Source organism: Streptomyces monomycini (genome assembly GCF_022271435.1).
GTDB classification, from domain to species: domain Bacteria; phylum Actinomycetota; class Actinomycetes; order Streptomycetales; family Streptomycetaceae; genus Streptomyces; species Streptomyces monomycini.
In genome coordinates this window covers 57,672-114,302 of the sequence record NZ_JAFIQY010000026.1, presented here as the reverse complement: position 1 = coordinate 114,302, position 56,631 = coordinate 57,672, and the positions used below count along the sequence as shown (strand labels likewise).

Below are 56,631 nucleotides of genomic sequence, written 5' to 3'. Positions count from 1 at the left end.
CGCCCCGCCCCGCCCGGCGCCCCGCGCCCCCCCCCGCCCGGCGCCCCGCACCCGCCTCGCGGCAGGGGCCCGAAAAGATCACGAATCGGGCTGTGCTTGACTGGAGACAGACCCTTTCGGTTGTCGTCGTGAAGAAGGTCCGCCCGTGAGTAGCCAGAAGTTCGCCACGCTCCGCTACACCGCCCTGCGTCTGGGGATCTTCGTCGTGTGCTTCGCGCTGGTCTGGGCGCTGGCGTACTTCCACATCATCCCGCTCGGCGTGGGCAGTTCCAACGCCGTGTGGCTGCTGCTGCTCGCCATCGTGATCTCCGCGCCGCTGAGCTTCGTGCTGCTGCGCAAGCAGCGGGACGCGATGTCCGAGCAGATCGTGCAGAAGGTGGACCGGCAGAAGGCCCGCATCGCGGCCAGCGCCCGCCAGGAGGACGGTCTCCTGTAGCCCGCCCGCCGGCGCTGCAAGGCGCCTCACAGCCGACGGATGCCCCGCCGAGGAGAACACTCCTCGGCGGGGCATCACGCGTTCCACCAGCCACTCCGGCCCCTCCCGCTGCTCGGGCCCAAAGAATTTCTTTGGGTTCCCCAAAGTTCAAGTGTTAACGTGTTCGACATGAAGACAGCAGCAGCGCACCACCACACCACGGGCGTCCCGCTCGTGGCGCGCCTGCACGTCGATCTTTGCCGCTGCATGTCCGCGGCCTGTTGCCGCCGCTGACTCCTTCACCGCAGCGGCCGGAGATCCCGTACGGATCGATACGGACCTCCTTTCTCCTGGCGCTGTCCGCCGTTTCCTCACCTTTCGACGCCTGTCTGTCCCCGGAGTGTGTCCGTTGTCCACCACGTCTTCCGAGACCGAGCGGTCGCCCGAGACCGCCAGAACCTCCCGCCGCATACCCAAGGTCCCCTTCTGGGCCCAGATCCTGCTCGGCCTGGTCCTGGGCGTGCTGCTCGGCTGGATCGCCAAGAGCGGTGACGTCTCCTGGCTCAAGACCACCCTCGACACCATCGGCAGCCTCTTCGTCCAGCTGCTCAAGCTGGCCGTGGCGCCGCTGGTCTTCTTCGCCATCCTGGTCTCGATCACCAACCTGCGGCAGGTCAACAACGCGGCCCGGCTGGCCACCCGCACCCTGCTGTGGTTCATGGTCACCTCGCTGATCGCGGTCGCCATCGGCATGGCGATCGGCCTGATCAGCAACCCCGGCGCGGGCACCGGCCTGACCCCCAAGGACGGCAAGCTCCCCGAGCACGCCGGTTCCTGGATCGACTTCCTGACCGGCATCGTCCCCAAGGACGTCATCACGCCGTTCACCGACCTGAAGGTCATGCAGATCGTCTTCATGGCGACGGTGGCCGGCATCGCGGCCCTGAAGCTGGGCGACCGCGCCGAGCCGGTGCTGCGCCTGAGCCGTTCCGCGCTGGAGCTGCTCCAGAAGGCCCTGTGGTGGGTCATCCGCCTCGCCCCGATCGGCTCGCTCGGCCTGATCGGCTACGCCATCGCGGACTACGGCTGGGACCTGATCAGCAAGTACGCGACCTTCACCGTCGACATCTACGTCGGCTGCGCGATCGTCCTGTTCGGCGTCTACCCGCTGCTGCTGTCGGTCTTCGCCAAGGTCAGCCCGCTGCAGTTCTTCAAGGGCGCCTGGCCCGCCATCCAGCTGGCGTTCGTCTCCCGCTCCTCGGTCGGCACCATGCCGCTGACCCAGAAGGTCACCGAGCGCCTGGGCGTCCCGAAGGAGTACGCGTCCTTCGCGGTGCCGTTCGGCTCGACGACCAAGATGGACGGCTGCGCCTCGATCTACCCGGCGCTCGCCGCGATCTTCATCGCGCAGATCTTCGACGTCGACCTGGGCGTCGGTGACTACATCCTGATCGCCTTCGTCTCGGTCATCGGCTCGGCGGCCACCGCCGGCCTGACGGGCGCCACCGTCATGCTGACCCTGACCCTGTCCACCCTCGGCCTCCCCCTGGAGGGCGTCGGCCTGCTGATGGCCATCGACCCGATCCTGGACATGATGCGGACGGCCACCAACGTCGCCGGCCAGGTCGTCGTGCCGATCCTGGTCTCGGCCAAGGAGAAGATCCTGGACCGCGACGCGTACGACCGTGCGGCCGGCGTGGAGCTGGAGGACGGCGTGGTCGCGGAGGCGGACGCGGAGCGGAAGGTGTCGGTACCGGCGCCTGCCGGAGCCTGAGCGCGGACACCGGCCGCGGGGCCGTGCCGGCCTGAACGCCGGACGGGCTGGGACCTCCCAGCCCGTCCGGCGTTTCGCATGCGGGAGTACGCGCCCTCGGTTCAGCCGGCCTTCGCCGTGTGCGCGAGGATCGCTTCCGCCAGTGGCCCCTGGACCGCCGGCGGCAGGGCGTGGCCCATGCCGGGGATCTCGACAAGGTGTGCGTGTCCGACGGCCTGGGCGAGGTGGTGCGGGTGCGGGGGCGGGAAGACCGGTTCGGCCGGGGCGTTGACGACCAGGGTGGGGATCCGGTTGGCGGCCAGGGCTTCGGTGCGCAGCATTCCCGAGTGGTCGGCGCGGGCCGGGGCGGTGGAGACGTCGTAGCGGCCGGTGTGCTCGATGATCCGGCGTTCCAGGGCGCGGTAGTGGCCGGGGTCGAAGGGGAGCTGTCCGCCGCTGAGGACCCGCCAGTGCTCGACGCGCCGGTCGAGTTCGGCCTCCAGGCCGTGGTCCTCGACGGGGCGGGCCCACATCTCCAGCACCTCCGGGGCGATGCCGGGCAGGTCGGCGACGGGGACCCGGACGCCGTCCGGGCGGGTGTACGGGGTGGTGCTCAGCGCGTTGGTGCCCATCAGGGTGGCGCTCAGGACCCGGTCGGGGTGGTCGGCGAGGACCAGTTGCGTCAGCATCCCGCCGAGCGACAGGCCCACCAGGTGCGCCCGCTCGACGCCGAGGCCGTCGAGGACGCGGACGATGTCCGACGCCAGGTCCGTGATGCGGTACGGCTGTTCGTCGAAGGACCAGGTGGAGCGGCCCGTGTCGCGGTGGTCGTAACGGATGACCCGGTGCTGGACGGCGAGCGCGTCCACGAACGGCTCCGGCCAGCCCAGGCCGGACGCCTGCGCACCCATGACCAGCAGCAGCGGGGGCGCGTCGGCCGGTCCGCGCTGGTCGGTCCACAGGCGTACGCCGGGGGCCGCTGCGACGAACCGCTGGTGTGCCTGGTGCATGGGGAGAGTCCTTCCGGCCGAATAAACGAGACGAGTCGTATCGTCTCGCTTGCGGAGCGATCGCGTCAAGAGGCGTCGGACAAGGCGGGAAAACGTAAACTTACTTGGCGGTAAAGGGGCGGGACGGAAGGGCAATCGGCGTGGGAGCTGTGAAGAGCAAGCGGATGCCGCGGGCCGTACGGGAGCAGCAGATGCTCGACGCGGCCGTGCTGACCTTCGCGCGGCGCGGTTACCGGGCGGCCTCGATGGACGAGATCGCCGAAGTGGCGGGAGTGTCGAAGCCGCTGGTCTATCTGTACCTGAACTCCAAGGAGGAGCTGTTCAGTGCCGTGATCCGGCGGGAGTCGGCGGCGCTCGCGGAGGCCGTACGGGCCGCGGTGGAGCCGGACGCGCCCGCCGACCGGCAGCTCTGGAGTGGGCTGAAAGGGTTCTTCGCACATACGGCCGAGCATCCGGACGGCTGGGCGGTGCTGCACCAGCAGGCCCGTACGCAGGGGGAACCGTTCGCGGTCGAGGTCGCCGCGATGCGGGCGGAGATCGTCGAGTTCGTCACCGCGATGATCGGCGCGGCGGCCCAGGAGGCGGGCTGCGGCCGGGAGCCGGCCGCGCGTGAAGTGTCCGGCCTGGCGCACGCGCTGGTGGGAGCCGCCGAATCACTGGCCGACTGGGCCAACGGCCGCGGCAGCGGGGCGGCGCCGGGGGAGCGCCCGTCGGCCAAGGACACGGCGGCGACGCTGATGAACTTCGCCTGGGCAGGGCTGGGGCGGCTGATGGACGGGGAGCGCTGGTCGCCGGGCGGGTGAGGAGGCGTACGCCCCCGGGCGTCATACGTCCGTTTCGACCCGCCCCTCCAGGTGGACGCGGGGCCGCCCGTCCGGGCCGCCGCGGAGCTGGAACGCGCCGCCGTCGCGCGTGATCTCGTACGCGTACGCGACGGTGGCGGGCAGCAGGACCGGGGAGCGGAATTCCGCCGAGATGCGCAGCGTCGCCGTACCCGGCAGCACCGCCTCGGCGGCGCAGCGCGCGAAGGTCCACATGCCGTGCGCGATGGCCCGGGGGGAGCCGAGCGGGCGGGCCGTGAGCGCGTGCAGGTGAATCGGGTTGTAGTCGCCGGAGACGGCGGCATGGCGGCGGCCGAGGTCGGCGGGCAGGCGCCAGCGGGCGCGTACGGGCAGCTCGCGGGGGCCGGGAGACGGGGGGCCGGGGCGCCCGGCCCCCGCGCCGCCCGCCGTCCGGTGCCGTGCCAGATACGTGCTCCGGTCGTGCCACACCAGCGCGCCCCCACGGCGCGCCTCGGTGGTCATCACCACCTCGGTACCGCGGCGGTGCGGTCGCAACGCGCCCGCGTACACCGTCAGTTCGAGCGTGTCGGTCGGGTGCAGCGGCGCGTACTGGGTGATCTCGATGCCGGTGTGCACCAGGCCCAGCATCGGCAGCGGGAAGTCCCGTGCGCTCATCAGCCGCGCGGCCAGCGGGAATCCGAGGATGTGCGGATAGGTGACGGGCAGCGGTTCGGTGGCGTCGTACCCGCAGACCCGGGCGTACGTGGCGGCCCGGCCCAGCCCGATGCGGACGGCGGGCAGGACGAGGCGGGTGCGCGGCAGTACGGCGTCCGGCCGCGGATGCTTGCCGAAGCCGGTCAGCACGCCTTTGGCCAGTACGGGCATGAGCCGCGGCGCGCGGGACAGGCCGGTGGTCGCGCCGCCCGGCACGTCGGCCGTCATCAGGCGCCCGGCCGGTGCGGCGCGGCCAGTGGGCGGTCCGCGCCGGGCGCCGCGCGGCGGGCGGTGACGGTCGTCCGGCGGCGGGTTCCAGGGGTGCGGAGGAGGGCCGGGGCCGTATCGGCGGGAGGAAGACGGTGCTCGGGCATTGGCCAACTCCTGGTCCTCGCGTAAATTTACTTCGAAGTAAGGTTACTGTCGGGTCAGGTGTTGGTCGAGAGCGCGAACCTGCGGGCCGCGCGCCGCCCCCGGCCGCCCAACGGGCCTGCTCCTCCGGCCCGTTGGAGTCCGCCGGCCGCTGTGCCGCGCCGGCCGCCGCGCCGCGCACACCCTGCGACCACCGTGAGACGAGGAGCCGCTCGTGTCCAGTCAGCAACGGCAAGGCGGGCCACCGGCGCCCGCTCCGGCGGAGCCCCGCACCCGGGTGCGGGACGGGGCCGTGCGGGAGGTGTCCGTACCGCCGCTGGTGGCGCCGGTGCGGACCGGTTCACTGGGAGACATCCCCTTCGACAACGCCGCGCAAGCGCCCGGCGAGGCCGTACTGGCGCGCAAGAAGGCGGGACGGGACGCCGGGGGCGCGTGGCGGGACGTGAGCGCCGCCGAGTTCGCCGCCGAGGTGCTCGCCGTGGCCAAGGGCCTGATCGCGCACGGGCTGCGGCCGGGCGACCGGCTGGCCATCATGGCCCGTACGACGTACGAGTGGACGCTGGTCGACTTCGCCGCGTGGGCGGCCGGCCTGGTCACCGTGCCCGTCTACCCGACCTCCTCGGCCCACCAGGCGCACTGGATCCTCCAGGACTCGGGCGCGGCGGCCTGTGTCGTGGAGAGCGTCGCGGAGGCCCGGCTGGTGAGCGGCGTCCGGTCCGGACTGCCCGGACTGCGCCACCTGTGGCAGCTGGACACCGGCGCCGTACCGCAGATCGTGGCGGCCGGACGGCCGGTCCCGGACGCGCTGGTGACCGAACGGCGGGCGGCCACCGGCCCGTCGGACATCGCCACCCTCGTCTACACCTCCGGCACCACCGGCCGCCCCAAGGGCTGTGTGCTGACCCACGGCAACTTCTTCGCCGAGGTGGACAACGCCATCGAACTGCTGCACCCGGTCTTCAAGTCGGTCAGCAGCGAACCCGCCTCCACGCTGCTCTTCCTGCCCCTGTCGCACGTCTTCGGCCGGATGGTCGCGGTCGGCTGCCTGCGCGCCCGGGTACGGCTCGGCCACGCGCCCAGCATCCGTACCGAGGACCTCCTCGCCGACCTGGCCGCCTTCCGCCCGACGTTCTTGCTCGCGATCCCCTACGTCCTGGAGAAGGTCTACAACACCGGCCGCGCCACGGCCGAGAAGATGGGCCGGGCCGCCTCCTTCGACCGCGCCGCCGCGATCGCGCGGCGCTACGGGGAAGCCGTCGAGGCCGAGGAGCACGGCACGGGCAGCGGCCCCGGGGTGGCGCTGAAAGCGGCCCGGCGGATGTACGACCCGCTGGTCTACCGCCGTATCCGTGCCGCGCTCGGCGGCAAGGTCCGCTACGCGATCTGCGGCGGCTCCCCGCTCGGGCGGCGGCTCGCGGCCTTCTACGCCGGCGCGGGCATCGAGATCTTCGAGGGGTACGGGCTCACCGAGACCACCGCGGCGGCCACCCTCACCCCGCCGCTCAGACCCCGGATCGGCACGGTCGGCCGGCCGCTGCCCGGCACCGCCGTACGGATAGCGGAGGACGGGGAGGTGCTGCTGCGCGGCGGGCAGGTCTTCAGCGGCTACTGGGACGCCGCGGCCGGCGGGCCGCTGCCGGCCGGGGACGTGGACGAGAGCGGAACGGGCGGGAGGGACGGCGGGGGAGCGGAGGACGCGGGCTGGCTGGCGACCGGCGACATCGGCGCGCTGGACGCGGACGGCTATCTGACCATCACCGGCCGCAAGAAGGAGCTGATCGTCACCTCCGGCGGCAAGAACGTCGCCCCGGCCCCGCTGGAGGACCGCCTGCGGGCGCACCCGCTGGTCGGCCAGTGCATGGTCGTCGGCGACGGCCGCCCGTACATCACCGCGCTGGTCACGCTGGAGCCGGACGGGCTGGCGCACTGGCGGCAGATGCGGAAGAAGCAGCAGGTGCCGTTGGCGGAACTGGTCCGTGACGAGGCGCTGCTGGCCGACATCCAGGACGCCGTGGACGACGCCAACCAGCTGGTCTCGCGCGCCGAATCGATACGCCGGTTCACCGTGCTGCCGGTCGACTTCACGGAGGAGGCCGGTCACCTCACCCCGTCCCTGAAGCTGCGGCGGGCCGCCGTCGCACGGGACTTCGGCGCGGAGCTGAAGGAGTTGTACGCGCCGGAGGCCCCGTACTGATGCTCCGTTAACTGACCGCCGGGTAACCTCGTATGCGGCCCGGCCGGTCCGGCCGGCCCGGCAGACCGGAACCCCGTGTCACCTCTGTGGGGGAAGTGGCACGGGGTTCCTCCTCGTATGCCTGCCGCTGCCGGCTCAGCCGCAGTTGCCGCCCGCCGGCTTCCCGGCGAAGCGGCCCGCCAGCCAGTCGGCGGCCGGTACGGCACCCGCGACCGCGCCGACGACGTGCTCACCCAGCGGGATCGGCGCCCACCGCACCTCGGTGCCCTTGGCGCACCAGTCAGCGCGCAGCTGCTTGCCGACGCCGTACGGGATCAGCTCGTCGAGCGTGCCGTGGTAGAGGTACACCGGCGCGTCCGGCCTGCGCGTACCGAGGTCCGACTCCCGCAGCCGCTGCTGCCAGTCGGCCTCGTACAGCGGGTTCTTGACCGTGACGTCGGAGATCTTCTTGAAGGCCCCGGCGATGGCGTCGATCGCCACGCAGTTCTTCTTCATGAAGCCGACGTGGTGCCGGCCCTTGTCGTTGAGGTATTTCGCCAGGTCCAGCTCCGGGAACGCGGCGTCCTGGCCGACGGCCGCCATCAGGATCAGGCCCGCCCCGACGTTGCCGTTGTTGAAGTCGGCGACCTTGAGTAGGTCGGCCGGGACGCCGCCGGTCGCGGTGCCCCTGACCTTCAGTTCGGGCGCGTACGTACCGTGCAGCTCGGCCGCCCAGCCGGAGGCCTGGCCACCCTGCGAATAACCCATGATCCCGACCGGGGAGTCCGGGGTGACGCCCGCCCGCACGGCACCGGGCAGCCGCTGCGCGGCGCGTGCCGCGTCCAGGACGGCCTGCCCCTCGGCGCGGCCGACGGTGTAGGTGTGCTCGCCGGGCGTGCCCAGGCCCTCGTAGTCGGTCACGGCGACCGCCCAGCCGCGGGCGGTGAGCTGCTGGATGAGGTTGGCCTCGACGGTGGTGCCCTTGGGGAAGCCGGCCGAGGGCGCGCAGTGGTCGGCGAGGCCGACCGTCCCGACGGCGTACGTGACCAGCGGGCGCGGCCCGGTGCGGCCGTCGTCCGGGACGATGACGGTGCCGGAGACGACGTTCGGGGTGCCCTTGGCGGTGGTCGAACGGTACTCCATGTGCCAGGCGCGGGTGCGGGTCGGCTGGCCCGGGAGCGGGTGGAAGGAGGTGGGGGAGGAAGCCACGACGTCGCCGGGGCGCGCGGCCGCCTGCGGGGCCGCCGGGGCGGACGGTGCGGTGGCGGTGGCGGTGGCGTTCGTGAGGCCGAGCGAGAGGGTGAGCGCCGTGACGGCGGTCACGGCGGTGGTGCGCAGCGCGCGGGACGCACGCCGGTCATGGGGGGTGTGGGGCACCATGCGGCTCTCCCAACGGTCCGGAGGACGGGGTACTTGGGGTGACCGTAGTGACTCCCGGGTAAGTACGGCGCTGACCAGGACGCTCAGCTTTGCTGACCCCAAAGGGCAGCGGCGGGCGGACGCAGCCGGTACGCGCCCGGCGTGGTCCCCGTCCACCGCCGGAACGCCCGGTGGAAGGCGGTGTCCTCGGAGAAGCCGAGCCGCGCCGCCAGCTCGGCGATCGGCTCCCGGCCCGCCGCCAGCGAGCTGATCGCCGCGTCCCGGCGCACCGCGTCCTTCAGGCGCTGGTACGAGGTGCCCTCCTCCTGGAGCCGGCGGCGCAGCGTCGCCGGGCTGACCGCCAGCCGCGCCGCGATCTCGGCCGCCTCCGGCAGCCGGGCCGGGCCGGTGGCGCGCAGGGCGAGGACGAGCGTGTGCCGTACCCGCTCGGTGACGGTCGTGCCGTACTCGCGGCGGCTCAGCAGGTCGGCGGGCGCCCGCCGCAGCATCGCCGTCAGCGCCGCCTCGTCCCGGACGACCGGCGCCGCCAGCCAGCGGGCGTCGAAGGCCGCCGCGGTGTGCGGCGCCCCGAAGCGCACCGCACAGCCGAAGAGCAGCTCGTACTCGGGCGCGTGCGCGGGGGCGGGGTGGGCGAAGCGGGCGTGGCGCAGCGGGATGCGGCGGCCGACGAGCCAGCTGGAGAGCCGGTGCCAGATGATCAGCACGGACTCGGCGAGGAAGGTGGCTTCGGGGTACGGGCGCAGATCGGTACGGATCGAGAACTCGGCGGGAGTGGGGGCGGGGGTGGAGGCGGGGGTGCTACCGGGGCTGGCAGCGGTAGCGGTGACGGGGCCGGTGGCGCTACCGGGGCCGGAGGCGCCACCGGGAGACTCCACCGTCGCCCCGGGAGACCCCACCGTCACCGTCATCTCCGGCCCGCCGGGGAACAGCCCGTAGAACCGTACGGCCCGCTCCAGCGCCGTACCGAGATCAGGGCAGCCCAGGCAGGCGAGGCCCATCATGGCGAAGGTGCCGCGGCGGCTGGGCAGCGGCCCGAGGCCCAGGAACTCGTCGTCCGTCGCCCGGTGCACCTCCCTGACCAGCCGGGCGAAGCGGTCGGCGGCGACCCGCGCCCGCTCGTCCGCGAGCAGCAGGGGCGAGATCCGCGCCGCCTGCAACAGCGGCACGACGTCCACACCCCTCCGCCGCGCACCGCTGAGTACGGCCCGCACATGGTGCACCGCGATGGTCGGCCCGGTCATGAATCTGCACGGTAGCCGCGGGGGCCGAAGAGGTCAGGAGGGCCGGAGCGCCGAAAACCCGCCTGCCCGCTTTCGTGCGGCGGGGTACGGAAAAGGCAGGAGCCCCGTCCCCTTCCCCGAAAGGAAGGAGCGGGGCTCCTTGGGTACTGCTAAGTCGACCGCGATCGGTCGGACCGGGCAACTCAGACCGGCGTGACGTTCTCCGCCTGCGGACCCTTCGGGCCCTGCGTGACGTCGAAGTTCACCTGCTGGTTCTCCTCCAGGGAGCGGAAGCCAGAGGCGTTGATCGCAGAGTAGTGAACGAAGACATCCGGGCCGCCGCCGTCCTGGGCGATGAAGCCGAAGCCCTTTTCAGCGTTGAACCACTTCACGGTTCCGGTAGCCATAAGCCCTCCTTGGGCCAAAGGGTTGCCCTGCTCCAGAACCTGCAAGAAGTCTGAAAACTACAAAAGCCTGCGGCGTCACATGCTCCGCAGGCTCTGTACTGCAAGGGAAACCAAACTGCAACTTGCGCTGAGCGTAGCACGCGGCGCTTGGAGGGCGGAAGAGCCAAAGATCACGTTTACCCGGGCGGTGCAGCGGCCACAGGCGGCCCCGCCGCATCGTCCGGCACCCTCCGGGTCTAGCCTCCGCATGTGGACAATTCAACCGTTGGAGACGCATCCGCAGGAGCCGCAGCCGACCACCGTCGGAGCCGGCCGCGGGTGGGCCACATCCAGTTCCTGAACTGTATGCCCCTGTACTGGGGCCTCGCGCGTACGGGCACGCTGCTCGACCTGGAGCTCACGAAGGACACCCCGGAAAAGCTCAGCGAACAGCTGGTGCGCGGCGATCTCGACATCGCGCCGGTCACCCTCGTGGAGTTCCTGCGGGCCGCCGACGACCTGGTCGCCTTCCCCGACCTGGCGGTCGGCTGCGACGGTCCGGTCATGTCGTGCGTGATCGTGTCGCAGAAGCCCCTGGAGGAGCTGGACGGGGCGCGGGTCGCACTCGGCTCGACCTCTCGTACGTCCGTACGACTGGCCCAACTGCTGCTGGCCGAGAAGATCGGCGTCACTCCTGACTACTACACCTGCCCGCCCGACCTCGGCGTGATGATGCAGGAGGCGGAGGCCGCCGTGCTGATCGGGGACGCGGCGCTGCGCGCGAACCTGCACGACGCGCCGCGGCTCGGCCTCCAGGTGCACGACCTGGGCCAGATGTGGAAGGACTGGACGGGGCTGCCGTTCGTCTTCGCCGTCTGGGCGACCCGCCGGGACTACCTGGAGCGCGAGCCCCTCGTCGTACGCAAGGTGCACGAGGCGTTCCTGGCCTCCCGGGACCTGTCGCTCGAAGAGGTCGGCAAGGTGGCCGAGCAGGCCGCACGCTGGGAGACCTTCGACGAGCAGGTGCTGGAACGCTACTTCACGACACTGGACTTCCGTTTCGGCCCGGACCAGTTGCGTGGCGTGACGGAATTCGCCCGCAGGACCGGAGAATCGACCGGCTATCCGGCGGATGTCCGGGTCGACCTGCTGCAGACCCCGCAGGGCTGACTTCCGTTTCCGGCGGCGAATTCCGCGCGTACGGGCCGCGTACGGGCCGCGTAGGGAACGTGTACGGAACGCGTACGGGTCGCATATGGGCGCGTACGGGCCGCGTGCGGATCACCTGCCGGACACGTGCAGAATCCGCGGGAAACGCGGGCGGAAGGTGTGCGCGAGTGGTATGTGAGCTGTGCGAGAGGCGTGCGAAAAGTGCACGAAAGGCACGGACAGCGCGTACCGAGTTGTGCGGAAGTCGTACGGGGGGGCGTACGGAAGTCGCACGGAAACGGCACGGAAGTCAGCCGGAAAGAGTAAGGAAGGCGTACGAAATGCCCGGTCGGCGCGTCAGGGGGCGGGCGTCGGGCCCGGCATCACGTTGCTGATCCATTGCATGGTTCCCTCGTCCATGCCACGGACATATCCCCGGGCGTTGTGACCGCCGCCTTCGATCACTTGCAGGCGGGTCTTGATCGGTCCCTTGCCGTATTTCTTCATGAAGGATTCCAGCTTGGCCCGGCCGCTCTCCTTGGTGCCGATCTGGAAGGCGAGGTGCACGTCCGGGGCCCCGGGCTTGGCGATCAGCTGCTTGGCCAGCTGCTCCGGGTCGTTGGCCCGCTGCTCCTTCTCGTGGCCGCGCCACAGCGGCGAGTCCGGCCGGGTGTCGGGACCGCTCGCGATCACGGCCTTGAACCGGTCGGGGTGCTGGAGCACCTGCTTGAGGCCCACGAAGGCGCCCGAGGAGGAGCCCATGAAGGCCCAGCCGTCCCGGGAGGCGAAGGTCCGGAAGTTGGCCTTGACCAGGTCGGGGACGTCGTCGGACATCCAGGTGCCCATCTTCGGCTGCCCCGGGATGTCGCTGCCGTCGTAGTAGTTCTTGTCGTCCGCGTTCAGGACCGGCATGACGACGATGAACGGCTTGCTCTTGCCCGACTTCGACCACTCGCTGATGCTGCTCTGCAACTTCAGGTCGGTTCCCATCCAGTAGTTGACCGGGTAGCCGGGACCACCGGGCAGCGCGATGAGCACCGGGAACGCGCTCTTCGCGTACTTCTCCTCGTAGTACTCCTTGGGCGCCCACACCCAGACCCGGCCCGTGAAGCCGGACTTCTTGCCGTGCAGCGTGGTCACGCCGATCTTGGTGCCGTCGTCCAGCGTGTTCGCCGTCGTGAACTGCGCCTGCGGCCCGGTGGGCATCCGCACCCCCGGCGCGGACCCGCCGGACGCCCCGCCCGTGCCGCCGGAACCGCCGGCGCCGCCACCGTCCGGGCGGGGCTGGTCGAAGGTCATCGGCTCGCCGTTGTCGGAGAAGACGTCGAAGGCGTTCAGTACGGGCACGGCGACCAGGCCCAGTACGACCACGGCAGCCCCCGTCAGCCAGAGCCGCTTCCGCCTGCCCGCACGGCGGCGCGGCGCGCGGTGCTCCCGGGCGGGGCCGTACGCGGGCCCGCCGTCGGACTCGTACCCGTACGCGGACCGGCCCCCAGGGCCGTTCGGGGGCTGCTCCCCGGGCTGGTGCTGCACGAAGGACTCCGGATGGGTGCGCTGCCCCGCAGGACAAGTCGGACGGTTGCTGGCGTTCCATCTCTTTGATGGCGAAAGCCGCTGTGCGGGTTCACCGGACCGGGCATGACCTGGGTCATAGGCTGTGCCGTGATCCGGGCCGGCAGGGGGAGGCGAAGCCATGGAGCCGCTGGGGGCGGACGATCCGCGCGTCATCGGTACGTACCGGCTGCTGGGCCGGCTCGGCGCGGGCGGCATGGGCCGCGTCTACCTCGGGCGCAGCGCCGGCGGCCGTACCGTCGCGGTGAAGTCCGTGCACGCGCAGTTCGCGGCCGACGACCGGTTCCGGGCCCGCTTCCGGCGCGAGGTGGAGTCCGCGCGCCGGGTCGGCGGCGCCTGGACCGCGCCCGTACTGGACGCCGACCCCGACGCGCCCGTCCCCTGGGTGGCCACCGGCTACGTGGCGGGCCCCTCGCTCACCCGCGCCGTCGAGGACTTCGGCCCGCTGGACGGCCCCGCCGTACGGACGCTGGGCGCCGGGCTCGCCCGGGCGCTGGCCGCCGTGCACGCCCACGGCCTGGTCCACCGGGACGTCAAACCGTCCAACGTCCTGCTCACCCTCGACGGCCCGCTGCTGATCGACTTCGGCATCGCCCGCGCCACGGACGGCAGCGCCGCGCTCACCGCCACCGGCGTCTCCGTCGGCTCCCCCGGCTACATGGCGCCCGAGCAGATCCTCGGCCAGGACGTCACCGGCGCCTGCGACGTCTTCTCGCTCGGCGCGGTACTGGCCTACGCGGCCACCGGCGCCGGCCCGTTCACCGGGGACAGCTCGGCGGCCCTCCTCTACAAGGTCGTCCACGGCGACCCCGACCTCGGCACCGCCCTCACGGGCGAACTCCGCGAGATCACCACGGCCTGCCTGGCCAAGCGCCCCGAGGACCGGCCCGCCCCGGAGGAGATCGCAGGACGGCTGGGCGGCGCGGAAGCGGACGGCGGACCGGCGCGCGCCGGCTGGCTGCCGGCGCCGCTGGTCGAACGCGTCAGCAGGCAGGCGGTGGAACTGCTGAATCTCGACGCGCGGGCGTACGGGGCGCCCGGCGTCCCTTCACACGGGGCACCGTCCGGCCTCGTCCCCTTCGACGCCCCGGCCGGCCCCGGCGCTTCCGCCCCCGCCGCCTCCGGACAGCAACCGACCTACATCCCGCCCCAGCCCCACCATCACCCGCATCCCCACCCCCACCCCCACCCCTCTTCCCACCCCTCCTGGCCAACCGCCGGCGCCGCCCCCACACAGCCCCCGCCCCCACCGGAAGCACCCGCCCAGCCCATTTCCCAGCCCACCTCCAGGGAACGCCGCCTCTCCCTCAAGGGAGTCCTCGGCAGCAGTACCCCGGGGCGCCGCCGGATGAGCTGCACGCTGGTCCTGTCCGTGGCCGGTGCGCTCGCCGCCGCGACGACCGCCGCGTTCGTCTTCCAGCTGCTGCCCGGCCAGGGCGAGGGCGGCGGCAGGGACGCGGCCGCGAAGCCGCCCGGCAGCGGGCAGACCCCGTCGCCCGGCGGTTCCCGGCCCGGGGAGCCGGCCGTCCCGAAGTCCTTCCTCGGCACCTGGACCGGCACGGTCGTCACCCGTCACAACATCCCCAACGGCACCATCACCAGCACCATCGCTCCCGGCGCCAAGGGCGAGTACGTCGTCCACACCTCGTACGACTTCCTGATCGCCCGGTGCGCCGCCAAGGCGAAGCTGGTGTCCGCCACCGCCACCACGCTGACCCTCCGGGAGCGCACGGACGGCAAGCCCGGGCCCGGCTGTACGGGCGCCGAGGCGGCCGTCACGTACACGCTCGGCAAGGACGGCACGCTCTCCTTCGCCTCCGACGACGAGGCGGGCGGCCGCCCCCGCGCCACCATGAAGAAGACCGGCGGCTGACCCCCGGGAGGAACCGCGGCCCCGCCCGCCGTCCGGCCGCCACGCCACCCGCCGTCAGTCGTCCGACCCGGCCGCCGCCAGGCCTGTCGTACCGCTGGCGTACGCTGGTTCGGTCGTTATGCCCGCCTCCGAAGGGACGCCCGGTGACCGAGAACGCCGACCTTCAGTCCGTACTCGACCGCGCCGCGGGGGGCGGGCGGATCACGCCCGAGGAAGCGCTGGACCTGTACCGTTCCGCGCCGCTGCACGCGCTGGGCGCCGCGGCCGACGCCGTGCGCCGCCGCCGTTACGCCGGTACGGAGCACATCGCGACGTACATCATCGAGCGCAACATCAACTACACCAACGTGTGCGTGACGGCCTGCAAGTTCTGCGCCTTCTACGCCGCGCCCAAGGACACCGCCAAGGGCTGGTCCCGCGACCTCGACGACATCCTGCGCCGCTGCGCCGAGACCGTCGAGCTGGGCGGCACCCAGATCATGTTCCAGGGCGGCCACCACCCGGACTACGGCGTCGAGTACTACGAAGAGCACTTCTCCGCGATCAAGAAGGCGTTCCCGCAGCTGGTCATCCACTCCCTCGGCGCCTCCGAGGTCGAGCACATGGCCCGGATCTCCAAGACCACCGTCGAGGACGCCATCCGCCGCATCCACGCCGCGGGCCTGGACTCCTTCGCGGGCGCCGGCGCCGAGCTGCTGCCGGAGCGCCCGCGCAAGGCCATCGCGCCGCTGAAGGAGTCCGGCGAGCGCTGGCTGGAGATCATGGAGACGGCGCACAAGCTGGGCGTCGAGTCCACCTCGACGATGCTCATGGGCACCGGCGAGACCAACGCCGAGCGCATCGAGCACCTGCGCATGATCCGTGACGTGCAGGACCGTACGGGCGGCTTCCGCGCCTTCATCCCGTACACCTACCAGCCCGAGAACAACCACCTCAAGGGCCGCACCCAGGCGACGATCTTCGAGTACCTGCGCATGATCGCCATCGCCCGGATCTTCCTCGACAACGTCGCCCACATCCAGGGCTCCTGGCTGACCACCGGCAAGGAGATCGGCCAGCTGTCGCTGCACTACGGCGCGGACGACCTCGGTTCGATCATGCTGGAGGAGAACGTGGTCTCCTCCGCCGGTGCCAAGCACCGCTCCAACCGCCAGGAGATCATCGACCTGATCCGCAAGGCGGGCCGCGTCCCGGCGCAGCGCGCGACCACGTACGAGCACCTGGCCGTGCACGACGACCCGGCCAACGACCCGGTCGACGACCGCGTGACCTCGCACATCTCCTCCACGGCCATCGAGGGCGGCACGGCACACCCCGAGCTGAAGCTCGTCGAGGCCAACTGAGGCGACTGAGAGAACCGAGACAGCCGTGCTGACGATCCACCGCGTGCACGGAGTCCGACGCGCCCCTGACGGCGCCCCGGACCCCGGGCACGCGGTCGTCGTCTCAGGCGACCGCATCGAGGCCATCGGCCCGTACGAGGAGCTGTACGAGCGGTACGGCGAGCGTGCCCGGGTGCGTGACTGGAACGGCACCCTGGCCCCCGGCCGCCACGAACCCGACGGCGCCGCGCTGCTCGAATCCGCCTACCACCCCGACCCGCGCGAGGCCGACGACCTGGGCACCGCCCCGCTCACCGGCGACGCCCTCACCGCCCTCGGCATGACCGACACCCGCTGGGGCGCGAGCGCCCGCAGGGGCGTGCAGCGGCTCCTCGCCATCGGTACGACATCGGTCTCCGGCCCCTTCACCCGCCCCGCCGTCCGCACGGCGGTCGCCCGCTCCGGCCTGCGCGAGCCGTCCGGACCGCACGTCCTGGCTCCCGGCGGCCCCGCGGACTTCGCGGTGTTCGCGGAAGACGGACGCTGCCTGGTGACGGTGCTGGGCGGCCGGTTGGTGTACCGGGGACGCTGAGGCGTCAACGTCGAGAAGCGCTCCCGTCACTTCGTGTGACGGTACTGTCGTATTCAGGACCGTAATCCGCACTCGCGTCCGCACTCGCGTCCACACTCGCGTCCACACTCGCGTCCATGGGAGCAGTGATGAGCACTGACCGGCGGCTGGAGAAGGCGACTCCGGAGACCTGGATGAACCCGCCTGGTGGGCGGTGGACGTTCGATCAGGTCAAGGATTTGGAGCTGCCCTTCGACTGGGAACTCATGGACGGAGCGATCGTGGTTCGGGGGATGGCGGAATGGTGGCACGACCAAGTCCGGGACGAGCTGTTCTTCCGCATCAAGCAGGTGAAACCCGACCTGTACGGCGTCAATGCCGAGCGGTGTCTGGTGCTCGACGCTCACAACACCGTCAAGCCCGACATCGTCGTCTTCGACAAGAGCGGGATCGACGTCGCCTCGTTGGCGGCCACGCCGGCCGGCATCGTGAAGCTCGCGGTGGAAGTGGTGTCGCCGGATTCCCAAGTCCGGGACCGGAGCAGCAAGCCCTTCCTGTAAGCCGAGGCGGGCATCCCGTACTTCTGGCGTGTGGAGCACGGTGCGGACGACAGGCCGGTAGTGCACGAGTTCTGGCTGCGCCGTGACGTGGGTGAGTACGTTCCCGCCCCCGAGCACCCTCGCCACGCCGAGAAACTGGAGACGGACCGGCCCTTCCCCATCGGCATCGACCTGGCGAGTCTGCTGGAGCTGTGAGTCCGGGCATCAACGATCCGTGAAGGCCGACGCGTCCTGCGTCAGGACACCGTCAACGAAACCGGAGTCGGCCCTTCCACCCGGCAAGATCTTTCCCGCGGGGACGGCCCATTCGGCCGCTCACGATGCTTCGCAGCAGACGCAGCACCGCTGGACCGCCCGGATGTTCTGAGGGGGGCATCGGGCCGTCCCCGACCAACGCCTTCCGGAGCCGTAAGGAACAATGGCCGGGTGACCCGAGCCTCTCTGGACAAGCAGCCGCAGGACGTCGCCGCGATGTTCGACGACGTGGCGGCGCGCTACGACCTCACCAACGACGTGCTGTCCCTCGGGCAGGCGCGGCTGTGGCGCAAGGAGGTGGAGCGGGCCGTCGCGGCGCGCCCCGCCGAGCGCGTGCTCGACCTCGCCGCCGGTACGGGCACCTCCTCGCTGCCCTTCACCCGCACCGGCGCCTACGTCGTCCCCTGCGACTTCTCCGTCGGCATGCTGGGCGAGGGCAAGAAGCGCCGCCCGTGGATGCCGTTCGTGGCCGGTGACGGGATGCGACTGCCCTTCGCCGACGACGTGTTCGACGCCGTCACCATCTCCTTCGGGCTGCGCAACGTCCAGGACACGGACGCCGCGCTGCGCGAGCTGTACCGGGTCACCAAGCCCGGCGGCCGGGTCGTCATCTGCGAGTTCAGCGAGCCGACGTGGGGGCCGTTCCGTACGGTCTACACCGAGTACCTGATGCGGGCCCTGCCGCCCGTCGCGCGCGCGGTGAGCAGCAACCCGGACGCGTACGTGTACCTCGCCGAGTCCATCCGCTCCTGGCCCAACCAGCCGGCCCTGGCGGCGCGCCTCCAGGGGGCGGGCTGGTCGAAGGTGGCCTGGCGCAACCTGACGGGCGGCATCGTCGCCCTGCACCGGGGGACGAAGCCGGGCGCGTGACGGGAGAAGGGGCCACGGGCACAGCGGTCCGGCGGCCCCCTCACCTGCCCCTCTTTCTCACAGCTCCAGCCGGTAGCAGTACCCCTGCCGCCCGGACGGCGTACGGAACGTTTCCGCGTGCCGCATCCCGAGCCGCCGGGTCACCGCGACGGACCGTTCGTTCCCGGCCGCCACCATCGCGACCACACTCCGTACCCCCGCGGCCCGCACCACCTCCAGCGCGGCCCGGGCCGCCTGCGTCGCGTACCCCTTGCCCCAGTACGCCCGCCCCAGCCGCCACCCGATCTCGGTCTCGCCCACCGGTCCCCAGTCGTGCGGCCAGGGCTGCGCGCCCGTGAATCCGATGACCGGTCCGGCCCCCGGTTCTCCCGCCTCGACCATCGAGTACAGGCAGTACCCGTACTCGGCGTGGTGCCTGCGCTGCCGGGCGGTCAGCTCCTGGTAGACGGAGAGTTCGGCGGTGGTGCCGCCGTGGAACTCCATCACCTCCGGGTGGTCGAACACCCGGTGCCAGTGCCAGGCGTCCTCCTCGGCGGGAACGCGCAGCGTGAAACCCGTTCCGGACGGTGTCCGTGGTGCCCCCAGCGGCTCATGCATGCACCGACCAACCCTTCAGTTCCTGATCACCTGTGCCCCCATAGACTGACGGGGCCCAGTGCCGGTCGGCACCCAGATATCGACTTCCGGGGAGATCCCGCCGTGACCGAGTCCGCGACTGATGCCGTGAGCGAGTCCGTGAGCGAGTCCGTGAACACCCCCCGCTCCGAGTACAGCGCGGACGTCATCGTGGTCGGGGCCGGTCCCGCCGGCTCGGCGACCGCGTACCACCTCGCCAAGTCCGGCCTGGACGTCCTCCTCCTGGAGAAGACCGCCTTCCCGCGCGAGAAGGTCTGCGGCGACGGCCTCACGCCCCGCGCCACCAAGCAGCTGATCTCCATGGGGATCGACATCTCCGAGGAGGCGGGCTGGCTGCGCAACAAGGGCCTGCGCATCATCGGCGGCGGCAACCGCCTCCAGCTCGACTGGCCGGACCTGGCCTCGTACCCGGACTACGGCCTGGTCCGCAAGCGTGACGACTTCGACGAGCAGCTGGCGCGTCAGGCACAGAAGGCCGGCGCACGCCTGTACGAGCGCTGCAACGTCGGCGCGCCGGTCATCAACGACCTGACGGGCCGTATCGAGGGCGTCCAGGCCAAGCTCGGCGAGGAGAAGACGCCGGTCACCTTCCACGCCCCCCTCGTGGTCGCCGCGGACGGCAACTCCACCCGTCTCTCCCTGGCGATGGGCCTGCACCGCCGCGAGGACCGCCCGATGGGCGTCGCTGTCCGTACGTACTTCACCTCGCCCCGCCACGACGACGACTACCTCGAATCCTGGCTGGAGCTGTGGGACCGCCGCGGCGCCGAGGACCGCCTGCTGCCCGGCTACGGCTGGATCTTCGGCATGGGCGACGGTACGAGCAACGTCGGCCTCGGCGTCCTCAACACGTCCTCCTCCTTCAAGGAGCTGGACTGGCGCGAGATCCTCAAGGCGTGGTGCGCCTCCATGCCCGCCGACTGGGGCTACACGCCGGAGAACATGACCGGCCCGATCCGCGGCGCCGCCCTCCCCATGGCCTTCAACCGCCAGCCGCACTACACCAAGGGCCTGCTGCTCGTCGGTGACGCGGGCGGTCTGGTCAACCCGTTCAACGGCGAGGGCATCGCGTACGCCATGGAGTCCGGCTCGATCGCCGCCGAGGTCATCGTCCAGGCCCACGCCCGCGCCACGTACGCCCAGCGCGAGCTGGCCCTCCAGCGCTACCCGAAGGTCCTCAAGGACACCTACGGCGGCTACTACTCCCTCGGCCGCGCCTTCGTGAAGCTCATCGGCAACCCGAAGGTCATGAAAATCGCCACCCAGCGCGGCCTGACCCACCCCGTACTGATGCGCTTCACCCTCAAGATGCTCGCCAACCTCACCGACCCCACGGGCGGCGACGCGATGGACCGCATCATCAACGGGCTGAGCAAGGTGGCACCGCGGGCCTGACGGTTCGCTGCCGGGTCGCGCGGCTCGAAGTCGAGCGGCCCGGCGCACGGCGGTGGGTCTCTCAGACGCTGACGGTCGCTCGTTGGGAGGGCAGGAGCGCGTATCCGCCTGCACCGGGGGCGGGTGGGCGCAGCGTGGATGCTCCGAGGAGCGCGGTGCCCGGGGTAACGCGCGGTGAGGGAGGTGCGGTGTGTCCGAGCCCGCAGGCCTTGGTGCTGAGGGGGCTGCGCACGCCCCGAGACCCGACCGGAGCCCCGACGCGTCGAGGTTGGCGCCGGCCCGCCTCGCGCCGCACCGGCTGCCCGAGATGGAGCGGCAGAAGAACGAAGCCTTCGCGCTCGCAGCCAAGACGGAGAGTCTTGGCCCGATCCGCGGGTGGCTGACCGTGTGGGCCGGTGAGATCGAGATCGAGCGCCGTCCCGAACTGCTGTCCCGACGCCGTGCTGCCGAACACGCCCTCCAGGCACTCGACCACGACGATCCGGCGTGGAGCGCCGCGCGGGACGAGCTGGTGGCCGCACTGCGAGAGGCCCGCGAGGCGACAGGGTGAGCCGGTCAGCGGCGTGTGCCGCTGCGCGCAACACCCCGCGCCACGCCCTGCTGCATCGAACGGTGTAGTCGTTTCTCGTCGTCGCGGACGAAGCGTCGGGATCTCCCCGGCCCGACCATGGTGGGAAAGCGGGCACCGGGGGAGGGAAGCGGCGTGGTGGAGACGCAGGTACGGGGGGCTGTGCCGGGGGCGGCTGGTTCGGGCGGGGTGGGGCGGGCCGGGCGGTTGCCGTTGCTGGACGTGTTGCGCGGGGTGGCGATCCTGGGGACGTTGATGACCAACGTCTGGATCTTCGCGGCGCCGGGCGCGGAGTGGGGCGTGCTGAACGGGAACGGCACCGCGGCGTCGTTCGGCGCCTCGTGGGCCGGGACCGTGGAGGGCGTCTTCCGGTTCGTCGCGGACGGCAAGTTCCTCTCGATGCTGACGATTCTCTTCGGCGTCGGCCTGGCCATCCAGTTCGGATCCGCCGCGAAACGCGGCCGTCCGTGGCCGGGCCGGTACAAGTGGCGGGCTCTGTTCCTCTTCGTCGAGGGCACCGTGCATTTCGTCCTCGTCTTCGCGTGGGACGTACTGATGGGGTACGCGGTCGTCGCCCTCCTGGTGGCCTGGCAGCTGACGCGCACGGCGCGCACGCAGCGGGTGCTGATGTGGGTGGCGGGCGGGGTGCACGGGGTGGTGCTGGGGCTGTTGACGCTGGCTGCCGTGGCCGGGGGCGGTTCCGGGGCGGATGCCGGGAGCGCTCCAAGTGCGGGCGTGAATCCTCGGGTTGTCGACCTGTACGCCGACGGGAGCTACCTGGAACAGATCGCCTTCCGACTCCAGAACGCGATCGCCCTGCGCATGGAACCCGTCATCTCCTTCGCGCTGCTCGTCTTCCTCTTTCACCTCGGCGTGCGGCTGTACCGGGCGGGCGCCTTCCGCCCGGACGCGCCCGGGCGGCGCATCCGGCGCCGTCTGTGCGGCTGGGGCCTGGGCCTCGGCGTCCCGCTCAACGTGGCCGCGGTGGCGGCCGGTCCGGACCTGGCCATGGTGGCCCGGTACGGGGCCGCCCCCGTCGTCGCCGTCGGCTACCTGGGCCTCATCGGCCTGCTCGTCGACCGCGTACGCCGGCCGGGCCCGCTGACCGCCGGGCTCACCGCGGTCGGCCGTACGGCGCTGTCCTGCTACGTCCTGCAGAACGTGCTGTGCGTCCTGGTCTGTTACGGACTCGGACTCGGCCTGGCCGCACGGTGGGCGGACCACGGGCCTTGGTGGGTGCTGGGCCTGTGGGCGGCGGTGTGCGCGGTACTGGTCAGCGGGGCAAGGCTCTGGCTGCGGCGCTTCGAGCACGGGCCGCTGGAGTCCGTCCAGAAGCGGCTGCTCCGGTCCTGAGGCGGGTGGGGGCCTGGACGTTGCGCAGCGCGGCCGGCCGGGGTGCCGCCGCCGTCCACTCCTCGGCCGTACGGCAGCGGGGGCAGCGGACCAGGGCCGACGACGGGGCCGGGGCCGTAGCAGGGGAACCGGTCGGGGCCGCGAAGGGGAGGCCGCAGATCTGGCACTCCTGGCCGGTGGCGCGCACGCGCCCCGGCCCCTCGGGGGGCCGGACGGGCAGGGGCGGCGGCAGCTTCTCGGTCAGGCGGTACTTCAGGAACGAGGCCGGGTGGCCGATCGCGCCGGGAGGGAGTGTCGAGACGAGCGAATGGACGACGTACGCGGCCGACACACCACGGTCGAGCCAGGCCGAGACGGCCGGGGCCAGGCGGTTCACGTCCCGTACGGAGAGCGTCAGGCGCTCGTCGGCGAGCCGCAGGCCGCAGAGGAGGTCGGCGGCCGGGGAGGGGATGAGGGCGGGGGGAGCGGCGGGGGGAGCGCCGGGGGTGCGGGGTGGCGGGGGCGCTTGGGGCGACGGGGGCACCTGGGCTGTTGGGGCTACCTGGGGCGGCGGGTTCACCTGGGCTGACGGGGCTGCCTGGGGCTGTGGGGTCACCTGCGGCGGTGGAGGCACCTCGTTTGCGGCGGGTGCCTCGGGTGTCTCAGGTGCCCCGGGCATCTCGGGGACCCCGGGAACCTCGGGTGACTTGGGCGTCTCAAGGGTCTCGGAGGCCGCAGATGCCTCAGTGGCCTCGGCCTTCTCGCAGGTCGCAGGTGCCTCGGGCTCGGGAGCCTCAGACAGCTCGGTCACCTGGATCGCCTCAGACCCCTCGATCGCCTCCAACGCATCGGGCTCCTCCGGCGCGACGGCCGTGTCCGTCCGTGGGGGCTCGGGGATGTCCACAGGCTGTGGGCGAGGCGGTGGTGGGGGCGAGGGCGCGGGTGGAGGTGGCGGCGGGGCCTGCCGCTGCTGCGGCGGCGTCGGATCGGTCGACCGTAAACGGTCTTTCGGGTTCTCGTAGTACGTGGTTCGGGTGACGATGCGCTGGCCGTCGATGCGGATCCGCTCCCGTACCAGGTAGCCCTCGTCCTCCAGCTCCTTGAGCGCCTTGCCGATCACGTACTCCGTCTCCTTGTACGTATTGGCGAGCTTCCGGATGCTGACGGTGGCGCCGTCGGGCATGGCCTGTACGCGTACGGCGTAGCCGAGGGCCACGGTGGAGATCATCGGGTTGAGGGCCAGGTGGTTGCCGACGACCGTGAAGCTGACCGTGTGGTGGTGCCGTACGTGGATCACTCCGGAGAACGGCCGAATCGCAGCGACGGAGCGGATGGGCGCGTTAGACTCAAGTCGAGTCATGGGGAAGGGCCTTTCTTCCTCTTGGCGATCATGGGGAAGGTCCTTGCTTCCTCTTGATCGGGCCCTCGGCATTGGGATCGCAAGTCCCGCCGGGGGCCATTTTTTTTGGGTTGTGGCGTGAACGTACAGCCTCCGGGCCCCGGTAGGCGAGCGCGTCACCTGATCAGGTGACAAACGGAAAAAGGGGACAGGGAGGGGAGGTTGGTCAGTTCTTTCCCGGTTCTTTTCAGGACCACACGGCACGCCGCGACGCGGCTCACCGGGTCGTGGAATCCCGTGTGCCGGTGAGCATGCCGTCAACACGGCCAACTCGGCCTCGGACGCCCGCCTCCAGGCTGTACAGTCCGGCCTGACCTGTCCCGCCCGCGCTCCAGGAACTGTGGGGCGGACCCCCGGGCCGCGAGCGGGAAAGGTCGAGAGGTGGAGTGGGGCGGGGCCTATTGCGTGGGGGGCCCGAACGCCATGAATGTGTCGCGGGCCATGACCGGTACGGACCGTACGTAATGCCGTCCGTTCACGACCTTGCGTTCCACTGAGCGGCGGCGGGGGCCGTTGAGGAGTTGGGAGCCCGCGGGGCAGGGGACCGTGGCGTAGATCCTGTTCATCTGGCCCTGAATCTGGGCCCGGCGCTGGGAGGTGGTCCTGGGGCGGTGGGCTTCCTCGTACAGGGCCCGGCTCTGCCGTTGGGCGGCGCGGCTTTTCGGAGTGTGGAATTGGAGTTCGTACGGATGCCCCGAATCGTTCGCCCGCCAGGCGGTGTTGATGGCCTTGTAACCGCGGGGGCGGGCCCAGGTGTTGGACCACCGGAGATTCGCGTTCTTCCACCTGGCCAGCAGTTTGGTGGAATCCTGGACGCCTTTGACGTAGGACTTGTCCGGCCACTGGAGGATGTAGCGGACGGAGTCGTTGATCCTTTCCAGCGCCTCGTCCGCGGTGGTGGTGGGGCTGCCCTGCATGGTGCGGGCGACCGCGCGTTTGACCGATTCCGGTGACCTCAGGCGGTCCTCGTATCCGACCACGGTGGCCTTGGTCCGGCGGGCGATGCTGCGTACCTGAGGGCTGATGGTGCGTTCGGCCTTTTTGGCACGGGCCAGGAAGACATTGACCTTGCGCAGGTCGGCGGCGTCGATGTAAAGCCCTTCCCAGCTCCAGCCGTGGTCCTTCTTCAGCTGCTTCCGCTGGGCCGGGGGCTTTTTGGCCGGCTGCTTCTTGGCGGCCTGCTTCTTGACCGGTGGCCGCTTCGCCGGGGGCCGCTGGGTGGTCGGCCGCTGTGCGGACGGCTGGTGCGTGGAGGGCTTCTTCGCGGCGGGCTTCCGGGGCGCGGTCTGGCAGGTGGCCGCGGGCTTCGGGTTGGGCCTCGGCGGGCGGCAGGCCGCCGTCGGCGCCTGGGGTGACTGCTTTCGCGCGGCCTGTTTTCTGGCGGCCTGCTTCTTGGCCGCCTGCTTCCGCGCGGCCTGCTTCTCGGCTGCTTGCCTCTCGGCAGCCTGCTTCCGTGCGGCCTGTTTCTTCGCCGCCTGCTTCCGTGCCGCCTGCTTCTTCGCGGCGGCCTGCTTGTCCCTGGCCTGTTTCCGGGCAGCGGCCTCTTTCGCGGCCTGTTTCCTGGCCGCCTGCTTCCTCGCGGCCTGCTTCTCGGCGGACGGTGCGGGACAGGTATTGGCGGGTTTCTGCTGAGGCTCGGCCGGCGGGCAGGCGGGGTCGGCGGCGGCCGGCACCAGACTGAGAGTGGAGGCAAGAGCGGTGGCCGTCACCGTCCAGGCGACGGCGCGCAAAGTATGGGCACGACGGATTTTCATTTAAGTAAGTGCTTCCTCTCGTCAGCCGCTGTCCGGTGCCACGGAAATGAGGGTGCGGGCATTACGGGGCGGAAGGGATGAGTACGGCGAGAGGTACAACTGGGACAGAGTCGTTACGGTAGTTGTGCCGAACGGGCGTCTCTTCATCGAATGGACGATGGCGTCTGGTCCGATGATCGGCCGTAACGTGAGGCATACGGGCACTTTGCTTGCGCAACGCGCGAGGGCCGCCGTTCCCGAGCGGTGGGAACGGCGGCCCTCGGCCGTGCGTGGGGGCGTCCTACAGGACGCGGACCGCGCCGGTCGGCTGGCTGTAGCTCAGCGGCTTCTCCACGATGCCGGTGCTGGAGTTCTGGGCACCGATGAAGTTGCCGTTACCGACGTAGACGCCGACGTGGTACGCGCTGCCCGCGCTGCCCCAGTACAGGATGTCGCCGACCTGGAGGTTGCCCAGGCCCACCTGGGTACCGGCGGTGGACTGCGGCTGCGAGGTGCGCGGCAGGTCGATGCCGATGGTGCGGTAGGCGGCCTGCACCAGGCTGGAGCAGTCGTACGCGGACGGGCCGGAGGCGCCGAGCACGTAGGACTTGCCCAGCTGGGCGCGGAGGAAGCCGACCAGGGAGCTGGTGCTGCCGGTCGCGCCGGTGACGGGGGAGTCGTCGGACGTGGCGGCCAGGGAGCGCAGCGAGGTGCGCTCGGAGGAGCGGGAGGCGCGCTGCTGCTCGGCCTTCTCCTTCGCCTTCTCCTCGGCCTGGCGGGCCTCTTCGGCCTTCTTCTCGGCCGCGGCCTTCTTGTCGGCCTCGTCCTTCGCCTTGGTGGCGGCCTCGGTGGCCTCGGCGGTGGCGGTGTCCTGCGCGGCCTGGCGCTCGTAGTCCAGCGCCATCTGCTGGGCGGTGTCCGCGCTCTTGGCCAGGCTGGTGGCCAGTGCCGATGTGATGGTCGGCATTTCCTGGGTCTCGGAGACGGGCTTCTCCGCGGCGCCGGCCGGCATGCTCGCGCCGGTCACCGCCAGGGTGATGATGCCACCGGTGACCCCTGCGCGCAGTGCCCGCGAGGACGCGGAACGGCGGGGCTTCCGGTGGCTGGGTATGACTGCGTTCGGGGACATGGCACCACGGCTATCAGGAGCCACAGGTTGCTGCCAACAAAGGTGGTGTGCGCCACACTTGACGCGTACGCGATGAATAAAAGGGACTTTTCGCCGGTCGGCGAGCGGGCGGCGGGCCGTCCGAATTTCGTGATCATGTTCTTACGCATGGCATTTACGGGCCGATGCGCGCCCTGGGGCCACTTATCACCTACTGATCCGCCACGCCAAGGCTTCCCGAAGGTCAAGCATTCAAGACAGCAAGCCGCGTGGGATAGGTCACTCGTGAGTGCCCGTTATGTTCCCGTGATGCCGCCGTGACGCGAGTGCTCGTGAACGCGGGCACGTACCGATGATCACGGGAGGGTCACGACGGTCTCGGGATGGTCACGGTGATCGCGGACCGGTCGCGCCGGCCGGCCGCCGACCGGCCTCCGTCAGTGGGCCCTGTGGCCCTAGCAGTTGGCCGAGGGCTGCGCCAATTTGCTTGCATCCCCCACCTCTTGATAGAGGCAACCCCACGCTGACCAGGGGCAACGTCGGAAAATGTCACCTCCAGTGATCATCTACGCGCTTGCTGTACGAAGATCGACGCTCATCGGACCAGATGACCGGGCGTCAGGTGGTGGAGATCACAAAGGCGTTGTCGCACCCCGTGTCGCAGATCACAGACCGGCGGGCATAAGATGCAGGCGGCTCGGGCTTGTGAACTGCCTCACATGGGCGCGATCTTCGTGGGGCCGGTGAGCGGGACCGGGCGGACCGCCATCCAGTCATCGTCGACTGAAGGGAGCGGGGACGGTGAACGCTTACGCGCCCATCCTCGTACTGGGAGCCCTCGGGGCAGGCTTTGCGATCTTCTCTGTCGTGATGGCCACGCTCGTCGGACCCAAGCGCTACAACCGGGCGAAGCTAGAGGCGTACGAATGCGGAATCGAGCCGACGCCACAGCCGGCCGGCGGCGGTCGATTTCCGATCAAGTACTACCTCACGGCGATGCTCTTCATCATTTTCGACATCGAGATCGTCTTCCTCTACCCCTGGGCCGTCACCTTCGACGCGCTCGGGCTTTTCGGGCTCGTGGAGATGCTCCTCTTCGCGCTCACCGTCTTCGTCGCCTACGCCTACGTATGGCGTCGGGGCGGCCTGGAATGGGACTAGGGGCCACCAATGGGACTTGAAGAGAAGCTGCCGAGCGGCTTTCTGCTTTCCACCGTCGAACAGGCCGCGGGCTGGGTGCGCAAGTCATCGGTCTTCCCCGCCACCTTCGGCCTCGCCTGCTGCGCCATCGAGATGATGACGACCGGCGCCGGGCGCTACGACCTCGCCCGCTTCGGCATGGAGGTCTTCCGCGGGTCGCCGCGCCAGGCCGATCTGATGATCGTGGCGGGCCGGGTGAGCCAGAAGATGGCGCCCGTGCTGCGGCAGGTGTACGACCAGATGCCGAATCCGAAATGGGTCATCTCGATGGGCGTGTGCGCCTCGTCGGGCGGGATGTTCAACAACTACGCGATCGTCCAGGGCGTCGACCACATCGTCCCGGTGGACATTTATCTGCCCGGCTGCCCGCCGCGTCCGGAAATGCTGATGGACGCCATTCTCAAGCTGCACCAGAAGATCCAGGACACCAAGCTCGGGGTCAACCAGCAGCAGGCGGCCCGCGAGGCGGAGGAAGCGGCACTCAAGGCGCTTCCGGTGATCGAGATGAAGGGGCTGCTGCGGTGAGCGACGGCACCAAGGGGACCGGCGGCACCAAGGGGGCCCCCGGGAACGGTGACACCAACGGCACTGGCGGTGTCAACGGGACCGGAGCGGCCAAGGGGGCCGACGGGGTCAACCCCGACCAGGACCTGAACGCGCAGAACCTCCCCGGCCAGCGCGGCGACCACGGCGAGGTCATCGGCACCCGCCGCGGCATGTTCGGCGCGAGCGGCGGCGGCGACACCTCCGGGTACGGCGGGCTCGTCCGGTCCGTACGGATGCCGGGCGCCACGTCCCGCCCGTACGGCGGCTGGTTCGACGAGGTGGCGGACGAGCTGGAAGGCGCGCTGGACGAGCAGGGGCTGGTCCCCGAGAACGTCATCGAGAAGACGGTCGTCGACCGCGACGAGCTGACCTTCCACATCGAGCGGGAGTACCTGCCGGCCGTCGCGCGGACTCTCCGCGACGACCCGGCGCTCCGCTTCGAGCTGTGCACCGGCGTCAGCGGGGTGCACTTCCCCGGCGACAAGGGCCGCGAGCTGCACGCCGTCTACCACCTGCGCTCGATCACCCACAACCGGCTGATCCGGCTGGAGGTGTCCGCGCCGGACGCCGACCCGCACGTGCCGTCCCTGGTGAGCGTCTATCCGACCAACGACTGGCACGAGCGCGAGGCGTACGACTTCTTCGGACTGATCTTCGACGGCCACCCGGCGCTCACCCGGATCATGATGCCGGACGACTGGCAGGGCTTCCCGCAGCGCAAGGACTACCCGCTCGGCGGCATCCCCGTCGAGTACAAGGGCGCCCAGATCCCGGCTCCCGACCAGCGGAGGTCGTACACCTGATGTCCACCAGCCATGCGACCCCTCGGGAGACGACCGAGGGCACCGTCTACACGGTCACCGGCGGCGACTGGGACGAGATCGCGGCCGCCGCGGCCCGTACCGACGACGAGCGGATCGTCGTCAACATGGGCCCCCAGCACCCCTCCACGCACGGCGTGCTGCGGCTGATCCTGGAGATCGACGGCGAGACCGTCACCGAGGCCCGCTGCGGCATCGGCTACCTGCACACGGGGATCGAGAAGAACCTCGAATTCCGTACGTGGACGCAGGGCACCACCTTCGTGACCCGGATGGACTACCTGACGCCGTTCTTCAACGAGACGGCGTACTGCCTGGCCGTGGAGAAGCTGCTCGGCATCACCGACGAGGTGCCGGACCGCGCGTCCGTCATCCGGGTGATGCTGATGGAGCTCAACCGCCTCTCCTCCCACCTGGTGGCCATCGCCACCGGCGGCATGGAGCTGGGCGCCACCACCATCATGATCTACGGGTTCCGGGACCGGGAACTGATCCTGGACATCTACGAGCTGATCACCGGCCTGCGGATGAACCACGCGTACATCCGGCCCGGCGGACTCGCCCAGGACCTGCCGCCCGGCGCGGTCGACCAGGTGCGCGAGTTCGTGAAGAAGATGCGCAAGAACCTCGTCGAGTACGACAAGCTCGCCACCGGCAACCCGGTCTTCAAGGGCCGGATGCAGGACATCGGCTACCTCGACCTGGCCGGCTGCCTGGCCACCGGCGCCACCGGACCGGTGCTGCGCTCCGCCGGGCTCCCGCACGACCTGCGCAAGACCCAGCCGTACTGCGGCTACGAGCACTACGACTTCGAGGTGCCGACCGCCGACACCTGCGACTCCTACGGGCGCTTCCTGATCCGTCTGGAGGAGATGCGCCAGTCGCTGCGCATTGTCGAACAGTGCCTGGACCGGCTGGCGCCCGGGCCGGTGATGGTCGGCGACAAGAAGATCGCCTGGCCCGCCCAGCTGGCCATGGGCCCGGACGGGCTCGGCAACTCGCTCGACCACATCAAGAAGATCATGGGGACCTCGATGGAGGCCCTGATCCACCACTTCAAGCTGGTGACGGAGGGCTTCCGGGTGCCGCCCGGCCAGGCGTACGCGGCCGTCGAGTCCCCCAAGGGCGAGCTGGGCGTGCACGCCGTCAGCGACGGCGGGACCCGCCCCTACCGGGTCCACTTCCGCGACCCGTCCTTCACCAACCTCCAGGCCATGGCGGCGATGTGCGAGGGCGGCCAGGTGGCCGACGTCATCGTCGCCGTCGCGTCCATCGACCCCGTGATGGGAGGCGTCGACCGGTGACAGACGTCAGTTTGGGGATGCCGCAGCTCCCCGCCCCCGACTATCCCGCCGAGGTCAGGGCCCGGCTCGAAGCGGACGCCAAGGAGGTGATCGCCCGCTACCCCGGCGCGCGCTCCGCGCTGCTGCCGCTGCTGCACCTCGTCCAGGCGGAGGAAGGGCACGTCACCCGCACCGGCGTCCGCTTCTGCGCCGAGATGCTGGACCTGACGACGGCGGAGGTCACGGCGGTCGCCACCTTCTACTCCATGTACCGGCGCGGGCCCGGCGGCGACTACCAGGTCGGGGTGTGCACCAACACCCTGTGCGCGGTGATGGGCGGCGACGCGATCTTCGAGACGCTCCAGAAGCACCTGGGCGTCGGCAACGGCGGGACCACCGAGGACGGCAAGGTCACGCTGGAGCACATCGAGTGCAACGCGGCCTGCGACTTCGCGCCCGTGGTGATGGTCAACTGGGAGTTCTTCGACAACCAGACGCCGGACAGCGCCAAGCGGCTCGTGGACGACCTGCGGGAAGGCCGGACCGTCGCGCCGACCCGGGGCGCGCCGCTGTGCACGTACAAGGAGACGGCCCGCATCCTCGCCGGGTTCCCGGACCGGCGGCCGGGCGCGGTCGAGGCGACCGGCGGCGCCGGGCCCGCCTCGCTGGTGGGGCTGCGGCTGGCCAAGGGCGAGGCCGTACCGGGCGCGGGCCCGGCCGCCGACCACGTCGTACCGCAGCGGGGCGCGGACCCCGCCGAAGCCGAGGGCGAGCGCGCCGGACGGGCCCCGGGCGAAGCACCGGCCACCCACCCCAGCTCACACGACGCGCCGCGTGACACCTCGGCCTCCGACCCTTCGCACCCGGCCGGGCCGACCGCCGAGGAGGGGGAGTGATGACCGTGGCAGCCGAGGTCAGCAAGGCCAACCCGGAGAAACTGCTCGCACCCGTACTGTCCGCCTTCTGGGACCAGCCGGACTCCTGGACGCTGGAGACCTACCTCCGGCACGACGGTTACGAGGGCATGCGCAAGGCCCTCGCGATGCCGCCGGACGACGTGATCGCGTACGTCAAGGACGCCGGACTGCGCGGCCGCGGCGGCGCCGGCTTCCCCACCGGGATGAAGTGGCAGTTCATCCCGCAGGGCGACGGCAAGCCGCACTACCTCGTCGTCAACGCCGACGAGTCCGAGCCGGGCACCTGCAAGGACATCCCGCTGCTCTTCGCCAATCCGCACTCCCTCCTCGAAGGCATCGTCATCGCGTGTCACGCGATCCGGTCGCACCACGCCTTCATCTACCTGCGCGGTGAAGTCGTACCCGTCCTGCGGCGGTTGCACGAGGCCGTACGGGAGGCGTACGACGCGGGCTATCTCGGCCGCGACATCCTCGGCTCGGGCCTGGACCTGGACGTCGTCGTGCACGCGGGCGCGGGCGCGTACATCTGCGGCGAGGAGACCGCGCTGCTGGACTCCCTGGAGGGCCGTCGCGGACAGCCCCGGCTGCGTCCTCCCTTCCCGGCGGTGGCGGGCCTGTACGCCTGCCCCACTGTCGTGAACAACGTCGAGTCCATCGCCTCGGTTCCCGCCATCATGAACAAGGGCAAGGACTGGTTCAGGACGATGGGCAGCGAGAAGTCCCCGGGCTTCACGCTGTACTCGCTCAGCGGCCACGTCACCAACCCCGGCCAGTACGAGGCCCCGCTGGGCATCACCCTGCGCCAGCTCCTCGACATGAGCGGCGGCATCCGGCCGGGCCACCGGCTGAAGTTCTGGACGCCCGGCGGCTCCTCCACCCCGATGTTCACCGACGAACACCTCGACGTGCCGCTCGACTACGAAGGCGTCGGCGCCGCGGGCTCGATGCTCGGCACCAAGGCGCTCCAGTGCTTCGACGAGACCACCTGCGTCGTACGGGCCGTCACCCGCTGGACGGAGTTCTACGCGCACGAGTCCTGCGGCAAGTGCACCCCCTGCCGCGAAGGCACCTACTGGCTCGTCCAGTTGCTGCGCGACATCGAGGCGGGCAAGGGCCGCATGAGCGACCTCGACAAGCTCCACGACATCGCCGACAACATCAACGGCAAGTCCTTCTGCGCACTGGGCGACGGCGCCGCTTCACCGATCTTCTCCTCGCTGAAGTACTTCCGCGCCGAGTACGAGCAGCACATCACCGGCAAGGGCTGCCCCTTCGACCCCGCCAGGTCGACCGCCTGGGCCGACACCGACGCTCACCTGGGGGTGAACGCATGACCGTCACCAGCGACGCCCCCACCGGGGCGGGCGGGGCGGCCGTACCGCCCGAAGACCTCGTCACGCTGACGATCGACGGCATCGAGATCTCCGTCCCCAAGGGGACGCTGGTCATCCGGGCCGCCGAACTCCTCGGCATCGAGATCCCGCGCTTCTGCGACCACCCGCTGCTGGACCCGGCCGGCGCCTGCCGCCAGTGCATCGTGGAGGTGGAGGGCCAGCGCAAGCCGATGGCCTCCTGCACCATCACCTGCACCGACGGCATGGTGGTCAAGTCGCAGCTCACCTCGCCGGTCGCCGAGAAGGCGCAGCGCGGCGTGATGGAACTGCTGCTGATCAACCACCCGCTGGACTGCCCGGTCTGCGACAAGGGCGGCGAGTGCCCGCTCCAGAACCAGGCGATGTCCGCCGGACAGGCCGACACCCGCTTCGAGGGCCAGAAGCGCACCTTCGAGAAGCCGGTGCCGATCTCGAAGCAGGTGCTGCTGGACCGTGAGCGGTGCGTGCTGTGCGCGCGCTGCACCCGCTTCTCCAACCAGGTCGCGGGCGACCCGATGATCGAACTGATCGAGCGGGGCGCGCTCCAGCAGGTCGGTACGGGCGAGGGCGACCCGTTCCAGTCGTACTTCTCCGGCAACACCATCCAGATCTGCCCGGTCGGCGCGCTGACCTCGGCCGCGTACCGCTTCCGGTCGCGCCCCTTCGACCTGGTGTCCTCGCCGAGCGTCTGCGAACACTGCGCGGGCGGCTGCGCGACCCGTACGGACCACCGGCGCGGCAAGGTCATGCGGCGGCTGGCCGCCGAGGACCCCGAGGTCAATGAGGAGTGGATCTGCGACAAGGGGCGCTTCGCCTTCCGGTACGCGCAGCAGCGCGACCGGCTGGAGCACCCGATGGTGCGGGACGCGCAGACCGGCGAACTGGTGACGGCGAGCTGGCCGGAGGCCCTGGAGGCGGCGGCGCGCGGGCTGGGCGCCGCCAGGGGCCGGACCGGCGTGCTGACCGGCGGCCGGCTGACTGTCGAGGACGCGTACGCCTACGCCAAGTTCGCGCGGGTCGCCCTCGACACCAACGACATCGACTTCCGGGCGCGGGCGCACAGCGCCGAGGAGGCCGACTTCCTGGCGGCGCGGGTCGCCGGACGGGGCCGTGACCTGGACGACGACGGGGCCGGGGTCACGTACGAGGCCCTGGAGAAGGCGCCCGCCGTCCTCCTTGCCGGTATCGAGGCGGAGGAGGAGGCGCCCGGCGTCTTCCTGCGGCTGCGCAAGGCCCACCGCAAGCGCGGCCAGCGCACCTTCGGGCTCGCGCCGTACGCGACGCGCGGCCTGGTCAAGGCGGGCGGCACGCTGCTGCCCGCCGCGCCCGGCACGGAGACGGAGTGGCTGGACGCGCTGGCCGGCCATGAGGCAGCAGGCGCGGAGCGCCTTCCCGTGGAGGGTGGGGGCGGGCGACGGGCGGGCGGACTCGAAGGCCCGGGCCGCAGCGCGGCCGAGGCGCTGCGCAGCGCCGGTTCGGTGATCGTCGTCGGCGAGCGGCTGGCCGCGGTGCCGGGCGCGCTGACGGCGGCCGTACGGGCCGCCGCCGCGAGCGGTGCCCGGCTGGTGTGGATTCCCCGGCGGGCCGGTGAGCGCGGCGCCGTCGAGGCCGGCGCGCTGCCGGGACTGCTGCCGGGCGGCCGTCCGGCGACCGACCCGCGCGCCCGTGAGGAGGTCGCCGCCGCCTGGGACGTCGCCGGTCTGCCGCAGCGGCACGGCCGGGACACCGGGCAGATCGTCGCCGCCGCGGCCGCCGGGGAACTGAGCGCCCTGCTGGTGGCGGGCGTCGATCCGGCGGACCTGCCGGATCCGGCGCGGGCCCTGGAGGCGCTGGACGCGGTGGGCTTCCTGGTGAGCCTGGAGCAGCGCCCGTCGGCCGTGACGGAGCGGGCGGACGTCGTGCTGCCGGTCGCGGCGGCCGTCGAGAAGTCCGGCACCTTCCTCAACTGGGAGGGCCGGGCGCGGCTGTTCGAGGCCGCGCTCAAACCGGACCAGATGACCCGGCGGCACCTGCTGCCGGACGCCCGGGTGCTGCACATGCTCGCCGACGCGATGGACGTCCGCCTGGCGCTGCCCGACGTACGGGCGGTGCGGCGGGAGATGACCGCGCTGGGAGCGTGGGGCGGCACGTACGCCGCCGACCCCGCGGAGACCGGGCGCGCGCTGCCGCGTCCCGAGCCCGGCGAGGCCGTGCTGGCGGGCCACAAGCTGCTGCTCGACCAGGGGCGGATGCAGGAGGGCGACGAGGCGCTGGCCGGTACGCGGCACGCGGCCGTCGCCCGGATGTCGCCGGTCACCGCCGAGGAGACCGGCGTCAAGGACGGCGACCTGCTGGCGGTCACCGGGCCCGCCGGGTCCGTACGGCTGCCGCTGGCGGTCACCCCGATGCCCGACCGGGTGGTGTGGCTGCCGCTGAACTCGGTGGGCGGCGGGGTGGCGGCCGACACCGGGGCGCGTCCGGGGGAGTTGGTGAAGGTGGCGCCGGTGGCCGGGGCAGGTGCGCCGTCCGGTGCGGCCGGTACGCCCGGTGCGGCGTCCGGCCCGGTCGAGGAGGTGGACGCGTGATGCGGGAACTGGCCCTGACCGGCCTTCCGCTGGCCCAGGAAGACCTGTCGATGTTCGGCCGCGACCCGTGGTGGCTGGTCGTGGTCAAGGCGGTCTTCTGCTTCGCGTTCCTCATGCTGACCGTGCTCTTCTCGATCGTCTGGGAACGCAAGGTCGTCGCGTGGATGCAGCTGCGCATCGGCCCCAACCGGCACGGCCCCTGGGGCATGCTCCAGTCCCTCGCGGACGGCATCAAGCTGATGCTCAAGGAGGACCTGGTCGTCAAGCGGGCCGACAAGGCGGTGTACGTGCTCGCGCCGGTCGTGGCGGCCGTACCGGCCTTCATGGCCGTCGCGGTGATCCCCTTCGGCCCGGCCGGCAACGAGATCTCGATCTTCGGCCAGCGCACCACGATGCAGCTGACCGACCTGCCGATCGGCGTGCTGTACATCCTGGCCACCGCCTCCGTCGGCATCTACGGCATCGTGCTGGCGGGCTGGTCCTCCGGCTCGACGTACCCGCTGCTCGGCGGCCTGCGCTCGTGCGCGCAGATGATCTCGTACGAGATCGCGATGGGCATGTCCTTCGCGGCGGTCTTCCTCTACTCGGGGTCGATGTCGACCTCGGCGATCGTGGAGTCGCAGCAGGACCGGTGGTACGTGCTGCTGCTGCCGGTCTCCTTCATCATCTACATCGTCGCCATGGTGGGCGAGACCAACCGGGCGCCGTTCGACATGCCGGAGTCCGAGGGCGACCTGGTCGGCGGCTTCAACACCGAGTACTCGTCGATCAAGTTCGCGATGTTCATGCTCGCCGAGTACATCAACATGGTGACCGTCTCGGCGGTCGCGGTGACCCTCTTCCTGGGCGGCTGGAAGGCCCCGTACCCGGTCAGCAGCTTCTGGGAAGGCGCCAACCACGGCTGGTGGCCGCTGCTCTGGTTCGTCATCAAGGTGCAGCTGCTGCTGTTCTTCTTCATCTGGCTGCGCGGCACGCTGCCCCGTGTGCGCTACGACCAGTTCATGAAGCTGGGGTGGAAGGTCCTCATCCCGGTCTCGATGGTCTGGCTGATGCTGGTCGCGACCGTACGGGCCCTGAAGAACGAGGGGTACGACTTCCAGCGGATCGTGATGTTCGTGGGCGGCGCGGCCATCGCCGTCCTGCTGATCTCGCTCGTCGCGGACTTCTTCCGGCGGGGCGAGAAGGAGGAGCCGGACCAAGAGCCGGCGTTCGACCCCATGGCGGGCGGCTTCCCCGTACCGCCGCTGCCCGGACAGACCCTGCCACCCGTGCCGCGACGGCGGCCCCGGCGTGAGCGGGAGTTGATTGTCAGTGGTGGGGTGGACACTGTCAGTGACGGAATCGGCAAGGACGGAAAGGGGGGCGACGGTGCCTGACTTCCAGAACCCCGTGGCCGGCTTCGGCGTGACCTTCAAGGCCATGTTCAAGAAGCGGCTCACCGAGCAGTATCCGGAGGAGAAGAAACCGACGGCGCCGCGCTTCCACGGCCGCCACCAGCTCAACCGGCACCCCGACGGGCTGGAGAAGTGCGTCGGCTGCGAGCTGTGCGCCTGGGCCTGCCCGGCCGACGCGATCTACGTCGAGGGCGCCGACAACACCGACGAGGAGCGCTACAGCCCCGGCGAGCGCTACGGCCGCGTCTACCAGATCAACTACCTGCGCTGCATCCTGTGCGGCCTGTGCGTGGAGGCGTGCCCCACCCGCGCGCTGACCATGACCAACGAATACGAACTCGCCGACCGGTCCCGCGCATCGCTCATCTACACCAAGGAGGAGCTGCTCGCGGGGCTGGAGGAGACCATGGTCGACAGCCCGCACGCGATCTTCCCCGGCATGACGGAGAAGGACTACTACCGCGGCCTGGTCACGGAAGCCGCGCCGGGCACGGTGCGTCAGGTGGCCGTGTCCAAGGGCGAGACGGCCGAAGGGGAGGGCGGCGCGGACACCGCGGCGCCCCAGGAGGCCGCGGCCACCTTCGGTCCCGACGAGCCCGCCGCCGGGGAGGTGACCCGGTGACGACGACCTCCCTGGCCGCCGCGGCGTCCACCGGCGAGGCGGTGCAGTTCTGGATCCTCGGCACGGTCGCGGTGATCGGCGCGCTGTGCACGATCCTCATGCGGCGCGCCGTGCACAGCGCCCTGTCGCTCGCCGGCACCATGATCGTCCTGGCGGTGTTCTACCTCGCCAACGGCGCGTACTTCCTCGGCATCGTGCAGATCGTCGTCTACACGGGCGCGATCATGATGCTCTTCCTCTTCGTCGTCATGCTCGTCGGCGTCACGGCGGCCGACTCCCTCAAGGAGACGCTCAAGGGCCAGCGCTGGCTGGCCGCCGCCTGCGGTCTCGGCTTCGGCATCCTGCTGATCGCCGGTATCGGCAACGCCTCGCTCCGGCACTTCAACGGCCTCGGCGAGGCCAACGCCGGAGGCAATGTGCAGGGCCTGGCGGCGCTGATCTTCACCAAGTACGTCTTCGCCTTCGAGGTCACCGGCGCACTGCTGATCACGGCGGCGGTCGGCGCGATGGTGCTGACGCACCGCGAGCGTACGGAGCGCGAGAAGACGCAGCGCGAGCAGTCCGAGGCCCGTATCCGCGAGGGCAAGCAGATCCCTCCGCTGCCCGCCCCGGGGGTGTACGCCCGGCACAACGCCGTGGACGTCCCCGGTCTGCTCCCCGACGGCACGCCGTCCGAGCTGACCGTCAACCCGACGCTGCGCGAGCGCGGACAGATCCGCGACGTCTCCGGCGCGGCGCTGGACGAGTTGAAGGCGCTGGAGCAGCGCTCCGAAGAGCGGCTGGGCCGCAGCGAGGAGGCGAAGCGGTGAACCCGGTCAACTACCTCTATCTCGCCGCCCTGTTGTTCACCATCGGCGCGGCCGGGGTGCTGATCAGGCGGAACGCCATCGTGGTGTTCATGTGCATCGAGCTGATGCTCAACGCCTGCAACCTCGCCTTCGTGGTCTTCTCGCGGATGCACGGAAATCTGGACGGGCAGATCATCGCGTTCTTCACGATGGTCGTCGCCGCGGCCGAGGTCGTGGTGGGCCTGGCGATCATCGTGTCCATCTTCCGTACCCGCCACACGGCCTCGGTCGACGACGCCAGCCTGATGAAGCTGTAAGGGGTCGTACACGTGGAGAACTTGATCGCCCTGCTCGTCGCGGCCCCCCTGGCCGGCGCGGCCCTGCTGCTGTGCGGCGGCAGGAGACTGGACCGGGCCGGCCACTGGATCGGCACGCTGCTCGCGCTGGGGTCCTTCGCCTTGGCCGTCCCCCTGTTCACGGAGCTGCTGGGCCGCGACGCCGAGCACCGCACCCTGCACCAGCACCTGTTCAGCTGGATTCCGGTGGGCGGCTTCCAGGCGGACGTGGCCTTCCAGCTCGACCAGCTGTCCATGACCTTCGTCCTGCTGATCACCGGTGTCGGATCGCTGATCCACATCTACTCGATCGGCTACATGGAGCACGACGAGCGGCGCCGCCGCTTCTTCGGCTACCTGAACCTCTTCCTCGCGGCCATGCTGCTGCTCGTCCTCGCCGACAACTACCTCCTGCTGTACGTCGGCTGGGAGGGCGTGGGTCTGGCCTCGTACCTGCTCATCGGCTTCTGGCAGCACAAGCCCAGCGCGGCCACGGCGGCGAAGAAGGCCTTCCTGGTCAACCGCGTCGGTGACGTCGGCCTGTCCATCGCCATCATGCTGATGTTCACCACCTTCGGGACGTTCGCGTTCGGACCGGTGCTGGGTGCGGCGGGCGAGACGTCCGAAGGCAAGCTGACCGCCATCGGCGTGATGCTGCTGCTCGCCGCCTGCGGCAAGTCGGCGCAGGTCCCGCTCCAGTCCTGGCTGGGCGACGCGATGGAGGGCCCGACCCCGGTCTCCGCCCTGATCCACGCGGCGACCATGGTGACCGCCGGCGTCTACCTGATCACCCGCTCCGGCGCGATCTTCAACGGGGCGCCGGACGCGCAGACCGCCGTCGTGGTGGTCGGCGCGGTGACGCTGCTGTTCGGCGCCATCGTCGGTTGCGCGAAGGACGACATCAAGAAGGCCCTGGCGGGCTCGACGATGTCGCAGATCGGCTACATGATCCTGGCCGCCGGGCTCGGCCCGATCGGCTACGCCTTCGCCATCATGCACCTGGTCACCCACGGCTTCTTCAAGGCGGGCCTCTTCCTCGGCGCCGGCTCGGTGATGCACGGGATGAACGACGAGGTGGACATGCGCCGCTACGGCGGCCTGCGCAAGTACATGCCGGTCACCTTCATCACCTTCGGCCTCGGCTACCTGGCGATCATCGGTTTCCCCGGTCTGTCCGGCTTCTTCTCCAAGGACAAGATCATCGAGGCGGCGTTCGCCAAGGGCGGCACGGAAGGCTGGATCCTCGGCGGCGCGGCCCTGCTGGGCGCCGCGATCACCGCGTTCTACATGACTCGGGTGATGCTGATGACGTTCTTCGGCGAGGAGCGCTGGCGCAAGGCGCCGACCCCGTCGCCCGCCGAACCGTCGGTGGAGCCCGCGGCCGAAACGAGGGGCGAGTACACCCCGCCGCACCCGCACGAGTCGCCCAGGTCCATGACGATCCCGATGATCCTGCTGGCCGTCGGATCGGTCTTCGCGGGCGGACTGTTCAGCATCAACGAGGCGTTCGTGACCTGGCTGGAGCCGGTCACCTCCGTCGACCACGGGCACCCGCCGCTGAGCGCCTCGGCGATCACCACGGCCACCATCGTGGTGATGGTCCTCGGTGTCGGGCTGGCCTGTCTCCAGTACGGGCGCAAGCCGGTCCCCGCCGTCGCCCCGCGCGGCTCGCTGCTCACCCGGGCCGCCCGCCGCGACCTGCTCCAGGACGACTTCAACCATGTCGTGCTGGTGCGCGGCGGCGGCGAGCTGACCCGCGCCCTGGTCCAGCTGGACCACTCCGTCGTGGACGGCGCGGTCAACGGCACGGCGGCGTCGATGGGCGGCCTCTCCGGCCGGCTGCGCCAGGCGCAGAACGGCTTCGCCCGCTCGTACGCGGTACAGATGTTGGGCGGTGCGGCCGTGCTGATCGCCGTGACCCTGCTGATGAGGGGTGTCTGAGCCATGTCGTTTCCCCTTCTGACGGCCACCGCGGCGGTCCCGGCGATCGGCGCGATCGCCACCGCCGCGGTGCCCGCCGCCCGGCGCACCGCCGCCAAGTGGCTGGCGCTGCTCTTCTCGCTGGCCACCCTGGTGCTGGCCGCGGTGGTCGCGGTCCGCTTCGAGGCGGGGGCGAAGGGCCCGTTCCAGCTGACCGAATCGCACTCCTGGATCAGGGACTTCGGGGTCCGCTACGAGCTCGGCGTGGACGGCATCGCGGTGGCGCTGATCGCGCTGACCGCGCTGCTGATCCCGTTCGTGATCCTGGCGGGCTGGCACGACGCCGATCCCCTGGAAGCCCCGGCGCCCAACCGGCGGTGGCGGCCCACCCAGGGCTTCTTCGCGCTGATTCTCGCCGTCGAGGCGATGGTGGTCATCTCCTTCGAGGCCACCGACGTCTTCCTCTTCTACCTCTTCTTCGAAGCCATGCTCATCCCGATGTACTTCCTCATCGGCGGCTTCGGGGACCGGGCCGGGGCGGACGGCGAGGAGCGCAGCGCGAAGCTGCGTTCGCAGGCCGCCGTGAAGTTCCTGCTCTACAACCTGGCCGGCGGCCTGATCATGCTGGCCGCGGTGATCGGGCTGTACGCGGCCACCGCCGACCAGCTCGGCAGCGGCACCTTCTCCCTGACGGAGATCGTCCAGGCCCGGGCCGACGGCAAGCTGGAGCTGGGCACCGGCACGGAACGGCTGCTGTTCCTCGGCTTCTTCTTCGCCTTCGCGGTGAAGGCGCCGCTGTGGCCGCTGCACACCTGGCTGCCCGGCGCGATGGGCGAGTCCACGGCGCCGGTGGCCGTCCTGATCACCGCGGTGGTCGACAAGGTCGGCACTTTCGCGATGCTGCGCTTCTGCCTCCAGCTCTTCCCGGAGGCCAGCAGCTGGGCGACGCCGGTGATCCTCGTCCTCGCGCTGATCAGCATCCTGTACGGCGCGCTGCTCGCGGTCGGCCAGCGGGACATCAAGCGCCTGGTGGCGTACGCGTCCATCTCCCATTTCGGCTTCATCATCATGGGCATCTTCGCGATGACGAGCCAGGGCCAGGGCGGCGCGACGCTCTACATGGTCAACCACGGCATCTCGACGGCGGCGCTGATGCTGGTCGCCGGGTTCCTGATCTCGCGGCGCGGCTCCCGGCTGATCGCCGACTACGGCGGGGTGCAGAAGGTCGCGCCGGTGCTGGCCGGCACCTTCCTGGTCGGCGGCCTGGCGACGCTGTCCCTGCCGGGCCTGGCGCCGTTCGTCAGCGAATTCCTGGTGCTGGTCGGCACGTTCAGCCGCTACCCGGCCGTGGGCATCGTGGCCACCGTCGGCATCGTGCTCGCCGCGCTGTACGTCCTGGTCCTCTACCAGCGGACGATGACCGGCCCGGTGAAGGCCGAGGTGCGGACGATGCCCGACCTCAAGGCGCGGGAGCTGGCGGTCGTCGCCCCGCTGATCGCGCTGCTGCTCTTCCTCGGTGTCTACCCCAAGCCGCTGACGGACCTCGTCAACCCGGCGGTCGACCACACCCTGTCCGTCGTCGACCGGCACGATCCCCGCCCCGACGTAGCCGTGAAGGCAGATGCGGAGGCCGCGAAGTGAGTTCCGTGGCGAGCGTCCACAGCCTGTGGACCATTGCGGCCGAGGCACCGGCCAAGATCCCGGCGCCGAAGATCGAGTATGCCCAGCTGGCCCCGGCGCTGATCGTCCTGGGTGCCGCGGTCGTCGGCGCCGTCCTGGAGGCGTTCCTGCCGCGGCGCAGCCGCTACCACGCCCAGCTGCTGCTGTCCGTGCTCGCGCTGGCCGCCGGGTTCGCGGCCGTGGTGGGCCTGGCGGCGGGCGGCTTCGGCACCACCAAGGCGAAGATCACGGCGATGGGCGCCATCGCCGTGGACGGTCCGGCGCTCTTCCTCCAGGGCACCATCCTGCTGGTGGCGCTGGTCGCCACGTTCACCTTCGCCGAGCGCCGGCTCGATCCGGCCGCGCACGGCAAAAAGGTGGACTCCTTCGTGGCGCAGGCCGCCGCGGTGCCCGGCGGGGAGGCCGAGAAGGCCGCGGTCAAGGCCGGGTTCACCACCACCGAGGTGTTCCCGATCGCGCTGTTCGCGGTCGGCGGGATGCTGGTCTTCCCCGCCGCCAACGACCTGCTCACCCTCTTCATCGCGCTGGAGGTCTTCTCCCTCCCGCTGTACATCCTGTGCGCGCTGGCCCGCCGCCAGCGGCTGCTGTCGCAGGAGGCCGCGGTGAAGTACTTCCTGCTCGGCGCGTTCTCCTCGGCGTTCCTGCTGTTCGGCATCGCCCTGCTGTACGGGTACGCGGGCACCGTCACGTACTCCGGCATCGCGCGGGTCGTCAGCGACGGCGCCAAGCAGATCGACCCGGCGCTGGCCGACACCATGGGCAATGACGCGCTGCTGCTGATCGGCGCGGCGCTGGTGCTCATGGGGCTGCTCTTCAAGGTCGGCGCGGTGCCGTTCCACATGTGGACGCCGGACGTCTACCAGGGCGCGCCGACCCCGGTGACCGGGTTCATGGCGGCGGCCACCAAGGTCGCCGCGTTCGGCGCGCTGCTGCGGCTGCTGTACGTGGTCCTGCCGGGGCTGAGCTGGGACTGGCGGCCGGTCATGTGGGGCGTCGCGATCGTCACGATGCTGGGCGGCGCGATCGTCGCGATCACCCAGACCGACATCAAGCGGCTGCTGGCCTACAGCTCCATCGCACACGCCGGGTTCATCCTGGCCGGTGTGATCGCCACCAGCAAGGACGGCATCTCGTCCGTCCTGTTCTACCTGGCGGCGTACTCCTTCGTGACGCTCGGCGCGTTCGCGGTGGTCACGCTGGTGCGGGACGCGGGCGGCGAGGCGACGCAGCTGGCGAAGTGGGCGGGGCTGGGACGGCGCTCGCCGCTGACGGCGGCGGTCTTCGCGGTCTTCCTGCTGGCCTTCGCCGGAATCCCGCTGACCTCGGGCTTCACCGGGAAGTTCGCGGTGTTCAAGGCGGCGGCGGAGAGCGGCGCGGGCTGGCTGGTCGTGGTCGGTGTCGTCTCGTCCGCCATCGCCGCGTTCTTCTACATCCGCGTCATCGTGCTGATGTTCTTCAACGAGCCGAAGGCGGACGGGCCGACCGTGGCGGTGCCCAGCCCGCTGACCATGACGGCCATCGCGGTCGGTGTCGTGGTCACGCTGGTCCTGGGCCTGGCCCCGCAGTATTTCCTCGACCTGGCGGGCCAGGCGGGGGTGTTCGTGCGCTGAGTGGTGCCGAGCCGGCCGGACGCACGGCGCACGGTCCACGGCCGCCGTCCGGTATCCCCGCGGGGATACCGGACGGCGGCCGTTGCGCCACTCGGGCGAAGGGGACCGGCGCGGCCTGAAGCACGTACGAGGAGGGCCGGCCGGAGTACACAAGGCGCGGGTCGGCGCGGGGGAGCGGCCGGGCTCAGCGGGAGAACAGCACCGACCGGACCAGGACCTTCGTCGGGGCGGCCTTGCCGGGCGGGACGACGAAGAAGGCGTCGCTGCTGCAGTCGTCGTCGGCGAAGAGGGTCACGGTGGCGTTCGTCCGGTTGACCGCGGCGTAGGCGAAGTCGGCACCGTCCGGCAGCTTGAGGGTGATGCACTGCTTGCCGGGCGGGTCGAACAGGGCCGCACGCTGGTTGAGTTCGTTGCCGGGGTTGAAACCGTAGGAGAAGACCCCGGCGGCGGCGTAGGCGGAGGTGGGGGTGGTCAGGGCGAGTACGGCCGCTCCGAAGGCGGCGGCGACGGAGGTGCGCAGGCGCATCTCGTGACTCCTCGTGGTTGTCGGTGTCGAGCAACTACTCGGAGTGAATATGGCTCAGCGTATGGCGTCTTTCCCGGCGCCGCCCCGGAAACACCCCTGGTGGCGTAGCGGGCCTGCGCCGTTCGCGGCGGCCCTGGGCCGTTCGCGCGGGTCCTGGGCCGTTCGCGCGTACTCTTCGTCGTCCGCGCCGGTCAGGCCCCCGGGCCCGGCCGGAGACTGATCAGCCGTCAGGTGCCGGGTGTGCCTGCGGACAGGCTCGGCATGCCCGGAAGCTTGAGCTTGCCCTCGGCCTTGGTGAAGGTGTCGGTGGGCCCGTCCTTCCAGCTCACCTTCAGCTTCCTGCCGTCGGCGCCCGGCTTGACGGTGCCCAGGGTGCGGGTGGTGTGGCCGCCCATGCACTTCAGGGCGATCACCGTGGGGCCCGCCTTCTCCACCTTGCCCTGGCAGGCCGACCCGGTGTCCGCGCCGAGTCCCAGCGAGGCGATGCCCCGGTAGATCACGAGGGTGAGGTGCGAGTCGCCGGTGGTGGCCGTCCAGGCACCGTCGAGGCCGCTGGTGCCGCCACCGGTCGAGCCGTCACCGGTCGGCCCGTCACCGGCCGGGCCGTCGGGAGCCTGTGAAGAGGTGGCGGCCGGTGCCGTGCCCGCTCCGCCCGCCGTGTCGCGCTTGCCGTCTGCGCCCCGGCTGCCGTCTCCGCTGCCGCCACAGCCGCTGAGCAGCAGCGCGGCCATGGAGGCCGTCCCGGCGATCTGCACTGCCTTGCGCACGTACGTCTCCTCCGTTGTGGGGCAGGGAGACGTGAGGCTAGCAACGCGGCGTACGGTCCGGGCCTGTGACGGACGGGGCCGGAGCGATTGCGGCAGCGCCGCTACGAGGTTGACGCGCTGCCGTGACCTCCGGGCGTCTCATCCGCCGCCGTCACCGCCGCCGCCGTCACCGCCGCCACCGCTGCCGGCGGCCTTGTCCTGGAGGACCGCGGACGCCACCGCGCGGGCGATCCAGTCGTCGCGGACCAGCGCCTTCAGACCGCGGCGCACGGCCCGCCGGTCCCGGCCCAGCTCCAGCTTGCGATCCAGTTGGGTGGCCGACACCAGAGCGGCCAGCACCCGGTCGCGCGGGTCCGTGAAGCCGCTGGCCAGCGCGCCCTTGAAATGCGCGCGGGCCGGTCCGGCGAGGTCCACCGGTCCGGCTGCCAGACGCTCGTAACGGAACACGCCGAGCGCGCGCCGGGACTCCCGGCGGACCGCGCCGCGCTGTTCCAGCCGCTGCCGGCACGCCTCGTCGACGCCGCGCGCCGCGGTCCGCACCCAGCGCTTGGCCTTGGCCTCGCCGCGCTTGCCGGGGACGGACAGCGTGGCCAGCGCCGCGTCCAGCACCAGGTCACCGAGGGGCAGCGGACTGCCCACCAGGATCCGGCCGCCGCGGCCCTCGGTGACCCGCCCGGCCCGGGCCAGCTCCGCGAGGGCGGCGCCGGCCAGGCCGTACCGCAGGTAGGACGGAGGGTTCAGCGGCTTGCCGCGCGCCGGGTCCAGGGCGAGGAGCAGCAACTCCTCGGGCAGGGTGGGCCCGCGGTCCGCGCCGCCCCACCCGCTCCCCGCCCCGTACCCGGTCATGGCGTACGCGCCGGCCGGATGCGTCCGGTGACCTCGCCCAGGCCGACCCGGGAGCCGTCGGGCCCGGGCGCCCAGGCGGTCAGCGTGACCTCGTCGCCGTCCTCCAGGAACGGGCCCTTGCCCTGGGTGAGTTCGAGGAGGCAGCCGAGCTGGTCCGGCTCCGGACCGGAGACCGTGCCGGACGCGTAGAGGTCGCCGGTGCGCAGCGAGGCGCCGTTGACCGTCATGTGGGTGAGCTGCTGGGCGGCGGTCCAGTACATGGCGGAGAAGGGCGGGCGGGCGACGGTCTCGCCGTTGATGTCGACCTGGATGCGCAGGTCGATGCCGCCCGGTTCGGCGTCCGAGTCGTCCAGGTAGGGCAGCACGGGCACGTCACGGGCGGGCGGTGCCGTACGGGCGTGGTCCAGCGCGTCCAGCGGCGTGATCCACGCGGACACGGAGGTCGCGAAGGACTTGCCGAGGAAGGGGCCGAGCGGCACGTACTCCCAGGCCTGGATGTCGCGCGCCGACCAGTCGTTGACCAGGCAGACGCCGAAGACATGGTCGCGGAAGCCGGCCAGGCCGACCGGCTCGCCGAGCGCGGACGGGGTGCCGACGACGAAGCCGATCTCCGCCTCGATGTCCAGCCGCCGGGAGGGCCCGAAGGTGGGCGCCGCGTCGGCGGGTGCCTTGCGCTGGCCGCTGGGCCGTACGACCGGGGTGCCGGAGACGACGACCGTGCCGGCCCGGCCGTGGTAGCCGATGGGCAGGTGCTTCCAGTTGGGGGTGAGCGCGTCGGCGTTCGGCCGGAAGATGCGGCCGACGTTGGTGGCGTGGTGCTCGCTGGCGTAGAAGTCGACATAGTCCGCGACCTCGAACGGCAGGTGCAGCGTCACCGCGTCCAGCGGGATGAGCAGTGCTTCGGTGGTGGCGCGCTGCGCGGGGTCGGTGACGGCCGTGCGGACGGCCTCCCGTACGGCCTGCCAGACGTCGCGGCCCGCGGCGAGCAGCGGGTTCAGGGTCGGTGCGGTGAGCAGGGCGGCGTGCGGCGAACCGGAGGTGGTGGCGAGTGCGTCGAGGTCGAGCACGTGGTCGCCGTGGCGCACGCCGATGCGGTGCCGCGTCGGCTCGTCCGCCGTACTGAAGACGCCGTAGGGGAGGGTGTGCGGCCCGAAGGGGTGGTCCTCGGGCAGGTCGAGCGGGTGGTGCTCGGACATGTACGGCTCCTCGCGTGGTCTCTCGCGTGCGTCGTCACCTGTGGCCGCGGACCCGGCCGGCGGGCCGGCGGGCTCTTTCGATCAGATTACGGCCCAACGGGCCGCGAGGGGATACCCGGCCGGACAGCGGGCACCGGCGCGGAGGTGGCCGGGACAGCGGCGGACCGAAGGGTGCATTGACAGAAGAGAAACAGAAGTGAGCGAAAGGAGTTGGCAAAGCGCCATAAAAGAGTTCGTAATGTCTGGAAAGACGGTACCGGGACGGTCAGTTCGGTTCTAACTTCCTTGCGGGGCGTGGCCGGGGCGGGACGCGCGCCGTTGGGGGGTCAGGTGGCTCGGAGCAGTACGGCGTTCGCGGTGGACCGGACCGTTCCGGGGCTCATCGTGAAGATCGGGGACTATCCGCTGCACCACGGCGGGGTGGGGGCGATCCGCAGTCTGGGACGCCTCGGCGTCCCCATGTACGCCATCACCGAGGACCGGTTCACCCCCGCCGCCACCTCACGCTACCTGCACGGACGCTGCGTCTGGCCGACCACCGGACGCGAAGACCCCCAGCAGCTCGTCGAGGTGCTGCTGCGCATCGGCAAGCGCATCGGCCGGCCCACGGTCCTGATACCGACCGACGAAGAGGCCGCCGTCCTGACCGGTGAATACGCCGACGTCCTCAGCGGCCACTTCCTGCTCCCCCGTACCGCAGCGGGCTTGCCGCGCCGCCTGGCCAGCAAACAGGGGCTCCACGAACTCTGCGTCGAGCACGGCATACCGTCACCGGCGTCCGCCTTCCCGGAGTCGCTGTCGGACGTCGAGCACTTCGCCGCGCGGGCGCGCTTCCCGGTCGTGGCCAAGAACCGCGAGGCGTTCCAGCGGCGCCGGCACCCCGCGGTCGCCGGCACCACCCTGATCACGGGGCCCGACCAGCTCGTCGGTCTGGCCCGCGACTGGGGCCCGCGGCCGGACGTGATCCTCCAGGAGTACCTGCCGCGGGAGGAGGCCGAGGACTGGATCGTGCACGCGTACTTCGACGCGGACAGCACCGCGCTGAGCCTGTTCACCGGGGTCAAGGTGCGGTCCTGGCCGCCGCACGCGGGCATGACGGCCTGTGCGTACGTCGTCGACAACCCCGAACTGGCCGAGCTGACCGCCCAGTTCGTCAAACGCGTCGGCTTCAGCGGCATCGTGGACCTGGACTGGCGCTACGACCGCCGGGACGGCGCGTACAAGCTCCTGGACTTCAACCCGCGGATGGGGGCCCAGTTCCGGCTGTTCGAGAACGAGGCGGGCATCGACGTCGTACGGGCCCAGCACCTGGACCTGACCGGCCGGAAGGTCCCGGAGGCGGAACAGCGCGCCGGACAGCGGTTCGTCGTGGAGAACATCGACCTGCCCGCGCTGCTCGCGTACCGCCGCAGCGGCTACACCACGCCGCACGCGCCGAGCCGCGCCACCGGCACCGAGCTGGCGTGGCTGGCCGCCGACGACCTCAAGCCGTTCTTCACGATGCTGGCCCGGTTCGTCGGCCCCGGGGCCCGGCATCTGGTCGCACTCCGCCGGGCGAGCAGACGCGCGCGGGCGATGAACGGGGGATCAGTACGGCCGTTCCCCGCAAGGGCAGTGGGGGGCACTGCCGGACCAGCAGCAACACCCTGGGGAGGGGAACGCACGTGAACACTCCGGTAGCAGTCGTCGGAGCCGGTCCGTACGGCCTGTCGACGGCGGCGCACCTGCGCGCGCGGGGCGTGCCCGTACGCGTCTTCGGCCGGCCGATGGTGAGCTGGCGCGAGAACATGCCCGCGGGCATGCTGCTCAAGTCGACACCGGCGGCGTCCACCATCGACGCCCCGCAGCCCGGGCACACGCTCCAGGACTTCTGCGACGCGACGGGCGGGCGGCGCTACGAGTCCGACTGGGACATCCTCCCCGTCGAGACCTTCGTGCGGTACGGCGAATGGTTCCAGGAACGGCTGGTTCCCGACCTGGAGCAGGTCCGGGTCGTCTCGGTCGACCGGCGGTCCGGCGGATACGACCGGCGTTCCGACGGATTCGAGCTGAAACTGGACAGCGGTGAACAGTTCCGGGCCCGCGCGGTCGTCGTGGCCACCGGACTGACCGGCTTCGCCCGGCTGCCGCGTGAGCTGGCCGCGGCGGTGCCGGACGGGCCGTCCCCCACCGGGCCGGTCTCGCACAGCTCCCAGCACCGCGACCTGTCGGCCTTCGCGGGCCGGGACGTGGTGGTGGTCGGCGCCGGGCAGTCGGCGCTGGAGAGCGCGGTGCTGCTCGCCGAGTCCGGCGCCCGGTCCGTACGGGTCGTCGCGCGCGGGCGTGCGGCGGTGGGCTTCGGCGCGCCGCCGGACCATCAGCCCAGGATGCGGCCGGAGACACCGTTCGGCAACGCGTGGTCGCTGTACGCGTTCACGTACTACGCGGGCGGCTTCCGCCACCTGCCCGCACCGGCCCGCCGCTACCTGGTCCGCCGGGTGCTGGGGCCGCTGGGCGCCTGGTGGCTGCGGGACCGCTTCGTGGGGCGCGTCCAGGTCACGGCCGGGCAGCGGATCGTCCGGGCCCGCGTCGAGGACGGCCGCCCGGTCCTGACGCTGCGCGCCCCCGACGGCCGCACCGGCGAACTGGCCGCCGACCACGTCCTGGCCGCCACCGGCTACCGCGTCGACCTGGCGGCGATGGACTTCCTCGGCCAGGGTCTGCGCACCGGCGTCACGGTGAGCGGCGGAGGGCCCCGACTGGACGCGGGCTTCGGCTCGTCCGTGCCGGGCCTGCACTTCACGGGCCTCCCGGCGGCGGCGTCCTTCGGGCCCGTGATGCGCTTCGTCTGCGGTACGGAGTTCGCGTCCCGGCGCGTGGCGGGGGCGGTGGCGCGGTAGGAGGAGCGGTACGGGGGAGAGCGCCGGCGTCTGAACGGGGGCGTGGGCGCGGCTCTGGGCGCGGCCCTGGGCGGGAGCCCGGGAGGTGCCCCCGAGCGGATGCCTGCCCGGAAGGGCTGACGAGCACCCCGCCGCGAAGTGGCCGGGGTGCGCCGTCCTGTCCGGAATCCACCGGTGTCCGAGGTGCGAGAAACGTGTTCGCCATGCGGACGCGGGCGGGTGTCGAACGGGCTCGCACACCGTTCGAGCGTCTCGGAGGGGCGGGCGCTCACGGTGATCCAACAGCGACCGGATACGCTGGCCAATGGTGGAGACAGCGACAGATCGACAATCCGTTTGATCGTCAGCAGACAGGAGTACCCCTCGTGACCGTCGTCGGGCCCTTCGGGCTGAGCGTGCGGGACCAGGCTCTTGAGGCCGATGTCCAGGCCGGGTTGGCGGCTGTCGAGGAGGGCCTGCTGGAGGCCACCAAGAGCGACGTGCCGTTCATCACCGAGGCCGCGCAGCACCTCGTCCGCGCAGGTGGCAAGCGGTTCCGGCCGCTGCTGGTGATGCTCGCCGCGCAGTTCGGCGACCCGCACACACCGGGCGTCGTCCCCTCGGCCGTCGTCGTGGAGCTGACGCACCTGGCGACGCTGTACCACGACGACGTCATGGACGAGGCGGACGTGCGCCGCGGGGTGGCCAGCGCCAACGCCCGCTGGGGCAACTCGGTGGCCGTGCTGACCGGCGACTTCCTCTTCGCGCGCGCCTCGCACATACTGGCCGACCTCGGTCCGGAGGCCGTCCGTATCCAGGCCGAGGCGTTCGAACGCCTGGTGACCGGCCAGATCCTGGAGACGGCGGGTCCGCGGGACGGCCGCGATCCGATCGACCACTACCTGGACGTGATCGCGGGCAAGACCGGCTCGCTGATCGCCGTCGCGGGCCGCTTCGGCGCGATGATGTCCGGCGCCGACGAGACGACCGTCAACATCCTGACCCAGTACGGCGAACGTCTCGGCACCGCCTTCCAGCTCGCCGACGACGTCCTGGACATCGCCAGCGACTCCCGCGAGTCCGGCAAGACGCCCGGCACGGACCTGCGCGAGGGCATCCCGACCCTGCCCGTCCTGCACCTGCGCGCCCTGGCCGACGGCGCACACGGCACCGACAAGGACCGCGAGCTGCGCGACCTGCTGGCCGGCGACCTGACCGACGACGCCCGGCACGCCGAGGCGCTGGCCGGGCTGCGCGCCCACCCGGCGCTGGAGCAGGCCCGCCGCGACACGGTGCGCTACGCCGAGGAGGCGCGGGCCACCCTGGCGCCGCTGCCGGAGTGCATGGCGAAGGCCGCGCTGGAAGGGCTGTGCGACTCGGTGGTGCACCGGGCGGGGTGACCTTCGGTAACCCCTAGGGTCCGTCTCTGTCTTTGGTCATACCGGTTCCCCCGCGCGGCCGTGGCAGCTCCACCCACGGGAGTACGCGAGTTGGCCCCCGGGGCTGACGCGTCCGGCTGGCCGGTTTGGTGGGATGGAGAACACCACGCCGCGGCGGAACGGGTCACAATGAGCCCGGGAGTGGGACGAGTGCGTCGCGCAGCAGGCCGCCGCTTACGACGGAGGTAAGGCACATGCCACGGAACCAACCGGCACAGGTCACCGACGAATGGGACGGGGACGGGGGGCGCTCCGCGAAGCGCCGCAGAATGATGCGGTACGCCGTCCCGGCCGCCGTCGTGGGCCTCACCGCGGCCTCGATCGGGCTGGTCCCGGCGTTCGCCGGCTCCGGCTCACCGGACCTGCCAAAGATCTCCGCGCAGGACTTGATAGCCAAGGTCGCCGCGTCGGACGTGCAGCAGCTGTCCGGCACGGTCCGTACGAACACCGACCTGGGACTGCCGTCCCTGTCGGGCGCCGGCGCCGGTGCGTTCGGCGGCGGCTCCTCGGGCCAGGGCGGCAGCGGTACGGGCGACAAGGACGGCAAGGGCGCCTCCGCGAGCCCGCAGAACCAGCTGATGGACCTGGCGTCCGGCTCGCACACGCTGCGCGTCGCCGCCGACGGGCCGGACAAGCAGCGGGTCTCGGTCGTCGGCAAGGCCGCCGAGTACAACCTCGTGCACAACGGCCGTGACGTCTGGGGCTACGACAGCAAGAGCAACACCGCGTACCACAGCACCATCCCGGCCGGAGCGGGCAAGGACGGCAAGCACGGGAAGCACGGTACGGACGGCTCCGGCAAGGCCGGCGACCTGAAGAACGCCACCCCGCAGGAGCTGGCCAAGAAGGCGCTCGACGCGGTCGGCGACAGCACCTCGGTGACCGTCGACGGCACGGCCAAGGTGGCCGGACGGGACGCGTACCAGCTCTCGGTCAAGCCGAAGCAGGCCGGCTCCACGGTCGACTCGATCCGGATCTCGGTGGACGCCGAGACCGGCGTACCGCTGAAGTTCACGCTCACGCCCAAGGGCGGCGGCGCCGCCGCGATCGACGTGGGCTTCACCTCCGTCGACTTCGCCAAGCCCGCGGCCGGCACCTTCGACTTCAAGCCGCCGAAGGGCGCCGAGGTCGTGGACGGCGACAAGGCCCGCGCGGAGCAGCGTGCCAAGGGCGAGCGGACGGCCGAGGACCTCCAGGGCATCCTGGGGCAGTACGGCCTGAGCGGCAAGAACGCCGCGAAGGGCAAGGGCGGCGTCGACGTCATCGGCTCCGGCTGGACCTCGATCGCCCACGTCAAGGGCGCCGGCTCCGGTCTCTCCTCGGCCAACGGCAAGGGTGCGTCCGGTGACGCGGCCAAGCTGCTGGACAGCCTGGGCGAGAAGGTGGACGGAAAGTTCGGCTCCGGCCGGCTCTTCAGCACCCGCCTGGTCAACGCCCTGGTGACGGACGACGGCTCGGTCTACGCCGGTGCCGTGGACAAGGAGTCCCTGATCAAGGCGGCCGAGTCCGCCAAGTGACGGTCGGGGCGCGGGGCGGGGCCGCACGGTCTTGCCCCGCGCCCGGGACCGCGGCGCGACCGGCCGCGCCCACAGCGGGCGACCACAGGTGTGACCACATGGGGGACCGATGACGCAGCCGTCCGCCGGTGACCGGGTGATCGAGACCCGGGGGCTGACGAAGACCTACCGCGGCGGACAACTCGCCGTCGACCGGCTCGACCTCGCGGTACCGCGCGGCAGCGTCTTCGGCTTCCTCGGGCCCAACGGCTCGGGCAAGACCACCACCATCCGCATGCTGCTCGGCCTGATCGAGCCGTCGGCGGGCAGCGCCCGGCTGCTCGGCGAGCCGATGCCGCGGGCCGCCCGCCGGGTGCTCCCCAGGGTCGGCGCCCTCATCGAGGGACCGGCCCTGTACGGCTTCCTCAGCGGGCGGGACAACCTGGTCCGGTACGACGCGGCCGACCCGGCCACGGACCCCCGCACCCGCGCCCACCGCGTGGACCACGCGCTGGAACGGGTCGGGCTGGCCGCCGCCGCCCGCAAGAAGGCACGCGCCTACTCGCTCGGCATGAAGCAGCGGCTGGGGCTGGCCGCGGCGCTTCTGCAGCCCCGGGAACTCCTCGTGCTGGACGAGCCGACCAACGGCCTGGACCCGCAGGGCATGCGCGAGATCCGCTCGCTCGTCAGGGAACTGGCGGGCGACGGCACCACCGTCTTCCTCTCGTCGCACCTCCTCGACGAGATCGAGCAGGTCTGCACGCACGCCGCCGTGATGGCCCGCGGCCGGCTCGTCACCCAGGGCACGGTCGCCGCGCTGTCCGCGGGCACGCGGGGGCGGCTGGCGGTCGGCACGCCCGACACCGCCGACGCGGTGCGGGTGCTCAAGGAACACGGGGTGACCGACCTCGTGACGGCGGAGGAGCGGGTGACCGGGGAACTCCCGGCGCCGAACGACGGGCCGCCCGACCTGGCGGAGGCCAACGCCGCTCTCGTACGGGCCGGGGTGCGCGTACGGGCCTTCGGCGTGGAGCGGGCGTCCCTGGAGGACGTCTTCGTGCAGCTGACCGGGGAGGGTTTCGATGTCGCGGGTTGAGATGGCGGGGGGCGCGGAGGCTTCAGAGGGCGCGGGCTCTTCCGGGGGCGCGGGTTTCTCCGGGCACGCCGGGGGCGCGGGGGCCGGGAGCGCGGCCGTACGCCGTGCGCCGCGGCCGCTGTGGTCGCTCGGCCTGCTGCGCAACGAGATCGGCACGACCTTCCGGCGCTGGCGCACCCTCGCGCTGCTCGCCGTCCTCGCCGCCGTACCGGTCCTGATCGGTGTCGCCGTCAAGATCGAGACGAGCGGTGAGGGCGGCGGGTCGGGCGGCTCCGGCGGCGCGGCGTTCGTCTCGCAGATCACCAACAACGGTCTCTTCCTGGTCTTCACCGCGCTCGCCGTCACCCTCCCGGTCTTCCTGCCGCTCGCGGTCGGCGTGGTCGCGGGGGACTCCGTCGCCGGCGAGGCGCACGCCGGGACGCTGCGCTACCTGCTCGTCGCCCCGGCCGGACGGACCCGGCTGCTGCTGGTCAAGTACGCGACGACGCTGACGTTCTGCCTGGCGGCGACGCTGGCGGTGGCGGTGTCGGCGCTGGTCACCGGCGCGCTGCTGTTCCCGGTCGGCGAGGTGACGCTGCTGTCCGGGACGAGCGTGCCGTTCGGCGAGGGGCTGCTGCGGGCGCTGGCGATCGCGGTCGTCGTGGCGCTGTCCCTGGTGGGCGTGGCGGCGATCGGCCTGTTCGTCTCGACGCTCACCAACAGCGGCATCGCGGCGATGGCCACCACCGTCGGCCTGCTGATCGTGGTGCAGATCCTGGACAACATCCCGCAGCTGCACGCGATCCAGCCGTACCTCTTCTCGCACCACTGGCTGTCCTTCGCCGACGTGCTGCGCGAGCCCGTCTACTGGGACCAGCTCCAGAAGAACTTCGGCCTCCAGGCGCTGTACGCGGCGGTCTTCGGCTCCGCCGCGTGGGCGCGCTTCACGGCGCGGGACGTCACGGCCTGAGCCGCGCCGCCCCGCGCCGTACGGTCACGGCCCGACGGTGCGGCCGGCCGTCAGAAGGTGAGCTTCCAGCTGTCGATGTAGCCGGTGTCCTGCGGACCGAGGTCCTGCACCCGCAGCTGCCAGGTGCCGTCGGCCGGCTCGGCGGACGCGTCGACCGTGTACGTGGTGATCACGTTCGGCGCCGAGTCCGAACCGCTGGAGTTCTTCAGCCGGTACGCCTGCCCGCTCGGCCCCACGAGGTCGATGGCCAGGTCACCGCGGTAGCTGTGCTTGATGTCCACGCCGGCCTGGAGGGTGGCCGGCGCGTTGCCGGTACGTCCGGAGACCGTCACCGGTGAGGTCACCGCGGCGCCCGCGTCCGGGATCTGCACGTCGTCGGTGTTCTCGAAGACGGTGCCGCCGGGCGGGGTCGTCGTACCGACGCCCAGCGTCCACACCGCGTGGGCGACGGCGTCGCTGTTGCGGTCCAGGGCGGTGTCGTTGATGTTCGACGACGTGTCGCAGGAGCGGTGGTAGCAGCGGTCGAAGGGCTGGCCCGCCGTACCGCCCCACTTCTGCGCCTGCGCGGCCGTCTTGGTGTAGTCGGCGCCGGAGAACAGGCCGCCCACGGGGATGCCGACGTTCTTGAACGGCGCGTGGTCGCTGCGGCCGTCGCCCTCGGTCTCGATCTCCGTGGGGACGTTCAGCGAGGCGTAGTACGCCTTGAACACGGCCTCGATGGCGCGGTCGTCGTCGTAGACGAAGTAGCCGGGGTTCGGAGAGCCGACCATGTCGAAGTTCAGGTAGCCGCTGAACTTCGACCGCTCCGTCGCGGCCAGCCGGCTCACGTAGTACTGCGAGCCGCGCATCCCCAGCTCCTCGGCGCCCCACCAGCCGAACCGCAGGTGCTTGGCGGGCTTGGCGCCCGCGCGGGCGACGGCCAGCGCGGTTTCGAGGACCGCGGCCGAGCCGGAGCCGTTGTCGTTGATGCCGGGGCCCGCGCTGACGGAGTCCAGGTGCGCGCCGGCCATCAGGACCTGGTTCGGGTCGCCGCCGGGCCAGTCGGCGATCAGGTTGTAGCCGGTGGTGCCGCCGGTGGTGAACTGCTGCACGCTGGTGGTGAAGCCCGCGGCGTCCAGCTTGCCCTTGATGTAGTCGAGCGAGGCCCGGTAGCCGGGCCGGCCGTGGGCCCGGTTGCCGCCGTTGGCGGTGGCGATCGACTGGAGCTGGCTCAGGTGCGCTTTGACGTTGGCCACCGGCAGGTCGGGGGCGGCGGCGGTGCTGACGGCGGGGGCGGCGGAGCGGGCGGCGGCAGGCGCGGCGGTGGCCGTACCGGCCGCCCCGGGTATCGCAACGATCAGGCCGAGTACGGCACCGGCGGCAGTCAGCCCGAGGCCGCCGGGACGAGGGCCGCCGCCGCGGCCAGATCTTCGAAAACGCCTGGTCGCGCAGGGCCTTGCGGCATTCCATGACATGAGGGGTCTCCGGATTCCGAACGTGGAGTGAACGGACCGTGCATGGCGCGAAGCTGATGCTCGGTGCGCCGCGCTCCGCTGGCAAGGCGGAATCCGGACACCCCGACCCGCATATCGTTCTGCGGCGGATCAGCGCTTGGCGGCACCCAGCTCCGGGACGGGTTCGGAGGTGGCTGCCGGGGCGAGTTCGGGGGTGGCTGCCGGGGCGGGCCGTGCGGCGGCCGTCTGGGAGGGCTGCGGGGCCTGCGCCGCGGTGGCCGGGGTCAGGGCCGCGGCCGTCTCCCCGACCACTTCCCGGGCCGTCTTCCGGGCCGTGGCCAGCGCCGTACGCGCGGAACGGGCGGCGCGCGCCGCGTCGTACGTCAGCATCACCAGCGCCAGCCAGACGAGACCGAAGCCCGCC

General features: G+C 71.4%; 51 protein-coding genes (1 of these 51 cut by a window edge). 34 read left to right on the top strand and 17 right to left on the bottom strand.

Translation table 11 applies throughout. The features are described from left to right. Window positions 1-145 precede the first annotated feature (145 nt). Window positions 146-436 (top strand): DUF4229 domain-containing protein, encoded by a 291-nt coding sequence (locus JXZ78_RS26170; protein ID WP_030017847.1) that lies wholly within the window; start codon window positions 146-148, stop codon window positions 434-436. Between the two features lie 388 nt (window positions 437-824). After that, the gene (locus JXZ78_RS26165) at window positions 825-2,189 is read left to right on the top strand and encodes a dicarboxylate/amino acid:cation symporter (protein ID WP_030017848.1); all 1,365 of its coding nucleotides are present in this window, start codon (window positions 825-827) and stop codon (window positions 2,187-2,189) included. Window positions 2,190-2,290: 101 nt separating this feature from the next. Here the strand turns inward: JXZ78_RS26165 and JXZ78_RS26160 are convergent, their stop codons facing one another. Then, entirely contained in the window at window positions 2,291-3,178 is an 888-nt protein-coding gene (locus tag JXZ78_RS26160) for an alpha/beta fold hydrolase (protein ID WP_030017849.1), read from the bottom strand. Window positions 3,179-3,318: 140 nt separating this feature from the next. On the opposite strand from JXZ78_RS26160, the gene JXZ78_RS26155 reads away from it, so the two are divergent. Then, window positions 3,319-3,981, top strand: coding sequence for a TetR/AcrR family transcriptional regulator (locus JXZ78_RS26155; RefSeq protein WP_030017850.1), 663 nt, complete (start codon window positions 3,319-3,321; stop codon window positions 3,979-3,981). A 21-nt stretch (window positions 3,982-4,002) separates the two neighbouring features. Here the strand turns inward: JXZ78_RS26155 and JXZ78_RS26150 are convergent, their stop codons facing one another. Together JXZ78_RS26150 and JXZ78_RS26145 are read right to left on the bottom strand one after the other, a co-directional pair. Then, on the bottom strand, window positions 4,003-4,902 hold the full coding sequence (locus tag JXZ78_RS26150; protein ID WP_167745382.1) for a MaoC family dehydratase: 900 nt from the start codon (window positions 4,900-4,902) through the stop codon (window positions 4,003-4,005). Beyond that, the gene (locus JXZ78_RS26145; RefSeq protein ID WP_238783382.1) at window positions 4,902-5,048 is read right to left on the bottom strand and encodes a hypothetical protein; all 147 of its coding nucleotides are present in this window, start codon (window positions 5,046-5,048) and stop codon (window positions 4,902-4,904) included. The genes JXZ78_RS26150 and JXZ78_RS26145 overlap by 1 nt, the downstream gene beginning before the upstream one ends. A gap of 212 nt (window positions 5,049-5,260) precedes the next feature. Here JXZ78_RS26145 and JXZ78_RS26140 point away from each other — a divergent pair, with 212 nt between their 5' ends. Beyond that, complete coding sequence (locus JXZ78_RS26140) at window positions 5,261-7,240, top strand: AMP-dependent synthetase/ligase (protein ID WP_030017852.1); 1,980 nt, start codon at window positions 5,261-5,263, stop codon at window positions 7,238-7,240. A gap of 135 nt (window positions 7,241-7,375) precedes the next feature. Here JXZ78_RS26140 and JXZ78_RS26135 read toward each other — a convergent pair whose 3' ends face one another. From JXZ78_RS26135 to JXZ78_RS26125, 3 genes are all read right to left on the bottom strand, one after another. Further along, a complete protein-coding gene (locus tag JXZ78_RS26135) occupies window positions 7,376-8,599 on the bottom strand; it encodes a lipase family protein (protein WP_030017854.1) in 1,224 nt (407 codons plus the stop codon). A gap of 83 nt (window positions 8,600-8,682) precedes the next feature. Further along, complete coding sequence (locus JXZ78_RS26130; protein WP_050502057.1) at window positions 8,683-9,840, bottom strand: AraC family transcriptional regulator; 1,158 nt, start codon at window positions 9,838-9,840, stop codon at window positions 8,683-8,685. 182 nt (window positions 9,841-10,022) lie between these two features. After that, window positions 10,023-10,226 (bottom strand): cold-shock protein, encoded by a 204-nt coding sequence (locus tag JXZ78_RS26125; RefSeq protein WP_003984261.1) that lies wholly within the window; start codon window positions 10,224-10,226, stop codon window positions 10,023-10,025. 249 nt (window positions 10,227-10,475) lie between these two features. Between JXZ78_RS26125 and JXZ78_RS26120 the strand changes: the two genes are divergently transcribed. Then, window positions 10,476-11,375 (top strand): menaquinone biosynthetic enzyme MqnA/MqnD family protein, encoded by a 900-nt coding sequence (locus JXZ78_RS26120; RefSeq protein WP_078623967.1) that lies wholly within the window; start codon window positions 10,476-10,478, stop codon window positions 11,373-11,375. A gap of 336 nt (window positions 11,376-11,711) precedes the next feature. Here the strand turns inward: JXZ78_RS26120 and JXZ78_RS26115 are convergent, their stop codons facing one another. Then, the gene (locus tag JXZ78_RS26115; protein ID WP_030017857.1) at window positions 11,712-12,887 is read right to left on the bottom strand and encodes an alpha/beta hydrolase; all 1,176 of its coding nucleotides are present in this window, start codon (window positions 12,885-12,887) and stop codon (window positions 11,712-11,714) included. 160 nt (window positions 12,888-13,047) lie between these two features. Here JXZ78_RS26115 and JXZ78_RS26110 point away from each other — a divergent pair, with 160 nt between their 5' ends. From JXZ78_RS26110 to JXZ78_RS26085, 6 genes are all read left to right on the top strand, one after another. Beyond that, window positions 13,048-14,799, top strand: a complete 1,752-nt coding sequence (locus JXZ78_RS26110; protein WP_238783381.1) for a serine/threonine-protein kinase — start codon at window positions 13,048-13,050, stop codon at window positions 14,797-14,799. A 143-nt stretch (window positions 14,800-14,942) separates the two neighbouring features. Continuing rightward, window positions 14,943-16,142: a cyclic dehypoxanthinyl futalosine synthase gene (gene mqnC, locus JXZ78_RS26105; protein WP_030017991.1), complete on the top strand. Its 1,200-nt coding sequence runs from the start codon at window positions 14,943-14,945 to the stop codon at window positions 16,140-16,142. Between the two features lie 25 nt (window positions 16,143-16,167). Next, the gene (locus JXZ78_RS26100; protein WP_030017992.1) at window positions 16,168-16,713 is read left to right on the top strand and encodes an amidohydrolase family protein; all 546 of its coding nucleotides are present in this window, start codon (window positions 16,168-16,170) and stop codon (window positions 16,711-16,713) included. A 116-nt stretch (window positions 16,714-16,829) separates the two neighbouring features. Continuing rightward, window positions 16,830-17,252, top strand: coding sequence for a Uma2 family endonuclease (locus tag JXZ78_RS26095; RefSeq protein WP_238783380.1), 423 nt, complete (start codon window positions 16,830-16,832; stop codon window positions 17,250-17,252). 30 nt (window positions 17,253-17,282) lie between these two features. After that, a complete protein-coding gene (locus JXZ78_RS26090) occupies window positions 17,283-17,447 on the top strand; it encodes a hypothetical protein (protein WP_238783379.1) in 165 nt (54 codons plus the stop codon). A gap of 231 nt (window positions 17,448-17,678) precedes the next feature. Next, complete coding sequence (locus JXZ78_RS26085) at window positions 17,679-18,377, top strand: demethylmenaquinone methyltransferase (RefSeq protein WP_030017994.1); 699 nt, start codon at window positions 17,679-17,681, stop codon at window positions 18,375-18,377. Window positions 18,378-18,434: 57 nt separating this feature from the next. Here the strand turns inward: JXZ78_RS26085 and JXZ78_RS26080 are convergent, their stop codons facing one another. Beyond that, window positions 18,435-18,974: a GNAT family N-acetyltransferase gene (locus JXZ78_RS26080; protein WP_050502071.1), complete on the bottom strand. Its 540-nt coding sequence runs from the start codon at window positions 18,972-18,974 to the stop codon at window positions 18,435-18,437. A 150-nt stretch (window positions 18,975-19,124) separates the two neighbouring features. Here JXZ78_RS26080 and JXZ78_RS26075 point away from each other — a divergent pair, with 150 nt between their 5' ends. The 3 genes from JXZ78_RS26075 to JXZ78_RS26065 all read left to right on the top strand — a co-directional run bounded on the left by JXZ78_RS26075 (window position 19,125) and on the right by JXZ78_RS26065 (window position 22,329). Then, window positions 19,125-20,408 (top strand): geranylgeranyl reductase family protein, encoded by a 1,284-nt coding sequence (locus JXZ78_RS26075; RefSeq protein ID WP_033037103.1) that lies wholly within the window; start codon window positions 19,125-19,127, stop codon window positions 20,406-20,408. Window positions 20,409-20,676: 268 nt separating this feature from the next. After that, on the top strand, window positions 20,677-20,958 hold the full coding sequence (locus JXZ78_RS26070) for a hypothetical protein (RefSeq protein WP_050502072.1): 282 nt from the start codon (window positions 20,677-20,679) through the stop codon (window positions 20,956-20,958). Between the two features lie 153 nt (window positions 20,959-21,111). Next, the gene (locus JXZ78_RS26065; protein WP_030017998.1) at window positions 21,112-22,329 is read left to right on the top strand and encodes a DUF418 domain-containing protein; all 1,218 of its coding nucleotides are present in this window, start codon (window positions 21,112-21,114) and stop codon (window positions 22,327-22,329) included. On the opposite strand, the gene JXZ78_RS26060 is transcribed toward JXZ78_RS26065, so the two are convergent. From JXZ78_RS26060 to JXZ78_RS26050, 3 genes are all read right to left on the bottom strand, one after another. Continuing rightward, on the bottom strand, window positions 22,250-23,605 hold the full coding sequence (locus tag JXZ78_RS26060; RefSeq protein ID WP_238783378.1) for a hypothetical protein: 1,356 nt from the start codon (window positions 23,603-23,605) through the stop codon (window positions 22,250-22,252). The genes JXZ78_RS26065 and JXZ78_RS26060 overlap by 80 nt on opposite strands. Before the next feature lie 500 nt (window positions 23,606-24,105). After that, a complete protein-coding gene (locus JXZ78_RS26055; RefSeq protein WP_208870196.1) occupies window positions 24,106-25,461 on the bottom strand; it encodes a hypothetical protein in 1,356 nt (451 codons plus the stop codon). Between the two features lie 280 nt (window positions 25,462-25,741). Further along, window positions 25,742-26,569, bottom strand: a complete 828-nt coding sequence (locus JXZ78_RS26050; RefSeq protein ID WP_030022243.1) for a C40 family peptidase — start codon at window positions 26,567-26,569, stop codon at window positions 25,742-25,744. Window positions 26,570-27,349: 780 nt separating this feature from the next. On the opposite strand from JXZ78_RS26050, the gene JXZ78_RS26045 reads away from it, so the two are divergent. From JXZ78_RS26045 to nuoN, 14 genes are all read left to right on the top strand, one after another. Continuing rightward, window positions 27,350-27,709, top strand: coding sequence for an NADH-quinone oxidoreductase subunit A (locus tag JXZ78_RS26045; RefSeq protein ID WP_030022241.1), 360 nt, complete (start codon window positions 27,350-27,352; stop codon window positions 27,707-27,709). Window positions 27,710-27,718: 9 nt separating this feature from the next. After that, window positions 27,719-28,273: a NuoB/complex I 20 kDa subunit family protein gene (locus JXZ78_RS26040; RefSeq protein ID WP_030022239.1), complete on the top strand. Its 555-nt coding sequence runs from the start codon at window positions 27,719-27,721 to the stop codon at window positions 28,271-28,273. Window positions 28,274-28,398: 125 nt separating this feature from the next. Then, window positions 28,399-29,097: an NADH-quinone oxidoreductase subunit C gene (locus tag JXZ78_RS26035; protein ID WP_050502749.1), complete on the top strand. Its 699-nt coding sequence runs from the start codon at window positions 28,399-28,401 to the stop codon at window positions 29,095-29,097. Then, window positions 29,097-30,419: an NADH-quinone oxidoreductase subunit D gene (locus JXZ78_RS26030; RefSeq protein ID WP_030022235.1), complete on the top strand. Its 1,323-nt coding sequence runs from the start codon at window positions 29,097-29,099 to the stop codon at window positions 30,417-30,419. Before JXZ78_RS26035 ends, JXZ78_RS26030 begins: the two co-directional genes overlap by 1 nt. Window positions 30,420-30,436: 17 nt before the next feature. Next, window positions 30,437-31,294 carry an NADH-quinone oxidoreductase subunit NuoE gene (gene nuoE, locus JXZ78_RS26025; protein ID WP_050502748.1) on the top strand — a complete coding sequence of 286 codons (858 nt, stop codon included), beginning with the start codon at window positions 30,437-30,439 and terminating at the stop codon, window positions 31,292-31,294. After that, window positions 31,294-32,649, top strand: coding sequence for an NADH-quinone oxidoreductase subunit NuoF (gene nuoF / locus JXZ78_RS26020; RefSeq protein WP_030022232.1), 1,356 nt, complete (start codon window positions 31,294-31,296; stop codon window positions 32,647-32,649). Before nuoE ends, nuoF begins: the two co-directional genes overlap by 1 nt. Then, complete coding sequence (locus JXZ78_RS26015) at window positions 32,646-35,252, top strand: NADH-quinone oxidoreductase subunit G (protein WP_030022230.1); 2,607 nt, start codon at window positions 32,646-32,648, stop codon at window positions 35,250-35,252. Before nuoF ends, JXZ78_RS26015 begins: the two co-directional genes overlap by 4 nt. Further along, the gene (gene nuoH, locus JXZ78_RS26010) at window positions 35,252-36,628 is read left to right on the top strand and encodes an NADH-quinone oxidoreductase subunit NuoH (protein WP_030022229.1); all 1,377 of its coding nucleotides are present in this window, start codon (window positions 35,252-35,254) and stop codon (window positions 36,626-36,628) included. The genes JXZ78_RS26015 and nuoH overlap by 1 nt, the downstream gene beginning before the upstream one ends. Further along, complete coding sequence (gene nuoI / locus JXZ78_RS26005; protein WP_030022227.1) at window positions 36,621-37,268, top strand: NADH-quinone oxidoreductase subunit NuoI; 648 nt, start codon at window positions 36,621-36,623, stop codon at window positions 37,266-37,268. The genes nuoH and nuoI overlap by 8 nt, the downstream gene beginning before the upstream one ends. After that, on the top strand, window positions 37,265-38,077 hold the full coding sequence (locus tag JXZ78_RS26000) for an NADH-quinone oxidoreductase subunit J (RefSeq protein WP_030022224.1): 813 nt from the start codon (window positions 37,265-37,267) through the stop codon (window positions 38,075-38,077). The genes nuoI and JXZ78_RS26000 overlap by 4 nt, the downstream gene beginning before the upstream one ends. After that, window positions 38,074-38,373: an NADH-quinone oxidoreductase subunit NuoK gene (nuoK, locus tag JXZ78_RS25995; protein WP_030022223.1), complete on the top strand. Its 300-nt coding sequence runs from the start codon at window positions 38,074-38,076 to the stop codon at window positions 38,371-38,373. Before JXZ78_RS26000 ends, nuoK begins: the two co-directional genes overlap by 4 nt. Before the next feature lie 12 nt (window positions 38,374-38,385). Further along, window positions 38,386-40,332 carry an NADH-quinone oxidoreductase subunit L gene (gene nuoL / locus JXZ78_RS25990; protein ID WP_030022222.1) on the top strand — a complete coding sequence of 649 codons (1,947 nt, stop codon included), beginning with the start codon at window positions 38,386-38,388 and terminating at the stop codon, window positions 40,330-40,332. 3 nt (window positions 40,333-40,335) lie between these two features. Next, entirely contained in the window at window positions 40,336-41,952 is a 1,617-nt protein-coding gene (locus tag JXZ78_RS25985; RefSeq protein ID WP_030022221.1) for an NADH-quinone oxidoreductase subunit M, read from the top strand. Continuing rightward, a complete protein-coding gene (nuoN, locus tag JXZ78_RS25980) occupies window positions 41,949-43,601 on the top strand; it encodes an NADH-quinone oxidoreductase subunit NuoN (RefSeq protein WP_030022220.1) in 1,653 nt (550 codons plus the stop codon). The genes JXZ78_RS25985 and nuoN overlap by 4 nt, the downstream gene beginning before the upstream one ends. A gap of 184 nt (window positions 43,602-43,785) precedes the next feature. On the opposite strand, the gene JXZ78_RS25975 is transcribed toward nuoN, so the two are convergent. The 4 genes from JXZ78_RS25975 to fahA all read right to left on the bottom strand — a co-directional run bounded on the left by JXZ78_RS25975 (window position 43,786) and on the right by fahA (window position 46,936). Then, window positions 43,786-44,127 carry a hypothetical protein gene (locus JXZ78_RS25975; RefSeq protein ID WP_030022219.1) on the bottom strand — a complete coding sequence of 114 codons (342 nt, stop codon included), beginning with the start codon at window positions 44,125-44,127 and terminating at the stop codon, window positions 43,786-43,788. Between the two features lie 227 nt (window positions 44,128-44,354). Further along, entirely contained in the window at window positions 44,355-44,894 is a 540-nt protein-coding gene (locus JXZ78_RS25970) for a hypothetical protein (RefSeq protein ID WP_030022218.1), read from the bottom strand. A gap of 138 nt (window positions 44,895-45,032) precedes the next feature. Beyond that, window positions 45,033-45,740 (bottom strand): GOLPH3/VPS74 family protein, encoded by a 708-nt coding sequence (locus JXZ78_RS25965; protein ID WP_050502746.1) that lies wholly within the window; start codon window positions 45,738-45,740, stop codon window positions 45,033-45,035. Then, window positions 45,737-46,936 (bottom strand): fumarylacetoacetase, encoded by a 1,200-nt coding sequence (gene fahA, locus JXZ78_RS25960; protein WP_030022216.1) that lies wholly within the window; start codon window positions 46,934-46,936, stop codon window positions 45,737-45,739. The genes JXZ78_RS25965 and fahA overlap by 4 nt, the downstream gene beginning before the upstream one ends. 357 nt (window positions 46,937-47,293) lie before the next feature. Between fahA and JXZ78_RS25955 the strand changes: the two genes are divergently transcribed. From JXZ78_RS25955 to JXZ78_RS25930, 6 genes are all read left to right on the top strand, one after another. After that, on the top strand, window positions 47,294-48,604 hold the full coding sequence (locus JXZ78_RS25955; protein WP_238783377.1) for a carboxylate--amine ligase: 1,311 nt from the start codon (window positions 47,294-47,296) through the stop codon (window positions 48,602-48,604). Next, the gene (locus JXZ78_RS25950; RefSeq protein ID WP_030022214.1) at window positions 48,601-49,815 is read left to right on the top strand and encodes an FAD-dependent oxidoreductase; all 1,215 of its coding nucleotides are present in this window, start codon (window positions 48,601-48,603) and stop codon (window positions 49,813-49,815) included. The genes JXZ78_RS25955 and JXZ78_RS25950 overlap by 4 nt, the downstream gene beginning before the upstream one ends. Before the next feature lie 365 nt (window positions 49,816-50,180). Next, the gene (locus JXZ78_RS25945) at window positions 50,181-51,194 is read left to right on the top strand and encodes a polyprenyl synthetase family protein (protein WP_030022213.1); all 1,014 of its coding nucleotides are present in this window, start codon (window positions 50,181-50,183) and stop codon (window positions 51,192-51,194) included. A 233-nt stretch (window positions 51,195-51,427) separates the two neighbouring features. Further along, window positions 51,428-52,750 carry a LolA family protein gene (locus tag JXZ78_RS25940; protein ID WP_030022212.1) on the top strand — a complete coding sequence of 441 codons (1,323 nt, stop codon included), beginning with the start codon at window positions 51,428-51,430 and terminating at the stop codon, window positions 52,748-52,750. A gap of 109 nt (window positions 52,751-52,859) precedes the next feature. Then, on the top strand, window positions 52,860-53,825 hold the full coding sequence (locus JXZ78_RS25935) for an ABC transporter ATP-binding protein (RefSeq protein WP_030022211.1): 966 nt from the start codon (window positions 52,860-52,862) through the stop codon (window positions 53,823-53,825). After that, entirely contained in the window at window positions 53,812-54,774 is a 963-nt protein-coding gene (locus JXZ78_RS25930; RefSeq protein WP_030022210.1) for an ABC transporter permease, read from the top strand. Before JXZ78_RS25935 ends, JXZ78_RS25930 begins: the two co-directional genes overlap by 14 nt. A gap of 50 nt (window positions 54,775-54,824) precedes the next feature. Here the strand turns inward: JXZ78_RS25930 and JXZ78_RS25925 are convergent, their stop codons facing one another. Together JXZ78_RS25925 and rarD are read right to left on the bottom strand one after the other, a co-directional pair. After that, window positions 54,825-56,228, bottom strand: coding sequence for a M28 family metallopeptidase (locus JXZ78_RS25925; protein WP_238783376.1), 1,404 nt, complete (start codon window positions 56,226-56,228; stop codon window positions 54,825-54,827). 129 nt (window positions 56,229-56,357) lie between these two features. Beyond that, window positions 56,358-56,631, bottom strand: partial view of an EamA family transporter RarD gene (rarD, locus tag JXZ78_RS25920; RefSeq protein WP_030022208.1) — the end only. The gene runs 812 nt beyond the window's last position; 274 of the gene's 1,086 nt are visible here — the last part of the coding sequence; the start codon falls outside the window, past its right edge — the gene reads right to left on this strand; the stop codon is at window positions 56,358-56,360.

Bases quoted from the DNA above. Each gene is read 5' to 3' on its own strand.
- JXZ78_RS25985 (WP_030022221.1), top strand. From the start codon at position 40,336: ATGTCGTTTCCCCTTCTGACGGCCACCGCGGCGGTCCCGGCGATCGGC.
- JXZ78_RS26080 (WP_050502071.1), bottom strand. From the start codon at position 18,974: ATGCATGAGCCGCTGGGGGCACCACGGACACCGTCCGGAACGGGTTTC.
- JXZ78_RS26150 (WP_167745382.1), bottom strand. From the start codon at position 4,902: ATGACGGCCGACGTGCCGGGCGGCGCGACCACCGGCCTGTCCCGCGCG.
- JXZ78_RS26040 (WP_030022239.1), top strand. From the start codon at position 27,719: ATGGGACTTGAAGAGAAGCTGCCGAGCGGCTTTCTGCTTTCCACCGTC.
- JXZ78_RS26055 (WP_208870196.1), bottom strand. From the start codon at position 25,461: ATGAAAATCCGTCGTGCCCATACTTTGCGCGCCGTCGCCTGGACGGTG.
- nuoH (WP_030022229.1), top strand. From the start codon at position 35,252: ATGCGGGAACTGGCCCTGACCGGCCTTCCGCTGGCCCAGGAAGACCTG.
- JXZ78_RS25965 (WP_050502746.1), bottom strand. From the start codon at position 45,740: ATGACCGGGTACGGGGCGGGGAGCGGGTGGGGCGGCGCGGACCGCGGG.
- nuoE (WP_050502748.1), top strand. From the start codon at position 30,437: ATGCCGCAGCTCCCCGCCCCCGACTATCCCGCCGAGGTCAGGGCCCGG.
- JXZ78_RS26050 (WP_030022243.1), bottom strand. From the start codon at position 26,569: ATGTCCCCGAACGCAGTCATACCCAGCCACCGGAAGCCCCGCCGTTCC.
- JXZ78_RS26030 (WP_030022235.1), top strand. From the start codon at position 29,097: ATGTCCACCAGCCATGCGACCCCTCGGGAGACGACCGAGGGCACCGTC.
- JXZ78_RS26095 (WP_238783380.1), top strand. From the start codon at position 16,830: ATGGGAGCAGTGATGAGCACTGACCGGCGGCTGGAGAAGGCGACTCCG.
- fahA (WP_030022216.1), bottom strand. From the start codon at position 46,936: ATGTCCGAGCACCACCCGCTCGACCTGCCCGAGGACCACCCCTTCGGG.
- JXZ78_RS25940 (WP_030022212.1), top strand. From the start codon at position 51,428: ATGCCACGGAACCAACCGGCACAGGTCACCGACGAATGGGACGGGGAC.
- JXZ78_RS26130 (WP_050502057.1), bottom strand. From the start codon at position 9,840: ATGACCGGGCCGACCATCGCGGTGCACCATGTGCGGGCCGTACTCAGC.
- nuoF (WP_030022232.1), top strand. From the start codon at position 31,294: ATGACCGTGGCAGCCGAGGTCAGCAAGGCCAACCCGGAGAAACTGCTC.
- JXZ78_RS25975 (WP_030022219.1), bottom strand. From the start codon at position 44,127: ATGCGCCTGCGCACCTCCGTCGCCGCCGCCTTCGGAGCGGCCGTACTC.
- JXZ78_RS25925 (WP_238783376.1), bottom strand. From the start codon at position 56,228: ATGTCATGGAATGCCGCAAGGCCCTGCGCGACCAGGCGTTTTCGAAGA.
- JXZ78_RS26015 (WP_030022230.1), top strand. From the start codon at position 32,646: ATGACCGTCACCAGCGACGCCCCCACCGGGGCGGGCGGGGCGGCCGTA.
- JXZ78_RS26135 (WP_030017854.1), bottom strand. From the start codon at position 8,599: ATGGTGCCCCACACCCCCCATGACCGGCGTGCGTCCCGCGCGCTGCGC.
- JXZ78_RS26145 (WP_238783382.1), bottom strand. From the start codon at position 5,048: ATGCCCGAGCACCGTCTTCCTCCCGCCGATACGGCCCCGGCCCTCCTC.
- JXZ78_RS26160 (WP_030017849.1), bottom strand. From the start codon at position 3,178: ATGCACCAGGCACACCAGCGGTTCGTCGCAGCGGCCCCCGGCGTACGC.
- JXZ78_RS26125 (WP_003984261.1), bottom strand. From the start codon at position 10,226: ATGGCTACCGGAACCGTGAAGTGGTTCAACGCTGAAAAGGGCTTCGGC.
- JXZ78_RS25935 (WP_030022211.1), top strand. From the start codon at position 52,860: ATGACGCAGCCGTCCGCCGGTGACCGGGTGATCGAGACCCGGGGGCTG.
- JXZ78_RS25930 (WP_030022210.1), top strand. From the start codon at position 53,812: ATGTCGCGGGTTGAGATGGCGGGGGGCGCGGAGGCTTCAGAGGGCGCG.
- JXZ78_RS26110 (WP_238783381.1), top strand. From the start codon at position 13,048: ATGGAGCCGCTGGGGGCGGACGATCCGCGCGTCATCGGTACGTACCGG.